Source organism: Pantoea sp. JK (assembly GCF_026130245.1).
GTDB lineage: Bacteria > Pseudomonadota > Gammaproteobacteria > Enterobacterales > Enterobacteriaceae > Pantoea > Pantoea trifolii.
This window is the reverse complement of sequence record NZ_JAINFN010000003.1, coordinates 574,845-622,482: the sequence shown is the minus strand read 5'-3', so window position 1 is coordinate 622,482 and position 47,638 is coordinate 574,845. Positions and strand designations below refer to the sequence as shown.

Below are 47,638 nucleotides of genomic sequence, written 5' to 3'. Positions count from 1 at the left end.
AAACGTCATAATGAATTTCATTATGTGTTCACTCGTGAGGCTTTGATATTTTGTTGCGTCCTAAGACGCTGATATCAATCCTGCGAGTGCCCACACAGATTGTCTGATAAATTGTTAAAGAGCGTTGCGAGCAGCGGCTGAACCGTCTGTCGCGAGGTGGCGTATACTACGCTACTCTCCTTCGGAGTCAAACACTTTTTTCAGCGCTTTCATCCGGCGGGATGAATTTCTTCACTCCCTGCTGAGCCGTCTGCGTTGCCGCTTTGCCGTCTCAGTGGTGGCGCATTATAGGGGGTTATTCGGAGCTGACAAGAGCTAATTTGAAGTTTTCGCGCAACCGCTCACTTTCCAGGCTATGCGTTGCAAAAAGCAGCTAATTCTTGTGATAAGGCAAAAAAAACGGGCCCGCAGGCCCGTTTTAATCGAACGTGATTACTGGTGAGCAACAATCACATCGTCTTTTACATCCATTTTGATGGTTTTTCCCGGAACCAGGGCACCAGAAAGAATCTGCTGCGCCAGCGGATTTTCAATCTGCTGCTGGATAGCACGTTTTAATGGACGCGCACCATAAACCGGGTCATAGCCATTCTCGCCAAGCAGTTTGAGCGCCTCATCGGAGATATGCAGCTGATAACCGCGCTCCTCAAGACGTTTATACAAACGTTGCAGCTGAATCTGCGCAATGGAAGCAATGTGTTTTTCGCCCAACGGATGGAATACCACCATGTCATCGATACGGTTGATAAACTCTGGGCGGAAATGCTGACCCACAACCGCCATCACCACCTCTTTCATCTCTGCATAATCCAGAGAACCGAAACGTTCCTGAATAAGATCGGAACCAAGGTTCGAGGTCATGATCACCACGGTATTGCGGAAATCGACTGTACGCCCCTGTCCATCGGTTAAGCGACCATCATCCAGCACCTGCAACAGGATATTGAAGACATCAGGATGCGCCTTCTCCACCTCATCCAGCAAAATTACCGAATAAGGACGACGACGCACCGCTTCAGTCAGATAACCGCCCTCTTCATAGCCGACATATCCCGGAGGCGCACCCACCAGCCGCGATACCGAGTGTTTTTCCATAAACTCGGACATATCAATACGCACCATCGCGTCATCGCTGTCGAACAGGAAGTTAGCCAGTGCTTTACACAATTCGGTTTTACCGACTCCCGTTGGTCCAAGGAACAGGAAGGAACCAATTGGACGATTCGGATCCGACAAGCCGGCGCGGCTACGACGAATCGCATTCGAAACCGCTTCTACCGCTTCGTTCTGACCGATAACCCGTGAGTGCAGCTCTTGCTCCATACGCAGCAACTTATCGCGCTCCCCTTCCATCATGCGTGCGACAGGTATTCCGGTCCAACGCGCCAGTACATCGGCAATCTCCACATCCGTTACGCGATTGCGTAACAGCTTCATGGTTTTGCCTTCAGACTGCGTAGCGATGGCTAACTGTTTCTCCAGCTCCGGTATTTTACCGTACTGCAGTTCAGACATCTGACCAAGGTCACCCACGCGACGCGCTTGCTCCATCGTCAAGCGCGCTTGCTCCAGCTCGGCTTTAATGTTCTGCGTGCCAGTTAAAGAGGCTTTTTCCGCTTTCCATTCCTCTTCCAGTTCAGCGTATTCACGCTCTTTCTGGTTAAGTTCGCTTTCCAGCATTTCCAGACGCTTCACGCTGGCATCATCAGACTCTTTCTTCAGCGCCTGCTGCTCCAGTTTTAACTGGATGATGCGGCGCTCAAGGCGATCGAGTGATTCTGGTTTCGAATCCATCTGTAAACGAATACTTGAAGCCGCTTCGTCAATCAGATCGATGGCCTTATCCGGCAGCTGGCGATCAGAGATATAACGGTGCGACAGCGTCGCCGCGGCCACTATCGCCGGATCGGTGATCTGCACATGGTGGTGCAGCTCATAGCGTTCTTTCAGTCCACGCAGAATCGCAATGGTATCTTCCACACTCGGCTCAGCGACAAAGACTTTCTGGAAACGACGTTCCAGCGCCGCATCTTTCTCGATGAACTGGCGATACTCATTCAGCGTGGTTGCGCCGACACAGTGCAACTCACCGCGAGCCAATGCGGGTTTCAGCATGTTGCCCGCATCCATTGCGCCATCGGCTTTACCGGCGCCAACCATGGTATGCAGTTCGTCGATAAACAGAATGACGTTACCTTCCTGCTTCGCCAGGTCGCTAAGCACACCTTTGAGGCGCTCTTCAAATTCACCACGATATTTGGCGCCCGCCACCAGCGAACCCATATCCAGAGCCAGCACGCGACGACCTTTCAGCCCTTCCGGCACTTCGCCATTGATGATGCGCTGCGCTAAACCTTCGGCGATAGCCGTTTTACCGACGCCGGGTTCACCAATAAGTACCGGGTTATTTTTGGTGCGACGCTGCAACACTTGAATGGTGCGGCGGATCTCTTCATCACGACCAATTACCGGATCCAGCTTGCCGAGTTCGGCACGCTCTGTAAGGTCGATGGTGTATTTTTTTAATGCCTGACGCTGATCTTCAGCCCCTTGATCGTTCACGCTGTCTCCACCCCGTAATTGCTCGATGGCCTTAGAGAGTTTTTCCGACGTCGCGCCAGCTGATTTTAATAGGTCAGCCAGCGAGCCACGTGAATCGAGGGCCGCCAATACAAATAATTCAGATGATATAAAGTTGTCGCCGCGCTTTTGCGCCAGCTTGTCGCACAGGTTAAGTACCCGAATCAAATCGGCAGATGGCTGTACATCGCCGTCGGTCCCTTCAACCTGCGGTAGTCGATTAATTGCTTGTTCAATGCTGGTACGCAGGCCAGCCACGTCGGCACCCGCTGCGCTGAGCAACGGACGCACCGATCCGCCTTCCTGATTGAGCAAAGCGCTCATCAAATGAAGGGGTTCAATGAATTGATTGTCATGTCCCAGAGCAAGGGACTGTGCATCGGCAAGTGCCAGTTGAAATTTATTAGTAAGACGATCCAGACGCATAATTCCTCCCATTACAGGTCAAAATGCTACTGGAGATTAAATGAGGTCATCCCTCAAATTTTTCAAGGTTAATGACCTGTGTTGTGAGCAAAAAATACGCTAACTGGACCGTCTTGTGGCGTAAGGTTATCTCAGCCAAATCAAAGTTGCCATACGCCCGGTGATTCCGTCGCGTCGGTAGGAGAAAAAATCATCGCGCTCATGGAAGGTACAACGCGTTGAACCACTGATGGAATGTACGCCGGCAGCTTGTAACCGCTGACGAGCCAGCAGCCAAATATCGGCGAAGTATTTGTCACCAGCCGGGCGGAAAGCTTCTTCCGCTTTTGAATCATGCGCCATAAATGCCGTTCTGACTTCCGGACCAACTTCAAATGCCTGCGGCCCAATTGCCGGACCAAGCCATGCATGAATGTCATTTGGCGCGGAGTTGAACTGTGACAATGTCTGTTCCAGCACGCCATTACAGAGACCACGCCAACCCGCATGCGCTGCTGCGACTTCACTGCCATCCTTACTACAAAGCAACACCGGCAAACAATCCGCCGTCATCACTGCGCAAACAACCCCACTTTCACGGGTGATGGCGGCATCAGCGCGCGGTAGCGGATCGCTGGCGGGTAAACGCGCAACCACTTGACCATGGATCTGATCAAGCCATTGTGGCATCGCTGGTAGCGTCAGTTGTTCAACCAAGCGTTGACGATTCTGAGCAACATGCGCCTCAGCGTCGCCAACGTGCCCACCAAGATTCAACGAATCCCAGGGGGCAGCGCTGACGCCGCCGTATCGCGTGGTGGAACATGCCCGAACATGCTGCGGCGCAGGCCAATCCGGGATGATCCATTCACTCATAGCCAATCCATCTGATCGCGGAATTCAAGGGTATCGGCTTTCAGCGCATCAATTAAATCGACCATATCCTGCGGCAACGGTGCGTGCCATTCCATCTCAATACCGGTAATGGGGTGATAGAGACGTAACATCGTGGCATGCAGCGCCTGGCGATCAAAACCACGTAGCGTAGTGATGAAAGCTTCAGATGCACCTTTTGGCGGACGCGGACGACCACCGTACAGCGGATCGCCCACCAGCGGATGGTTGATATGCGCCATATGCACACGAATCTGATGCGTACGACCGGTTTCAAGGCGTAAACGCAAACGCGTATGGGCACGGAAGTGCTCCATGATGCGATAGTGCGTGGTAGCCGGTTTACCCATCGGATGCACCGCCATGTGTGTGCGTTTGGTAGAGTGGCGCGCCATGGGTTGATCCACAGTACCGCCTGCGGTCATGGTGCCGATCGCTACCGCTTCATATTCACGCGTGATTTCGCGCAGCTGCAGCGTTTCAACCAGGTGAGTTTGCGCAGGAACGGTTTTCGCTACCACCATCAAACCGGTGGTATCTTTATCCAGACGATGAACAATCCCTGCGCGAGGCACATCAGCGATAGGTGGATAGTGATAAAGCAGTGCGTTAAGCACCGTGCCATCAGGATTACCGGCGCCGGGATGTACCACCAAACCGCGAGGTTTGTTGATGACCAGAATGTCGTCATCTTCATAGACGATGTTCAGTGGGATGTTTTGCGCTTCCCAGCGTTGTGCTTCTTCGATCTCAGCATCAATCGAGACATGCTCACCGCCAAAAACTTTTTCTTTTGGTTTATCGATGATAGTGCCGTTGACGCTGACTCGGCGCTCAAGAATCCATTCTTTTATGCGAGAACGTGAATAATCAGGGAACAATTCTGCCAAAGTCTGATCTAAGCGTTGTCCAAGTTGTGCTTCGGACACCGTTGCGGTGAGTTGAACTTGTTGTGCCATATACAGCTTCTTCGTTAACGTTGGGTTTTCACGGCGATGCCGTTTAATATAATGTGCTATCGTACCTGGTCATAACTGGGAGCTATACGGACAGCTTCTGCTACAACACTTTGAGGATAATCATTTCGTCATGACGCGTATGAAACATCTGGTGGCTGCTGCCACACTGAGCCTGAGCCTGGCGCTTGTGGGTTGTTCTGGCTCATCAGATCCAGTCCCGGACAGCCCGCCGTCTGAAATTTATGCCACGGCCCAGCAAAAGCTGCAGGACGGTAACTTTAAAGCGGCGATTAAGCAACTGGAAGCACTGGATAACCGCTATCCATTTGGTCCTTACTCGCAGCAAGTACAACTGGATTTGATCTACGCGTATTACAAAAATGCCGATCTGCCACTGGCGCAAGCCGCTATATCTCGCTTTATGCGTCTCAATCCAACCCATCCGAATATCGACTATGTCATCTATATGAAAGGTCTGACGGATATGGCACTGGATGATTCTGCACTGCAGGGCTTCTTCGGTATCGATCGTTCCGATCGTGATCCGACGCACGCTCGTGATGCTTTCCGTGACTTCTCGCAATTACTGCGCGGTTATCCAAACAGCCAATATGCTGCGGATGCGCAGAAACGTTTGGCATTCCTGAAAGAGCGCCTGGCGAAGTATGAACTCTCGGTGGCGCAATTCTATACCAAGCGCGGTGCCTATGTCGCTGTTGTTAACCGCGTGGAAACCATGATGAAGGATTATCCGGATACTGAGGCGACGCATGAAGCGCTGCCGTTGATGGAAAATGCTTACCGTCAGCTGCAGTTGACGGCTGAAGCCGACAAAGTAGCAAAAATCATTGCGGCAAATAATCAGTCTTGATTATGACACCCACAAAAAAGCAGCCCATGAGGCTGCTTTTTTTATGTCATTTTGTGGACAACTCAACAATTTTAGAGATTTATCGCTGCAGTTATCCAGTCAATCATGCGCCCTTCCGCAGTCGTCTTCAAGCATTTCCGGCTACTTTCCCGGCCTTTCTCACAATTAAGCGGCATTGACAAAAAGTGACATTTCAATGTGATCTTGATCACACATTTTCTTGATATCCGCGGTATGCTGGTCCTACCCAGACGGAAATGACAGAGAGGTTTAACTATGATTCTGAACATTACCAGCAAACAAATGGAAATCACCGAGGCCATCCGTAACCACGTTGAAGAGCGTCTCGCCAAGCTGGAAAAATGGCAAACACATCTGATAAACCCTCACATTGTTTTATCGAAAGAGCCGAAGGAGTTTGTGGCTGATGCCACCATTAATACCCCTAACGGAACGCTGGTTGCCAGTGCGAAACATGATGATATGTACACGGCCATCAATGACTTGATTGCCAAGCTGGAGCGACAACTTAATAAAGCGCAACACAAACCCGAAGCACGTCGCGCCAACAGCAGTGTGAAAGATTTTCTTCCGACAGAATAAACAAACATCTCTAGTAACGCGCCTCCGGGCGCGTTTTTTATTGACAGCTTTAAATCACTGCGGTTACTCTCAAGCCACTTCATTTATGGAAACAACCATGAAACATCTGCCGTTCTTCTTCGCATTCTTTTTTACCTTCCCCTGATTGGGAGGCGATTCGTCATGTGAAAATGAATGCGAAGACGAACAGCAAAGCCTCCCAAATGGGGGGCTTTTTTATTGGACATTTTACAGGTGAGCCCTATGAATCCCGAAAATCCGCTGCTGGCATTACGCGATAAAATCAGCGCCGTTGATGAAAAACTCTTAGCGCTTTTGTCGGAGCGTCGCACACTGGCTGTTGAAGTTGCCCAAGCTAAGCTGGCAACGCATCGCCCTATCCGCGACGTAGAACGTGAACGCGCACTGCTGGAAAACCTGATTTCTCTGGGTAAAAAGCATCAGCTTGATGCGCATTACATTACCCGCCTGTTCCAACTGGTTATTGAAGATTCTGTTCTTACCCAGCAAGCGTTGCTGCAAAAGAATCTTAACCATCCACACGCTCACGCGCCGCGCATTGCATTCCTCGGGCCGAAAGGTTCTTACTCACATCTTGCCGCGCGTAAATATGCCACCCGACATTTCGATTCAATGGTGGAGATTGGCTGCCTGAAATTCCATGACATTATTCATCAGGTCGAGAGTGGTCAGGCGGATTACGCGGTAATGCCGATTGAAAATACCAGCTCTGGCTCGATTAACGACGTTTACGACCTGCTTCAGCAAACTACGCTATCGATTGTGGGTGAACTGACCATTCCAATTGAGCACTGTGTGCTGGTCAACGCCAGCACCGATCTACAGCAGATCGAAACGGTGTACAGCCATCCACAGCCATTCCAGCAGTGCAGCCAATTCATCAATCGCTTCCCGCAATGGAAAATCGAATACACCGAAAGCACCGCTGCAGCGATGGAGAAAGTGGCCGCGATGAATTCCCCGAAGGTTGCCGCATTGGGTAGTGAAGCGGGCGGTGAGCTGTATGGATTGCAGGTACTGGAGCGTAATCTGGCCAATCAGCAGCAGAACCATACGCGCTTCATCGTGCTGGCACGTAAAGCAATTGAGGTTTCCGGTCAGGTTCCGGCAAAAACTACGTTGATCATGGCGACTGGCCAACAAGCGGGCGCATTGGTTGAAGCGCTGATGGTATTGCGTAACCACGGCCTGATCATGAGCAAACTGGAAAACCGTCCAATCAACGGCAATCCATGGGAAGAGATGTTTTATATTGATGTGCAAGGCAATCTGCAATCAGAGAATATGCAGTTGGCGTTAACGGAGTTAAGCGGCTTAACTCGTTCATTAAAAGTTCTCGGCTGCTATCCAGGTGAGAATGTGGTGCCGGTTGAACCGCGCCTCTAAGCAAAAAGGCATCCTCGCGGATGCCTTTTGTTTTTACTGCCGGCTGTCGTTCGCCGATCGCAGCATGCTTCTGCTTTCGACAAGGAAGCGTTTCGCGTAATCACCAAACCAGTGTTCAACCCGCTCGAAGCTATCGATGAAGGCTTGCTTATCGCCCTGCTCGAGCAGTTTGATCGCATCGCCAAATCGTTGGTAATAACGTTTGATCAGCGCCAGATTACTCTCCGAGGACATAATGATGTCCGCGTAAAGCTGTGGATCCTGCGCAAACAGACGTCCAACCATCGCTAGTTCAAGGCGGTAGATCGGCGAAGATAACGCTAACAGCTGATCCAGATTAACGTTCTCTTCCGCCAGATGCAGACCATAAGCGAAAGTCGCAAAGTGACGCAGTGCCTGAATAAACGCCATATTCTGATCGTGCTCAACGGCACTGATACGATGCAGGCGCGCGCCCCAAACCTGAATCTGCTCAAGGAACCACTGATAAGCTTCCGGCTGACGGCCATCGCACCACACCACAACCTGCTTCGCCAGGCTGCCGCTGTCCGGGCCAAACATCGGATGCAAGCCCAGAACCGGTCCGGTGTGCGCGGCTAGCATCGCTTGCAGCGGGCGATTCTTCACCGAGGCCAGATCGACAAGAATGCAGTCTTCTGGCAATTTCGGCAGCTCACCGATAATTTGCTCTGTCAGATGGATTGGCACACTGATGATCACCATGCCCGCATCTTTCAGCAGCTCGTCCGAACGATCCCAATCGCCTTTATCCAGAATGCGGACCTGATAGCCAGAAAGTGTCAGCATCTTTTCAAACAGACGCCCCATCTGGCCGCGGCCACCTACAATCACCACCGGACGCAGCGTCGGACACAGTGTTTTGAAGCCTTTGTCATTTTCATGCGCATAAGATTCACGCATCAAGCGACGCAATACATCTTCAATCAAATCCGGCGAGACACCGAGCGCTTCAGCTTCCTGGCGGCGTGAAGCCAACATGCTGGCTTCACGCTCAGGAACATAGATCGGCAAACCGTAGCGGCTTTTAACTTCCCCTACTTCGGCTACCAGCTCCAGTCGTTTTGCCAGTAACCCAAGCAGTGCTTTATCTACTTCATCGATTTGATCGCGTAGCGCGGTCAGTTCAGCCACCATGACTCATTACACCTCGTGTGACAGACGCGCCGACAGCACTCCCTGCAGATCCTGATGGATTTCACGCAGCAACGTTTCAGTGGTTTCCCAGTCGATGCAAGCATCAGTGACGGATACACCGTATTTCATTTCGCTACGTGGCTGTTCAGAAGACTGATTGCCTTCATGAATGTTGCTTTCCAACATCAGGCCAATGATGGAACGGTTTCCATCTTTAATCTGCGCGATAGCCGATTCGGCTACGCCAGGCTGGCGGCGATAGTCTTTGTTAGAATTACCATGGCTGCAATCTATCATTAAGGCCGGACGCAGTCCCGCTTTCAGCATCTCTTTTTCACACTGAGCGACATCTTCTGGGCCGTAGTTTGGTGCTTTGCCGCCGCGCAGAATCACATGTCCATCAGGGTTGCCCTGGGTTTGCAGCAAGCAAACCTGACCAGCCTGATTGATACCAACAAAACGGTGCGGCATCGCAGCCGCGCGCATGGCGTTAATCGCGGTACCAAGGCTGCCATCCGTACCATTTTTAAAACCAACCGGCATGGAGAGACCTGAAGCCATTTCACGGTGGGTTTGTGATTCGGTGGTACGCGCACCGATCGCTGACCAGCTAAACAGATCGCCAAGGTATTGTGGGCTGTTGGGATCCAGCGCTTCGGTCGCCAGCGGTAATCCCATCTCGACGAGATTAACCAGCAGCTGACGTGCGATATGCAGGCCGGCTTCCATATCAAACGAGTTGTTCATGTAAGGATCATTGATCAACCCTTTCCAGCCGACGGTGGTTCGAGGTTTTTCAAAATAAACGCGCATAACGATGTACAGCTGATCCTTCAACTGTGCAGAGAGAGATTGCAACTGACGGGCATAGGCAAGTGCGGCTTCGGTATCGTGAATTGAACAAGGACCACAAACCACCAACAGGCGCGGATCGCGGCCCGCAATAATGTCGGCAATGGTCTGGCGAGAAGACGCAATTTGCGCTTCCTGCGCCGCAGTGAGCGGGAATTTGGCTTTCAGCTCTTGCGGGGTAATCAAAATTTGTTCGTCGGCGATATGCACATTGTTCAGCGCGTCTTTTTGCATGATTGCGATCCTTTTTACTCGTTTATGCGGTTTGGGATCCTCACTGAGGATGGCGCTTACTTTATCACATCATGTACATCATGCAATCCACACATGTACACTTTTATTACCATCAAAATAAAAAACCACTTAAAAACACATAAAAACCTTAAATTACAATAATTTAATTTAGCGCACCAAAACACCAGCCTGTAAACATATAATTACATCATAATGAGTCCCGTTAGTGAATTTTGCCATCAGCCAAGCTAACATTCTGTTATTCATTATTTTTCAGGGATCGTGCGATGTCCATTTCGCTTATCACACTGCGTCCTTTCACGTTGCAGGATATCAATGCTTTTACTCAGGCCGTCAACGAATCGCTGAGTACGTTAAAACCCTGGATGGCCTGGGCCCACGACGATTATCATCCTGATGAAGCGGCAAGCTGGATCGATTTCACGCGCATTCAACGCAGTAAAGGCGAAGCGGAAGAGTTCGCGATTGTGGATGGCAACGATCGGTTGCTGGGAAGCGCCGGTATTCGTTTCGCAAAGAATCCGGACGAAAGGAGTGCATTAGGATATTGGGTGCGCAGTGATGCTCAGCGGCAAGGCGTTGCGACGCGTGCGGTGGCGCAGTTGGTCGAATTTGGCTTCCAGCATCCACATATCAATCAGCTAGAGATTCTTGCAGCAGAAGAGAATCACGCCAGTCGCGCGGTTGCCTTACGCTGCGGCTTCACTTTAGTTGATTATTGCTTTGGGCTAATCATTCTGGAGAGCGGAGCGGTGAACGCCGCGATTTATCATTTACAGCGCCCATAAAAAAAGGGGCCAGCCAAATGGCCAACCCCTTGTTTGCTATTAACTTTGAGAAGTCGCTTACGCGCCAAGACGCTCTTTGATACGAGCTGACTTACCGGTACGCTCACGCAGGTAATACAGTTTGGCTTTACGCACAGCACCACGACGTTTAACAGCAATGCTGTCAATTACTGGAGAGTGAGTCTGGAAGACACGCTCAACACCTTCGCCGTTAGAAATCTTACGAACAGTGAATGCAGAATGCAGACCGCGGTTACGAATAGCGATAACCACGCCCTCGAATGCCTGCAGACGCTTCTTAGAACCTTCTACGACCCATACTTTCACTTCCACGGAATCACCCGGACGGAATGAAGGTACGTCCTGCTTCATCTGCTCTTGTTCAAGTTGCTTGATAATGTTGCTCATAATTAAATCTCTTATCCTGGGTAAACTGATAGTGAGGGAAGATTACTCTCCCGCCTCATCGTTTTGTTGCTGCTGATGTTCACGCTGGAACTCATTTAGCAACCGTGCTTGCTCTTCAGTCAGAGCCAGGTTTTCCAGAAGTTCAGGTCTTCTTAGCCAGGTACGGCCTAACGACTGTTTCAGGCGCCAGCGGCGAATATCGGCATGGTTGCCCGACAGTAAAACTGGCGGAACTTCCATCCCTTCTAACACTTCAGGTCGGGTGTAGTGCGGGCAATCCAGCAAACCATCCGAGAACGAATCCTCATCGGCTGACGCCTGTTTCCCCAGTACGCCGGGAATAAACCGGGCGACCGAGTCAATTAACGTCATGGCTGGTAGCTCACCGCCACTGAGAACGTAATCACCGATTGACCATTCTTCATCAATCTCTGTGTGAATCACGCGCTCATCTATCCCTTCGTAGCGACCACATACCAGAATCAACTTCTGATTGGTCGCCAGTTCGCAAACGCCCTGTTGGTCCAGTTTGCGTCCCTGAGGTGAAAGATAAATCACCTTAGCGCCTTCTCCCGCCGCCGCTTTCGCTGCGGAGATGGCGTCCCGTAAGGGTTGCACCATCATCAACATTCCCGGTCCGCCGCCGTAAGGACGATCGTCCACGGTACGGTGCCGGTCATGCGTGAAGTCACGAGGACTCCAGCTTTGAATGTCGAGCAGGCCATTTTTTACTGCCCGGCCAGTTACCCCGTACTCGGTAATAGCGCGAAACATCTCTGGAAACAGGCTAATAACACCAATCCACATCGCGTTCGCCGTTACGTTACCGGATTGTCCGGAGATCAAAAACCAGGATCCCAATCTACTTCAATAAGGCCAGTAGAGAGATCGACTTTCTTGATAACCTGTTCATCAAGAAACGGAATTAACCGCTCTTGCGCACCGAATGCATCCTTCAGGTTTGCCTTAACGACGAGAACGTCGTTCGATCCGGTTTCCATCAAATCAATGACTTTGCCCATCTCGTAGCCTTCGAGGTTCACTACTTTCATACCCATAAGGTCTTTCCAGTAGTAATCACCTGCTTCCAGCGCTGGCAGCTGCGTGGAGTCAACCGTAATTTCGCAATTGGTCAACTGTGCTGCAGCGTCCCGATCGTCAATGCCTTTGACTTTGATGATCAGGTCCTGATTGTGGTGCTTCCAGCCCTCGAGTTCGACCTGCTGCCATTTACCGGCGCGCTGGATGAACCAAGGTTGGTAGTCGAAGATGCTTTCAGCGTCTTCAGTGGAGGAAAACACTTTGAGCCAACCCCGAATTCCGTAAGCCGCGCCCATTTTTCCCAATACAATCGGGTTAACGGGAGGCTGCCCGGCAGGTTTAATGCTCATGCTCACCACCGTGACAGATTAAGCTGCTTTCTTTGCTTCTTTGATCAGCGCGTTAACGCGATCAGAAAGCGTTGCGCCCTGGCCAACCCAGTGCTCAATACGGTCCAGATCCAGACGCAGACCTTCAGCCTGACCAGAAGCGATCGGGTTGAAGAAACCTACGCGCTCGATGAAACGACCGTTACGAGCATTGCGGCTGTCAGTGACGACGACCTGATAGAACGGACGCTTTTTAGCGCCGTGACGTGCCAAACGAATTGTTACCATAACATCCTCATTAGTTAATAAAGCGCTCGGGCCCCATCGAGGAACGGGGCCCGAGCGCGATATAAAAAGCCCGAAGATTTTACTCATTTTGGCGCAAAAAGCAACCTGAGTGTGTCAAATAACCGGCTTTCTATGCGGCCGCCTTAGCGACCAGGGAATCCAGGCGGCATCATACCTTTCATGCCACGCATCATTTTGGCCATGCCGCCTTTCTTCATTTTCTTCATCATGCGCTGCATATCATCGAACTGTTTCAGCAGTCGGTTGACGTCCTGCACCTGCATGCCTGAGCCCAGCGCAATACGACGTTTGCGCGAACCCTTAATAATTTCTGGCTTCTCACGCTCTTTACGCGTCATCGAATTGATGATGGCTTCCATGCGAACCAGCACTTTGTCATCCATCTGCGATTTCACGTTGTCAGGCAGTTGTCCCATGCCCGGCAGTTTGCCCATCAGGCTCGCCATGCCGCCCATGTTGCGCATCTGCTTCAACTGCTCAAGGAAGTCGTTGAGATCAAAACCGTCGCCGGTTTTCAGTTTCTTCGCCAGTTTCTCCGCCTGATCGCGGTCAACTTTGCTCTCGATATCTTCGATCAGCGACAGAACATCGCCCATGCCGAGAATGCGCGACGCGATACGCTCTGGATAGAAAGCTTCCAGCGCTTCGGTCTTCTCGCCCATCCCCATAAATTTGATTGGCTTGCCGGTGATGTGACGAATCGACAGCGCCGCACCACCGCGCGCATCACCATCGACTTTCGTCAGGATCACACCGGTCAACGGCAGCGCTTCGTTGAAAGCTTTGGCGGTGTTGGCGGCATCCTGACCGGTCATGGCATCGACCACAAACAGCGTTTCCACCGGATTGATCGCGGCGTGTACCTGTTTGATTTCGTCCATCATCGCTTCGTCGACGTGTAAACGACCGGCGGTATCCACCAGCAGCACATCGTAGAATTGCACTTTGGCTTGTTTCAGCGCGTTCTGAACAATGTCGACCGGCTTTTGGCTCAGATCGGACGGACAGAAATCAACGCCGACCTGCTCAGCCAGGGTTTCCAACTGTTTGATCGCCGCAGGGCGATAAACGTCAGCAGAAACCACCAACACTTTCTTCTTGTGCTTCTCGCGCAAGAATTTACCCAGTTTTGCCACGCTGGTAGTTTTACCGGCACCTTGCAAACCGGCCATCAGCACCACGGCTGGCGGCTGAGCATTCAGATTGAGCGCATTATTTTCAGCGCCCATCGCCGCAACCAATTCGTTGCGCACGATTTTGATGAACTCCTGGCCTGGCGTCAGGCTTTTGTTCACATCGTGGCCAACGGCGGCCTCTTTCACGCGATTAATAAATTCACGCACCACCGGCAGCGCAACGTCAGCTTCCAGCAGCGCCATGCGAACTTCACGCAGCGTGTCTTTGATGTTGTCTTCGGTCAGCCTTCCGCGGCCGCTGATATTGCGCAGGGTTTGCGACAAACGATCGGTTAAATTATCAAACATGCTCTCTCACTTAGAACCGTAGCGAGGCCGCCATAGGCGACACAATGCGCCGGATTATAACACGAAGACGAAGCGATCTCTGCAATTGACCGTCAGATCGTTTGGAGCCTGCTGCTGCTGGCGCTATACTGCTTTTTTCCTTATCTGACCGATACCTGAAAGGATCTATGTTCGTTTTCGCGATCGTGGCGCTGTTCGCCTACTCCCTCAGTCTTGCATTGATCATTCCCAGCCTGCTTAAACGCAACGGTGGCTGGCGTCGTTTTGCTGTGCTTTCCGCCTGCGTGGCGCTGATTGCGCACGCCGTTGCCCTGCAGCAGCGCATTTTTGCTGTTGATAACGGGCAAAACCTCAGCCTGCTTAATATCGGCTCGCTGGTTAGCCTGCTGATCTGCGCCATCATGACAATTGTCGCCTCGCGCAATCGTGGCTGGCTGCTGCTACCGATTGTTTACAGCTTTGCATTGATTAATCTGGCCTTTGCCACCTTTGTGCCCAATGCCTTTATTACGCATCTGGAAACCACGCCGGGCATGATGGTTCACATCGGTCTGTCGTTGTTTGCCTATGCCACGCTGATCATCGCGGCACTGTATGCGCTGCAGCTGGCGTGGATCGATTACCAGTTAAAAAATAAGAAACTGGCTTTCACTCAGGATATGCCGCCGCTGCTCAGCATTGAGCGCAAAATGTTCCACATCACGCAGATTGGTGTCGTGCTGTTGACGCTGGTGCTCTGCACCGGTTTGCTCTTCATGCATAACCTGTTTAGCGCGGAGAATGTGGATAAAGCGGTTCTCTCCATCATTGCCTGGTTTGTCTACATCGTTCTGCTTTGGGGACACTATCGTGAAGGCTGGCGCGGACGCCGCGTCGTGTGGTTTAACTGTGGCGGCGCATTGCTGCTAACCATGGCCTACTTCGGCAGTCGCGTGCTTCAGCACCTGCTCACTTCTCACTAAGGATTTTGTGTTGGAACACGTTTCAACCACCACGCTGATCATTACGCTGGTCATCATGGTGCTGGTCTCTGCGTATTTCTCCGGTTCAGAGACCGGCATGATGACGCTCAATCGTTACAAACTGCGCCATAAAGCCAAAAGCGGTAATCGCGGCGCGCGTCGGGTGGAAAAACTTCTGCGTCGTCCCGATCGCCTGATCAGCCTGGTTTTAATCGGCAACAACCTCGTTAATATCCTCGCCTCCGCTCTTGGCACCATTGTTGGTATGCGCCTGTATGGCGATGCCGGCGTGGCGATTGCTACCGGTATTCTGACTTTTGTGGTGCTGGTATTTGCTGAAGTGCTGCCGAAAACGGTCGCGGCGCTCTATCCAGAAAAAGTCGCCTATCCCAGCAGCGTGTTACTGGCTCCGCTGCAGTACGTGATGTTGCCGCTGGTGTGGCTGCTGAATACCATCACCCGCATTTTGATGCGCATGGTGGGCATTAAAACCGACGGTTCAATCAACTCGGCGTTGAGCAAAGAAGAGTTGCGCACCATCGTGCATGAGTCACGTTCGCTGATGTCGCGCCGTAATCAGGACATGCTGCTGTCAGTACTCGATCTGGAGAAAGTCAGCGTGGATGACATCATGGTGCCGCGCAATGAGATCGTCGGCATCAACGTCAATGATGACTGGAAATCCATTGAGCGCCAGCTGAGTCATTCGCCGCATGGACGCATCGTCCTGTTCCGCGATTCGCTGGACGATTGCGTTGGTATGCTGCGCGTGCGTGAAGCCTGGCGCATGATGACCGAGAAGAAAGAGTTCAACAAAGATCGCCTGCTGCGTGCTGCTGATGAAATTTACTATGTGCCGGAAGGCACGCCGCTTAACGTGCAGCTGGTTAAATTTCAGCGTAATAAAAAGAAAGTCGGCATGGTGGTTGATGAATATGGTGATGTTAAAGGCTTAGTGACAATCGAAGATATTCTGGAAGAGATCGTTGGCGATTTCACCACCTCAATGTCGCCATCGCTGGCCGAAGAAGTGATGCCGCAAAACGATGGTTCGGTATTGATTGAAGGCAGCGCCAATGTGCGTGAAATCAACAAAGCCTTCAACTGGACGCTGCCGGAAGAGGATGCGCGCACCATTAACGGCATGCTGCTGGAAGCACTGGAAGAAATTCCGCTGGTTGATACCCGCGTTACCCTTGGAGCCTACGATATCGATATCCTCGATGTGCAGGACAACATGGTGAAACAGGTGCGCATCACGCCGCACCACGCACTGAAATCCTCCATCGGCTCCTGAAGCCTGCAAACAAAAACGCCGCGATAATCGCGGCGTTTTTCATTGTGTCTCAACTAGATGTGCAGCTCTTTCAGCTTTTCAGCTGGCAGCTTCAAATCTTCGTTGCGGTTCACGCCGATGTCGTGAGCCAGCACATTGCGCGCGATCTGCTGCGCTTCATCCAGTGAGTGCAGTTTGTAGCTGCCGCACTGATATTCGTTCAGCTCTGGAATCTGGCCCTGCTCTTTGACTTTCAGAACATCTTCCATCGCGCCTTTCCAGGCTTTCGCTACACGCTGCTCGTCAGGCGTACCAATCAAACTCATGTAGAAGCCAGTACGGCAACCCATTGGAGAGATGTCGACGATTTCAACGCCATCACCATTCAGGTGATTACGCATGAAGCCAGCAAACAGGTGCTCCAGCGTATGAATGCCACGCTCAGTCAGAATTTCAATATTCGGACGGCAAAAACGCAGGTCGAAAACGGTGATGGTATCGCCATGCGGAGTTTTCATGGTTTTTGCTACGCGTACTGCAGGTGCGCCCATGATGGTGTGATCAACAGTAAAACTATCCAGTAGTGGCATACGTCACCTCCTGTTTTGAGATTTTTTTTAAAACGATGAAACTTTTCTGTTCGTCCAGCGTCTGAATATATGAAAGACGCGCATTTGTTATCATCATCCCTGACAACAGAGATGTTTATTTTGGCCACATTGATGTGGCCATTTTCTTTTCTAGCCTTCGCGGCCCGCAAGGTAACTTTCGAAATCCAGCGTATCGCTCTGTTCCAGCTTCTCTTGTGCCTGCATCGACTCCAACGCCTGACGACTAAAGTCCTCTTCAGTCAGAATCTCTAACGACTCTTCACACAGCAGATGACGGTATTGCTCCGCCAAGGCCACGCCAGCGCCGGTCAAACCGTTTTCTTTGATCGCATGCAGAATACGCGCGGAATAGGTTAGCTCAGGATCGTCGAAAGATGCCACCAGTTGATCGCAAACCTGTTGATATTGCGTGTTGCCGTGATTGCTGTCGAGCACTTCCGCCACGCGACGCAGATCGGCAAACAGCGCTTTGCCCACTTCAACCAGCGTATGTTCAGTTTCGCTACAACCCACAGCAATGACCTGGCCGGGTTTGCGCCCTTCCATCACCACGCGGTTCCAGTTTTTACGCGTACACAGCAACTCATCCGCGCTCATTTCCGGCGCATCAGCCAGCGTACACCAAATCAGGAACAGATCGAGGAAGCGCGCCTGATCGGCATCTACACCAATCGCGGAGAATGGGTTGATGTCCAGCGAACGCACTTCAATGTATTCAATCCCGCCGCGCAGCAGCGCATCAGATGGCGCTTCACCTGAACGCGTAACGCGTTTTGGACGAATCGGTGCATACAGCTCGTTTTCAATCTGCAGCACGTTGGTGTTCAGCTGCAGCCAGTTGCCATCGGCATCTTTTGTGCCCATGGCGGCATACTCTTCCGACGGCGTTTTGATCGCCGCTTTCAGTGCCGCAACATAACCTTCCAGCGAGTTAAAGGTGATGCCCAATCCGCTCTGAGATTTATTGGTGTAACCGAGATCGCTCAGGCGCAGCGAGGTGGCATGAGGTAGCCACAACGTGCCTTTGCCATCAGTTTCAAACGGCAGATTGCTCTCACGCCCTTGCAGGAATGAGGAGCAGATCGCTGGCGATGCACCGAACAGATACGGAATGACCCAGCCAAAACGATAGTAGTTGCGAATCAAACGCAGATAGCCGGCAGAGATGGTCTCTTTGCCGCTTTCGGCATCTTTCACATCCGCCCACTCCTGCCAAAACGACAGCGGCAGCGAGAAGTTGTAGTGCACGCCAGAAATAATCTGCATCAACGCGCTATAGCGGTTCTTCAGGCCCTGACGATACAGCGTTTTCATTTTGCCGATATTCGAGCTGCCATATTGCGCCAGCTCGATGCTATTAACATCATCAATGAAGCCAGGCATGCTGAAAGGCCACAAACGCTCATCGCCCAACTCACGCGCCACATGGCGGTGAATATCGCGCAGGAATGCCAGTGAACGATCGATGCTCTGATCAACCGGCGTGATGAACTCCATCAGCGTCTCAGCAAAATCGGTGGTGATCCAGTCGTGCTTAAGCGCTGAACCGAGTGACTCAGGATGTCCTGTGGTTGCCAGGTGACCATCGGGTTTTACGCGTAACGACTCGCGCTCAATACCACGGCCGATACCCTTTAACGCGTCAGGATGCGCTTCCAGCCAGGAAAGTGCCTTAGATACGTCCGGGATCACATTAACCTCCCGCTGTGTGAATAATTTATTTTTGTTCAGCATAATGTTAACCGTAGCCTCGAATCTGTGCGAATCAATGCCACCATTGCATTGTTTGTAATGTGGCGGTCGCGATAACGATATAACGCAGCGTTTTACCGATGGCGAGGAACAGTACCGAAGGCAGCCAGGCAAAGCGCAACCAGCCTGCGAGCACGCAGAGTAAGTCGCCCACTACCGGCAGCCAGCTGAAAATCAGTGCTGCAGGTCCCAATCGGTGTAACCACGTCATTGCTGTGTCGTGCCATCGCCCTTGCCCTTTTGGCGGCATCAGGCGACCAAGAAGAATGTTGGTCAGGCCGCCCAGTGTGTTTCCCACTGATGCAGCCAATAACAATCCATAAACCGAACCTTTTTGGGCGATCAGCAGTGCAACCAGCACCGCTTCCGAGCTCCCCGGTAACAGAGTCGCACTCAGGAAGCTGCTGCCGAATAACGATCCATAGGTCAGAAATTCATTCACAGTAAACGGACATCAACCACGTCCATGCCTGCTGCTTTGGCGGCTTGTACACCGAAGTCAGCATCCTCAAACACCACACAGCGCTCGGGCGCGATGCCCATTAATTCAGCGCAGCGTAAAAAGGTATCCGGCTGCGGTTTATGACGCTGTACGTCATCCGCTCCGACAACCGCATCAAACAGGTGGTAAACGCCTAGCTCTTCGAGCAGGGCTTTTGCCAGGCTGTGTTCACTGCCGGTGCCCACCGCCATCGGGCGGCGACCATGATAGGCTTTGACCACGTCCATCAACGGCAGCGGACGCACGTCATCTAGCAACATCGCTTTCAGTGCAGCGGTTTTTTCCGCCGCCAGCAGATGCGGATCGTGCGTTGCATTGTTCTGCTCAAGAATGAACTGCGCCAGTTGCCAGGTTGGAGCGCCATTAAAACTCACCATTTTTTCTTCATCCATGGTGAAACCATAGCGGCCAAGCACCTGTTGCCAGGCTTTTCGATGTGTCGGCTCAGTATCCAGAATTGTGCCGTCCATATCGAAAATCAGGGCATCATATTGGTCGTACATTGTCACTCCATCGAGCACCACAAAATGAGCCATTACTTTAGCGTAATGCGCTCAGGTTGTCGCCAGGCGCGCTTAACCGCAAATGCTTTGAAAGCATTAGTTTTTTTCGTTTTCGGAAAAAGGTCAGAGTGCAATGCCGGGCATAAACGCCGGTTAATTCAGTAATTTTTTTACCAGTGGATTTGATTGGCGCAGGATTCAGAAACTGAGAGTCGAAACAGAAAGGTAATGAAGAAGAGATGGTGCATCCAGGAGGATTCGAACCTCCGACCGCTCGGTTCGTAGCCGAGTACTCTATCCAGCTGAGCTATGGATGCATCGAGTTACTGCTGAAGTCAATGTTGAGAAGTGTGAAGAGGAATGGTGCATCCAGGAGGATTCGAACCTCCGACCGCTCGGTTCGTAGCCGAGTACTCTATCCAGCTGAGCTATGGATGCATTGAGGTTTTCTTACGATGGACTAACTGAAACAACCTGAGGATGATACGAAGAATGGTGCATCCAGGAGGATTCGAACCTCCGACCGCTCGGTTCGTAGCCGAGTACTCTATCCAGCTGAGCTATGGATGCATCGAGTTAATTCTTGTACAACGCAGGGTGCTAACAACTCACCATGAAAGGAACTGCTCGTTCACTCTTACTTCACCATTCCGAATGGTGCATCCAGGAGGATTCGAACCTCCGACCGCTCGGTTCGTAGCCGAGTACTCTATCCAGCTGAGCTATGGATGCATCGGAAATGGCGGTGAGGCGGGGATTCGAACCCCGGATGCAGCTTTTGACCGCATACTCCCTTAGCAGGGGAGCGCCTTCAGCCTCTCGGCCACCTCACCTTACGCGTTCTTCCGAACCGTGCTTCTGAACTTGTTTCTGCTCATCGGCACTGCGTGGCGCACATATTACTTTCCCGGACTTATAAGTCAAACATTTATTTCCAGCCTTTTGTTTGATTGCACAAATGACGCTCAATTCGCATGCTTTAACGACAAAAAGAGTGATTTATCAACAAAGAATGGCTGCTGGAGAACACAAATGAGGATTAAAAGACTGGGTGAATTGAGAAAGAAAAACGGGAGATGTGCGGGACTTGAGGGGAAAAACCGGTAGCGCCTCGCTCAGGAGCGAGGCGCTGAATCCGTTAGTAACTCGAGGCTTGAGTTTTTTCGGCTTGAATACGCTGATAGATCTCTTCGCGATGAACCGAAACTTCTTTAGGCGCGTTAACACCAATGCGGACCTGGTTACCTTTTACACCCAGCACCGTTACAGTCACCTCATCGCCAATCATGAGGGTTTCACCAACTCGACGAGTTAGAATAAGCATTCTTTGCTCCTTGAAAGATTAAAAGAGTCGGGCTTGTTCGGTCTCCCGGCCGTATCCATCATATAACGCTGAACAATGCCTATGACAAATACACCATTGTGCTTCGCCATGCCAATACATTCTGCTGATAGTTAGTTTAGCCGAAATACACTACATCAACCGGACTTTGTCATTACCTGGTGTGCACCGCGTTAAAAAAGCGCCAGAAAACGGGCTTCTGGCGCTTATCACAATGCGAAGTTTTATACGTTACAGTCGGTTACTGACCCATTCCTGCACGCCAGCTAGCGCGCCAGACAGCGCCTGCGGATTTGTACCGCCGGCCTGAGCCATATCTGGGCGACCACCGCCTTTACCGCCAACCTGAGAGGCTAGTTCGCCAATCAGCTCGCCAGCTTTTACGCGGTCAGTGAGATCTTTGGTCACACCAGCAATCAGTGAAACTTTTCCATCATCAACCGTTGCCAGCACGATGATGGCAGACGTTAACTGGTTTTTCAGGTCGTCGACCATGGTACGCAACATTTTCGGCTCAACGTTGCTCAGTTCACTGACCAGCAACTTCGTGCCTTTAACGTCAACAGCCTTACTGCTCAGTGAAGCGCTTTCCTGCGCAGCTTGCTGATCGCGCAGTTGTTGCAACTCTTTTTCCAGCGCACGGACGTGATCAACCAGGCCGCGCACCTTCTCATTCAGATTACTGCTATTGGCTTTCACCAATTGCGCCACATCCAGCAGCTGTTGGCTCTGCGCATTCACTTGTGCCAACGCACCTTCGCCGGTTACGGCTTCAATACGGCGTACACCTGCAGCAGTACCCGATTCAGACTGAATGCGGAACAGGCCAATATCCCCGGTACGCAGTGCGTGGATACCACCACAGAGTTCGGTAGAGAAATCGCCCATGGTCAGCACACGTACGCGCTGATCGTACTTCTCACCAAACAGCGCCATTGCGCCCTTCTGTTTTGCGTCATCGAGATCCATGATTTCGGTCTCAACGGCAAGGTTGCGGCGAATTTGTGCGTTAACAATATCCTCAACCTGACGGATTTCCTGCGGCTTCATGGCTTCAAAATGAGAGAAGTCGAAACGCAGATACTTATCGTTAACCAGCGAGCCTTTCTGTCCTACGTGATCACCTAATACCTGACGCAGTGCGGCATGCAGCAAGTGCGTGGCGGAGTGATTCAGACGGATGCGCGCGCGGCGGGTTTCATCAACCTGGGCATGCAAACGGTCACCAACGCGTAACTGACCGCTGCTCAGCTTACCGATATGACCAATCGCTTTACCATACTTCTGCGTGTCCTGAACGCTAAATTCAGCATTCTGCCCAGCCAACACGCCGGTATCGCCAACCTGTCCACCTGACTCGCCATAGAATGGCGTTTCGTCAAGCACGACCACCGCGTCCTGACCTGCGCTGATCTGCTCGACTTGCTGACCGTCGACGAACAGCGCTTCGACTGTCGCGTTCAGTTCCAGATGATCATAGCCTTTGAAGTCGGTTGCGGCATCGATGCGAATGACATTGTTGTAGTCGGCACCAAAACCACTGGCTTCACGCGCACGCTGACGTTGCTGCTCCATCGCGGTTTCAAAACCAGCCTCATCAATCTTCAGATTGCGCTCACGGCACACGTCAGCGGTCAAATCCGCCGGGAAACCAAAGGTATCGTATAGACGGAACACCGTTTCGCCATCAAGGGTATCGCCCTGCAGCTTCGCCAGCTCTTCATCCAGCAGCGCAAGTCCACGCTCCAGCGTTTTAGCAAACTGCTCTTCTTCGTTCTTCAGCGCGTTTTCAACATGCTTCTGCTGACGCTTCAGATCTTCACCTGCGGCACCCATCACCTCGATCAGTGGCGCAACCAGCTTGTAGAAGAAGGCTTCTTTCGCACCCAGCATATTACCGTGACGCACTGCGCGACGAATGATACGACGCAATACATAGCCGCGGTTTTCGTTCGATGGGATTACGCCATCGGCGATCAGGAAGGCACAAGAGCGGATATGGTCCGCGATTACGCGCAACGACTTGTTATCCAGATCGGTTGCGCCAGTTACCTGTGCAACAGACTTGATCAATTTGGCGAACAGATCGATTTCATAGTTGGAGTTAACGTGCTGCAGCACGGCAGCAATACGCTCCAGACCCATGCCGGTATCCACTGACGGTTTCGGCAGCGGCTCCATGGTGCCGTTGGCCTGACGGTTGAACTGCATGAAGACGATGTTCCAAATCTCGATGTAACGATCGCCATCTTCTTCCGGGCTGCCCGGCGGGCCACCCCAGATATGATCGCCGTGATCGAAGAAAATTTCGGTGCATGGACCGCAAGGACCGGTGTCGCCCATCTGCCAGAAGTTATCTGATGCGTAAGCGCTGCCTTTGTTGTCACCAATACGGATAATGCGCTCGCGCGGCACACCAATATCGTTAGCCCAGATTTCGAAGGCTTCATCGTCTGTTTCATAGACGGTCACCCACAGGCGCTCTTTAGGCAGCTTAAACCACTGCTCACCCGTCAGCAGTTCCCATGCATAAGCGATCGCTTCTTTCTTGAAGTAATCACCAAAGCTGAAGTTGCCCAACATTTCAAAGAAGGTGTGATGACGTGCCGTGTAGCCCACGTTTTCGAGGTCGTTATGCTTGCCCCCTGCACGCACACAACGTTGAGACGTCGTTGCGCGCGCATAGTCGCGCTTATCCTGACCGAGGAAAACATCTTTAAACTGGACCATCCCGGCATTGGTAAACAGCAAAGTCGGGTCGTTGTTCGGTACGAGGGAGCTGCTGGCTACAACCTGATGTCCCTTGCTATGAAAAAAGTCGAGAAACGCTTGACGGATCTCAGCAGTGCTCTTGCTCATAAAATTCCTGGAATCACGCTAACGAACGTTCCCTTTCGCTGGCAAACCTTATCCATCCGGCCTGCCGCTGACTGAGGAACAAAAAGTGGGAATAAGATAAATTTTCTTCAGTGGGAAGTAAAATCACATCGCCTTTCAGTCGTCACTATTTCTGAAAACAGCCTGAATATCTTCCATCATAAAGCCTTTCGACATCAAAAAACGCTGAACCTTGCTTTTCTCGGTCCAGGTTTGCGGTAAGGGTTCGCCAAATTTGCGTTTGGCAAGGTCGGCTGCGCACTGGCTCCAGTCCACCTCGGTATCGAACAGCGCCTGATTGATCTCATCGCGGCCAATGCCCTTTTGCTGCAACTCCATACGCACACGCTGTGGACCATATCCCTTACGTGCACGGCTTTGAATAAAGCGTTCGGCAAAGCGCTCATCGTTGAGCCAACCGCTCTCCTGACACCAGTCGAGCACTTTTTCCAGTAACTCATCGGGAATCGGCGTGTTTTCCTGCTGCTGCAGATAGGCCGCACGTTGGGAAGAGAGTTGCAACTTACGCTTCAGCTCTTCGCGACTGTGATCGCGCTGCGAGAGGATACGCATAGCACGGTCCAGCAAACGGGAATATGTTGGCACAGGTGCCGCAGATGGTGACGATGACATAGGATCAACCTTGTTCTAACAGTCGTGCAGGGACGCAGGGTAAAGCAAGAAGGCAGAGAGGAAAAGCACTGGCGGGGAAAAGCAAAACGGGAGCATCTCTGCTCCCGTTAATATTTTAGAAATCTTCGTTAGTTTCGCTGGCTTCTTCGCGATCATCAGCGGAGATTTTCGCGGTGTCTGCGGCGGCGACCTCACCACTTAGCAGCAAGTCACGCAGCTTCTTGTCGATCTCATTCGCAATCGCTGGGTTCTCTTTAAGGAAGTTGGTGGAGTTAGCTTTACCCTGACCAATCTTCTCACCGTTGTAGCTGTACCACGCACCGGCTTTCTCAACCAGCTTGTGCTTCACGCCAAGATCCACCAGCTCGCCGAAGGTGTTGATACCTTCGCCGTACATGATTTGGAATTCAGCTTGCTTAAACGGTGCCGCAATTTTGTTCTTCACGACTTTCACGCGGGTTTCGCTACCGACAACTTCGTCGCCCTCTTTAATCGCACCGATACGGCGGATATCCAGACGAACAGAAGCGTAGAATTTCAGCGCGTTACCGCCGGTTGTGGTTTCCGGGTTACCGAACATCACACCAATCTTCATACGAATCTGGTTGATGAAGATCAGCAGCGTGTTGGACTGCTTCAGGTTACCCGCCAGCTTACGCATTGCCTGGCTCATCATACGGGCGGCCAGACCCATGTGTGAATCGCCGATCTCGCCTTCGATTTCAGCTTTCGGCGTCAGCGCCGCCACGGAGTCGACGATGATGACGTCAACTGCGCCTGAACGCGCCAGCGCATCACAAATCTCCAGCGCTTGCTCACCGGTATCCGGCTGTGAACACAGCAAGTTATCGATATCCACGCCCAGTTTTTTTGCGTATACCGGATCCAGTGCGTGCTCGGCATCGATAAAGGCACAGGTTTTGCCTTTGCGCTGTGCAGAAGCAATAACCTGCAGCGTTAGCGTGGTTTTACCCGAAGACTCCGGTCCGTAAATCTCAACGATACGTCCCATCGGCAAGCCACCCGCGCCCAGCGCGATATCCAGTGACAGTGAGCCGGTAGAGATGGTTTCGACATCCATTGAGCGGTCTTCACCCAAGCGCATGATGGAGCCTTTACCAAATTGCTTCTCAATCTGGCCCAGTGCGGCAGCTAAAGCCTTCTGTTTGTTCTCGTCGATCGCCATTTCCACTCCTAATCATGCTGGGTGAGTCGACATCAAGTATGTCGCTCGTTCTGTTGCCACTAATTATACTGTATGGTCATACAGTATCAAGTTTAATTTATCATAAATTCATCAAGCAGCGTTTGCAGCGCCCAGACCACTGATTGACGGCGCACCGCATCACGGTCGCCAGCAAAGATCTGGCGCTGCGCTAATACGCGCCCCTCTGGTCCCACAATCGCAAACCACACGGTGCCCACCGGTTTATCGGGCGTGCCACCATCTGGACCGGCAATACCGCTTACCGCGATGGCGTATTCCGCCGCCGCTGCTTTTGCCGCACCGGTCGCCATCTCACGCACCGTCTGTTCACTTACGGCGCCATGCTGCTGCAGTGTTGTGTCCTGTACGCCCACCATCTGCTGCTTAGCTTCATTGCTGTAAGTGACGAAACCGCGCTCAAACCAGGCGGAGCTGCCGCTGATATCGGTAAAGACTTTCGCAATCCAGCCACCGGTGCAGGATTCCGCTGCGGTCACCGTTGCCTGACGTTTCTTCAGCTGCTCGCCAATGCGGCGACTTAGCTGCTGTAACTGTTCATCGTTCATCGCCTTCTCCCGTTGTGGCGCTTCACGTTAGCAGTAAATGGTGCGCTGAAAAGCCCTTTTCAACCTTCAGCCATCATTTCTGCGTACTGGCTTCCAGATACCTCAGCCTGTTTTCACTGCAACCATAAACAGGCGCGGGAAGGCTAACAAAACCTGGCCGTTACTGCGTGCGGGGTAAGCCGGAATAAGTGCCTGATGATAGTCATGGAGAAATGCTGCCTGCTGGGTTTCATCAAGCCCAGCAAGGAAAGGACGCAGCCCGGTGGCACGCAACCAGGTAATGATGCCCTGCGCATCTGCCATCGGGTGATAATAAGTGGTGCGCCAGATATCAACCTTGCAACCCGCATCGGTCAACAAGTCGTAATAATGATCGGTAGTCAGCAGACGTTTGCGATCCGCCGCCTGAGGTGAAATCAACGCCTGCCACTTTTCATTCGCCGCCACTTCACGCATCAAGCGGTGCGACGGTTCTTCAAGGTTATCGGGCATTTGAATCGCTAACGCGCCATCGATGGCCAATTGATCAACCAGATGTGGCAGCAAGGTGTGATGCTCGGTCAACCACTGCAGCGAGGCATTGGCATAGATGACCTGCTGCGGCTGTTCGGCCTGCCAGCGACGAATATCGGCCTGCTGAAAGTGGCAGGCGGGAAGACGTTCACGCGCCTGTTCTAACATTGCGGCAGAGCTATCAATGCCGGTTATCTGCGCCTCTGGCCAGGCTCGTGCCAGTAGCTCGGTGCTGTTGCCGGGTCCGCAACCAAGATCAGTGGCAAAGCGCACATCACTGAGCGGAATGCGCTCCAATAGCTCACGCGCCGGGCGGGTTCGCTCTGATTCGAATTGGCGATACAGCTGTGGATTCCAGTCTTGCATGGCAATGCTCCTGTCTTGGCTGAGGGGCTAAACACTACCTGTTTTTCTCGCTTTAATAGAAAGAGAAAAGTGCGATATCTCACCTTTTTATCCTCGCCAACTGGTTAGCCTGCGCAGATAGCATTAAGTTAAAACGATGTTTCATTTTTTAACCAAGGAGCTTGTTATGTCTGCACAACCCGCATTGCCCGGCGTATGGTGTCCGTCAGTAACGCCCTTCGACAGTAACAATAATCTGGATATTGATGCGCTTAGCCGCCATTTTTCGCGCCTGAATCAATCAGGCATTGATACCTTGCTGTTGATGGGCAGCATTGGCGAGTTTGCCTCGCTCTCTCAACAGGAGCGCCTGTTGCTGATCCGCGAGGCGCGCCAACTCTCGCCACTGAGCATGGTGGCAAACGTCTCCAGCACCTGTATTGCGGATATGCTGCAACTGGCGGATGCGGCCTGGCAGAACGGATTTAATGCTGTGATGGTGCTGCCTCCTTACTATTACGGGCAGACACACAAACAGCTGCTGAGCTATTTCAAGGCGCTGGACACACAGCTGGGCGGCAAATGGTTCGCCTACAATTTCCCCGCGCGCACCGGCTGCGATTTAACGCCTGCGCTGGTCGCAGAACTGGCGTCGGAGTTACCCAACTTTATTGGCATCAAAGACACCATGGATTGTTTGTCGCACAACCGCGCAATGATTGAAGAAACGAAGAAAGTGCGTAGCGATTTCACCGTACTTTCCGGCTATGACGAATATCTGCTACCCAATCTGCTGGCTGGCGGTTCAGGTGTGATTTCCGGCTTGAACAATATTGTACCGGAGCTGTTTGCCCGTGCGATGCAGGCCTGGCGGGCGGGCGATTTAGCGCAGCTCAGTGAGATTCAGCAACGCATTGGTAAACTGATGGCGATTTACACCATTGGCGATGATTTTGTTACCACCATAAAAACGGCCGTTGCACGCCGATTTGATTCAATGCGCAGCTACTCGCGCAATTATGGTGGCGAGCTAACAGCGGAACAGTGCGAGGAGGTGGATCGGTTGCTGAATTGAAACAAGCAGGACGGCGCCGAGCCGTCCTGTGATTAGTTCTTTTTGACGAACTCAGATTTGAGTTTCATCTGACCAAAGCCATCAATCTTGCAATCAATGTTGTGATCGCCTTCCACCAGGCGAATGCTTTTGACTTTGGTACCAATTTTCAGCGTAGAAGAGCTGCCTTTAACCTTGAGATCTTTAACGACAGTTACGCTGTCGCCATCCGCTAGCAGGTTGCCGTTGGAATCGCGCACCACCAAGCCGTCAACTGCATCATCGGCGTTTGCCGTCCAGATGTGGCCGCAAGATGGGCAATTCAGGTTCTCGCCATCTTGCCAGGTGTAATCGGCCTGGCATACAGGACAGGCAGGTAAGGTACTCATAAGCGCTCCTCAGAAGTCGGATGCGGTGAAGATGGCACCGCAAAAGGGGCGCCATCTTATACCCTCACACTTTATATGGACAGCATTAAAACATGCCGCCCTGACGTGCTTTAGCCACGGCTTCACCCAACTGCCACACCGCCATTGCATAGTGGGTGCTGTGGTTGTAGCGCGTAATGGCGTAGAAGTTGGGCAGGCCGTACCAATATTGATAACTGGTGCCGAGATCCAAACGCAGCAAGCTTACCTGAGAGTTACCATCCAGCGATCCCTGTGGCGTTAAACCACTCGCGGCTAAGGTGCTTACCGGGTACTTGGTTTTAAAGCCATTCTCCAACGCTGGAGCCTGACCGCTGGCTGGCACCGCAACGTTTTCACCCGCACGCCAGCCGTGTTCTTTAAAGTAGTTGGCTACGCTGCCAATCGCATCAACCGGATCCCAAAGGTTGATATGACCATCGCCATTAAAATCGACCGCATATTGCTTATATGAGGATGGCATGAACTGTCCATACCCCATCGCACCGGCAAAGGAGCCGCGCAGATCCAGCGGATCGTCTTGCTCTGTGCGCGCCATCAGCAGGAAGGTCTCCAGCTCACCACTGAAGTAAGCTGCACGACGCGGGTAGCTAAATGACAAGGTTGCCAGTGCATCCAGCAAGCGCGTTTTGCCCATTACCCTGCCCCAGCGCGTTTCAACGCCGATAATGCCAACAATGATTTCCGGCGGCACACCGTAAACCTGCTGCGCACGCTGTAGCGCATCCTGATACTGATTCCAGAATGCCACGCCATTCTGCAAGTTATCCGGCGTAATAAACTTATTGCGATAGCGAATCCATGCACCGTTTGGTCCGGTTGGCGGCGTGTAGCTCGGCGCTTGCTGGTCCATCAGGCGCAGTACGTAATCCAGACGCTTCGCCTGGCCAATCACCGCGTGCAGCTGCTCACGGTTAAAACCGTGTTTTGCCACCATTTGATCAATAAATTGTTCAGCGGCAGGGTTACCCGCAAAATCGCCAAACATCGGTTGAACCGCGTGCGAAGGTTCCAGCAAAAAACCGCCTTTAGGTGCAGGCACAACGGCGGGCTGCTGATGGGATGCAGGCTTACTGCTGCAGGCAGCAAGCAAAGTAATAAGCGGAAGAAGAGCAACCTTAAAACGCATTGGATATCCATAAGCCAGGTGAAACCGTAAGCACTCATGGTAATCGTTCATTGGAGTGACATACAGAGCAATATCTTAAAATTTAACCGTTTCCCGCCTGTTTCAGCCGGTTACAACGTGAATTTGCGAAACGGCTCCACACTTTACCTTTTTCATTAAATTTTGCTTTTTACCGTTTGCAGCAATTTGTTATGGTCGGCAGCCATAAAGCCCTGCTGGCGGATGAAGGTCCGGTGGCAAAAATGGTAATATCCCGCTTTCGTTATCCGTCCACACGATAACGACACTTCCGGGCTGCATTGACCCAGCCTCAGGTAATTAAAAGAATGAACGTTGAGTGAGAATGAGATGAAAGGAGCAGAGCAAATGGACTTTAGTGGCCATACGCCGATGATGCAGCAATACCTGCGCCTGAAGGCCGATCATCCTGACATCCTGCTGTTTTACCGCATGGGCGATTTCTACGAGCTGTTTTACGATGATGCGAAACGCGCTTCACAGCTATTAGAGATCTCCCTGACCAAACGCGGCGCTTCTGCCGGTGAACCGATCCCGATGGCGGGCGTGCCTTACCATGCGGTTGAAGGCTATCTGGCGAAACTGGTCCAGCTCGGCGAATCGGTGGCGATCTGTGAACAGATTGGCGATCCGGCCTTGAGCAAAGGCCCGGTTGAGCGAAAAGTGGTGCGTATCGTTACACCCGGCACCATCAGCGATGAAGCCCTGCTGCAAGAGCGCCAGGATAACTTGCTCGCCGCTATCTTCCAGAGCCAACGTGGTTTTGGTTATGCAACGCTGGACATCAGTTCTGGCCGCTTCCGCCTGAGTGAACCCGGCGATGTGGAGACGATGGCAGCAGAACTGCAGCGCACCAATCCGGCTGAACTACTCTATCCCGAAGATTTCCAGGCCATGACATTGATCGATCAACGCCGTGGCCTGCGTCGCCGTCCGCTGTGGGAATATGAAATCGATACGGCGCGCCAGCAGCTGAACCTGCAATTTGGCACCCGCGACTTAAGTGGTTTTGGCGTTGAGCAGGCGCATCTGGCGCTACGCGCTGCAGGATGCCTGCTGCAATATGTCAAAGACACGCAACGTACTTCGCTGCCGCATATTCGCTCGCTGAGCATGGAGCGCCAGCAGGATAGCGTGATCATGGATGCTGCTACGCGCCGCAACCTGGAAATTACGCAAAATCTGGCTGGCGGCATTGAAAACACACTGGCGGCGATACTGGATAAAACCGTTACGCCAATGGGCAGCCGTATGCTGAAACGCTGGCTGCATATGCCGCTGCGTGATGTCACGACCATTGCTCGGCGTCAGGAGTCTATCGCAGAACTGCAATCGCTTAGTCAAGAGCTGCAGCCGGTGCTGCGCCAGGTGGGCGATCTGGAGCGTATTCTGGCGCGACTGGCACTGCGCACCGCGCGCCCACGCGATTTGGCACGTATGCGCCATGCCTTCCAGCAGTTGCCAGCGTTAAATCAACAACTTGAAGGCGTTGAGGCCACGCAGTTAATTAATCTACGCTCTCAGATGGGCGAATTTACCGAACTGCGTGAGTTGCTGGAACAGGCGATCATTGAATCGCCGCCAGTGCTGGTGCGCGACGGTGGCGTGATCGCTCCGGGATACAACGCTGAACTCGACGAGTGGCGTGCGCTAGCCGATGGTGCCACCGATTATCTTGATCGTCTGGAAATCCGAGAGCGCGAGAAACTCGGGCTGGATACGCTGAAAGTCGGCTTTAACGCGATTCACGGCTACTACATTCAGGTCAGCCGTGGTCAAAGCCATCTGGTGCCGATTCATTACGTTCGCCGCCAGACGCTGAAGAATGCTGAACGCTATATCATTCCTGAACTAAAAGAGTATGAAGATAAGGTCCTGACGTCGAAGGGCAAAGCGCTGGCGCTGGAGAAAGGTCTCTACGATGAGCTGTTTGACCGCTTGCTACCGCATCTTGAAGCCCTGCAAATCAGTGCGGCTGCACTCTCTGAGCTGGACGTGCTAGCAAACCTGGCCGAACGTGCATGGACGCTGAATTATTGCCGCCCGGTGCTGCAAGAAAAAGCCGGCATCCGTATTACTGCAGGCCGCCATCCGGTGGTCGAGCAGGTATTGAAAGAGCCGTTTATCGCGAATCCGCTGTCACTCTCACCGCAGCGTCGCATGCTGATCATTACCGGCCCCAATATGGGCGGTAAAAGTACCTACATGCGCCAGACAGCGTTGATCGCGCTGATGGCGTGGATAGGCAGCTATGTGCCAGCAGAAGAGACCGTCATCGGCCCTATCGATCGCATCTTCACGCGCGTCGGGGCTGCTGATGATCTGGCTTCCGGACGCTCAACCTTTATGGTGGAGATGACGGAAACCGCCAACATTCTGCATAACGCTACCGAAAACAGTCTGGTACTGATGGATGAAATCGGGCGTGGCACCTCAACTTATGATGGTTTGTCGCTGGCATGGGCCTGCGCTGAAAGTCTGGCGAACCGCATTAAAGCCATGACGCTGTTCGCCACCCACTATTTCGAACTGACCACGCTGCCAGAAAAAATGGAAGGCGTCGTGAATGTGCATTTGGATGCGGTCGAACACGGCGACACCATCGCCTTTATGCACAGCGTACAGGATGGCGCTGCGAGCAAAAGTTATGGTCTCGCGGTGGCGGCGCTGGCGGGCGTGCCGAAGGAAGTGATTAAGCGCGCACGTAACAAACTGAAGGAGCTGGAAGCGTTATCTGGCAGCTCTGCCGCATCCACGGTGGAAGGTTCGCAAATGCAGTTGCTGGTGGCGGAAACCTCATTGGCGGTTGATGCTCTTGAGGCGCTGGACCCAGACAGCTTAACGCCGAAGCAAGCGCTGGAATGGATCTATCGCTTGAAAACGCTGGTGTAGTTATTCGCCCGCCCAGAAGCAACGTTCTGTGCGGGCTATTTTTTCTGTCTGACAATTCCCTGGTGTTAAGCAATATCAGCAGGCTCATCCCAATCAACTCGCCCCGCTTTAAATCACGCTATATCCCCCATCAATCACTAAATTCTCACCATTGACCATGGCCGCTTCATTGCTGCTGAGATACAGCACTGTGCTCGCGACTTCGTCTGGCGTGGCAAAACGTCGCGAAGGAATTTTTGATTTCATCTGCTCGGCTCGCTTCCCATGCCAGTAACGCTTACCTAATTCCGTCTCAACTACCGTAGGTGAAATGGCATTGGCGGTAATGCCAAACGGCCCCAACTCTGCTGCCAACACGCGCGTAAAAGAAACCATGCCTGATTTGCTGGTGCAGTATGCCGCGTGCTCATTGAGCGCAATGACGCTGGCCTGTGAGGCGATATTAATCAAGCGGCCAAAACTTTGTGCCTTCATATAGCGGGTACAATGCTGAGCGAGGAAGAATGGCGCGGTCATGTTAATCAACATCGTGGTATTCCAGCTGGCGAGTTGCACTTCGCCGACGCCTTCCAGCATGCCAATACCGGCGTTATTGACCAGAATATCGATACGGCCAAAATCCTGATGGATTTGCTCTACCAGCTCGCCAAGCGCCTCGACGTTAGCCAGATCGAAAACGTAACCTCGCGCAGGATTGTCCATCTCGTTGGCAACCGATTTGACCTCTTCTGCGCGATCAACCATCGCGACTTGCGCGCCCGCAGAACTTAAACAGCGAGCAATAGCGTAGCCAATTCCCGATGCGGCGCCGGTGACAATGGCGACTTTATTTTGCAGTGAAAATAGTGTTGTCATGTTGCTATCCTTTTCATTGAGGGTATTTATTCGGATTCGGTAGCTGTTGTCTTCAACGGTACGTTACGCTCTAACTTTGGTTGGGGATTACGAATAAAGAATGTCATCACGCCGCCGGCAAAATAGAGCAGAGAGAAAGTAATAATCACGTGCTTGATTTCAAATGACAGACCGAACATCAGTGCAGCAACCGCCGGGCCAATCAGATTGCCGAAACCACCGCCCAGATTTTGTACCGAGACAGCCGCGCCTTTATGTTGCGGCGCCAGCATCGGGAATATCGCTCCCATCGGCACAAAGGAAGTGAGTGTTAAAGCTAATAACAGCGCGCAGACGATGGCCAACGCCAGATTGCCAGGGAAAAGCGAGGGTAAATAATAGAAAGCGGCAGTGGTAATCGTGCATCCGAAGAAGCCAAACCAGCGCATTTGAAAAATCCAGCCAATGCGATCGCCAATAATGCCCCAAAGTACATTGGTTAAAGGTTGCACGAGGAAAAACACGCCCCAGATAGTCGCCCACTCTTTAGTAGAAAAACCTAATTCACGGGTAAAATAAATCGGCATAAACACCGGCAAACCAAATAATGCCACATTACATAAGATGCGCGTTATCAGTGCAAAGAACATACTGCGATCTTCAAAGATTAAGGTTATTCCACGTGATATTTCACGTAATTTTTCTTTGCGGCTAACGCCTTCACTATTTAGATTTTCTTCACTCTGATTTTTAACCGTAAGGAATATAATCATGCCACCCACCGCAGCAAACAGCAGTGAAAGCCAAAGCGTATTAATGAAGCCAATTTCAGGTACCAGAAGGCCAGAAAGGAAGGAAGCCGTGATGCCATAACCAATGGTAAACATCGACCATATCCAGCCGGTAGCAGAGGCAAGGCGATGCTCAGGCGTACGCTGCACCACTAATACGTAGAAGCCATAAAAGAACAACGGATAAGCGAAGCCACGCAACGTGTAACTGACCAGCATCCAGATAAAGTTATTTTCACTCACGCCAAAGTAAACAAATACGGCATGTAGCACCATCCACCAAATAGCGCCGGTGAGCATGATTTTCTTAGGACCATAAATTTCACTGACCGCGCCAGAAAGCCAACTTGAGACCGCAGCAGTTAATGCATAAACGGTGAAAACTAATGAAACTTGTTTTTCTCCATAGCCGAGATCGTAGAGATATCGTGAAAGATGAGCCAACTCAATGCCATCACCGGTCATGAAGATGGCCATCGCAATATATCCCCAAAGTAGAGATATTGGCATTCCGAAAACCACTCTGGAGTAGGGTGACTTTGTACTGCTGCTTTGCACACTCATTGTTCTTCTCACTCCCTTTTAACTATTCATTACCTGAATATCCTGGTGATACAGCGAGCAAGAAAATGGCATAGCATCGAGCTAAAAACTTTTATGGGAGTGACACAAATAAAGAAATAATGGCAATATCGCAAAGAAAGTCGTGCGCAGCATTACAATTTATTAAATGAGAGCAAGATAAAAAACGCATTTATTAGATGTATAATTAACAACTACTGGTTTTAATTTACGCTTATTTAGGTGAGGATTTAAGTGATAACGTTACAAGCTTTTATTTCGATGAAGTAAAGAAGCCCTGTTTTTATATTTTATACCAATAAAAAAAGCGGTGGTTTTCACCACCGCTTCTTGTGTTACCCACGTATTCTGTTATTCACGAAACAGTGCTTCGATGTTCAAACCTTGTGTCTGCAGAATCTCACGCAGACGACGCAATCCTTCCACCTGAATCTGACGTACGCGTTCACGGGTCAACCCGATTTCACGACCTACATCTTCCAGCGTTGCCGCTTCATAGCCTAACAGGCCGAAACGACGTGCCAGCACTTCACGCTGCTTGGCATTCAGTTCAAACAACCACTTGACGATGCTCTGTTTCATATCATCGTCTTGCGTGGTGTCTTCCGGACCGTTGTCTTTCTCATCGGCCAGGATATCCAGCAGCGCTTTTTCGGAATCGCCACCCAAAGGTGTGTCGACCGAGGTAATGCGCTCATTGAGACGCAGCATACGGCTCACGTCATCAACAGGCTTGTCTAGCTGTTCGGCAATCTCTTCAGCACTTGGCTCATGATCAAGCTTGTGCGAAAGTTCACGCGCGGTACGCAGGTAAACATTCAACTCTTTAACGATGTGGATGGGCAGACGGATGGTACGGGTTTGATTCATGATCGCCCGTTCAATTGTCTGACGAATCCACCACGTGGCGTAAGTTGAGAAACGGAACCCACGTTCTGGGTCAAACTTCTCTACGGCGCGAATCAAGCCGAGATTACCCTCTTCAATCAGATCCAGCAGCGCCAGACCACGATTGCTGTAACGACGGGCAATCTTTACTACCAAGCGTAAGTTACTTTCAATCATGCGGCGACGAGAAGGAATGTCACCCCGCAGTGCACGGCGCGCAAAGAAGACTTCTTCTTCTGCCGTCAGCAGCGGTGAATAACCAATCTCGCCGAGGTAAAGCTGCGTCGCATCCAAAACGCGTTGCGTAGCACCCTGTGACAACAGCTCTTCTTCCGCTACGTCGTTGTTATCACCAGGTTCGTTCTCAACGAGAGCCTTCTCATCAAAAACCTCAGCTCCGTTGTTTTCCTCGAATTCCGCATCTTCATGTAAATCGTTAACTTTCAGCGTATTCTGGTTCATTAGCGGCTCCTACCCGTGATCCAAGGGCAGAACCAAGGTTCTGCCGGATTATCGCTGCGGTAAATAACGCAACGGGTTTACGGATTTCCCCTTGTAACGAATTTCAAAGTGCAATCGTACTGAACTGGTACCGGTGCTACCCATGGTAGCGATTTTTTGCCCCGCCTTAACTTCCTGTTGTTCCCGGACCAGCATAGAGTCGTTGTGGGCGTAGGCGCTCAGGTAGTCATCATTGTGTTTGATGATGATTAAATTACCGTACCCACGGAGCGCGTTGCCTGCGTACACCACTCTTCCCGAAGCTGTGGCGACAACAGGTTGTCCACGCGAACCGGCGATATCGATACCTTTATTTCCGCCTTCCGCAGCGGAGAAGTTATCGATGATCTTCCCATCAGTCGGCCAACGCCAGCTTCCCACTGGAGTTGTGCTATTAGTCGTGCTGCTGACTGTAGGTGGTGCGACAACCGGAGCTGTGGTCGTTGCCACATTATTTGCTCCTTTCGACGGCAGCAATTTGCTACCCGACGAATTACCCGAATCATCAGAATACGTAATAACAGGTTGCTGTGCAACAGGGGTGGATTTAATTTGCGTCTGGCTCGGGGTAACTGGCACGCCGCCCTGAGTTGCATCAGCTACGGTGATAGCGTTTCCACCGGTGATGGTTTGTCCGTTGCCGTTGCCCACCTGCAGCGTTTGCCCGGCATTCAAGCCATACGGGGCTGCGATGTTGTTACGCTGTGCCAAATCGCGGAAATCGTTGCCGGTAATCCAGGCAATATAGAACAAGGTATCGCCACGCTTTACGGTATAGGTTTCACCGCCGTAACTACCTTTAGGAATATTCCCATAATTACGATTGTACACAATGCGACCATTTTCTGTGGCCACATTGTTATTGTCACTTACCATTCCACCTGACGGTTGCGCTGATGGTGTGCCGCCACTTAACATTCCGCCACGCGGCATCGCAGGCACAGCGCTGTTTTGCGAAGAGATCATGCCGCCACTTGGGGCTGAAGCTATACCGCTATCGCCGCTGTTACCACCAATCTGGCTAATGGGTGCCTGTGTATTATCGCCAGAACTACAGCCCGCCAGCCAAAAACCTACCAAAGAAAGTGCCGCCAAACGGCGTAATTGAAATGCTGTGCTTCCCATGCTCACTGATCCCCCGTGATGGCAACCCTGAATATAAATGTGTAACGGCGTTAACCGCATTATCCACTGCGCGTAACGTTAAAAACGGTTTTTAGCATTGATAAACAAGGATAGTAACAATATCAACTGTGCCGTGCCATGTAACAGTTGTGAAGAATTGCGTAAGGATGGCTCAGGCCAGATCGCCCTGAACCAACGGCACAAAGCGTACGGGCTCGATGATTTCTTCAATTAATTCATCGCCCTGGCGACGCAAACGCTTCAACACCTGCTGATCCTCGCCAACCGGCAGCACCATTTTGCCGCCATCACCTAATTGCGCTATCAGCAAAGTCGGAATTTCAGGCGGCGCGGCGGTCACGATAATGGCATCAAACGGGCCACGCGTCGCCCAGCCCTGCCAGCCATCACCATGTCGGGTAGAGATATTGTGCAGATCGAGTTGCTTGAGGCGGCGCTTAGCCTGCCACTGCAAGCCCTTGATGCGTTCGACGGAATAAACATGATTAACCAGATGCGCCAGAATAGCGGTCTGATAGCCAGAACCGGTGCCGATTTCCAGCACGCGCGATTCCGGCGTGAGCTCTAACAAGGCGGTCATGCGCGCCACCATGTAAGGCTGTGAAATGGTCTGGCCGTTGCCAATGGGCAGCGCGACGTTTTCCCAGGCTTTATGTTCAAACGCCTCATCGATAAAACGCTCACGCGGCACATCGGCAATGGCTTTCAGCAGGTGTTCATCATGAATGCCCTGCGCGCGCAGTTGCTCCAAAAGCGTTTCGATGCGGCGATTCACCATGCGAGTTTTACCTCTGCCTGGATCAGCCAGTCACTTAAAACCTCTTGTGCTGCATGCGCGGTCAAATCCACATGCAACGCGGTCAGCGAAACATAGCCCGCATCCACCGCAGCGAAATCGGTATCCGGACCAGCATCCAGTTTTTGCCCCGGCGGGCCAATCCAGTAAAGCGGTTGGCCGCGCGGATCTTCGGTGCAGATAACCTGATCGGCGGGATGACGACTGCCGCAGCGGGTAACGCGGAAACCTTTGATCTCCGCTAACGGCAAATCCGGCACGTTGATATTAAGAATGCGGCCAGTACGCAGCGGAGCCCGCGATAGCGCGCGTAACAGCGTACAGGTGATGGATGCGGCGGTGTCGTAATGCTGATGTCCGTTGAGCGAGACGGCGAGTGCAGGCAAGCCCAGATGGCGCCCTTCCATCGCCGCAGCGACGGTACCGGAGTAAATCACATCGTCGCCAAGATTCGGACCGGCATTGATGCCGGACACCACGATGTCGGGACGCGGCTTCATCAGCTTGTTGACGCCGAGGAACACGCAGTCAGTTGGCGTGCCCATCTGCACCGCGATATCACCATTTTCGTGCGTAAAAGTACGCAGCGGCGTTTCCAGCGTTAACGAATTTGATGCGCCGCTACGATTGCGATCGGGCGCGACAACCTGCACCTCGGCAAACTCACGTAAAGCACGCGCCAGCGTCTGAATACCCGGCGCATGAATTCCATCATCGTTACTCAGCAATATCCGCATCGTTACCTTCTTGTTGGAGAAGCTCACGCACCACGCTGGTGGCAAAACTGCCGGCGGGCAGCCAGAATTGCATCTCCAGCGTCATATCGTCCCACCATTCCCAGCGCAGATCCTTTGGCACCACCAGCATTGCACGACGCGCGGCATCAACGCGCTCGCGCTCAAGCAGTGTAATCAATTCTTCTGCGCCTGCCAGGCTCTGTTGCTCAAAAAGCAGCGCGTCACCTTGTGGACCCGGATCGCCACGACCCGGCAGCGGCGCAGTAATGCGCAGTTGGTGATTATCAACGCGCTGCTGTACGTCAGGCAACTCTTCCGCCTGCGCCACAAACCAGCTGCCGCGTCCGGCCAGCTGCACCGCATCGCCTACCTGCACCCCGTCCAGAGCGCCATCACGCTGCAAACGCGCGCTGGTCACCTGATTAAACAGATGGCTGCGGGTCGCTGACAACAGCAAACCTTTCATATTGCGATCGCGCGGACGGAATGTCTCCTTCGCCCACTGTTTCGCCTGCGTCAGGTTATTGCCGCCGCGACCAAAGCGCTGCTCACCAAAGTAGTTCGGCACCCCGCGCTGTTGAATCTGCTGCAAACGTGCGTCGACTTCACGGCGATCGGAAATCTGACGCACCACTAAGCGGAACGCATTGCCCGCCAGCGCGCCGGTACGCAGTTTACGCTTGTGGCGAATCACCTGCAGGATTTCAACGCCTTCCAGCTGGAATCCCGCCAGATTCGGCATGCCATTGCCGGGCACACGAAAACAGAGCGTTTGCTCGGTGACCGCATGACGATCTTTCATGCCGGCATAGCTGAGATCGCGCACCGGTACGCCAAGAAATTTGGCAATGGCCTCGGCGACAAAGCGCGTATTGCAGCCAATTTTACGGATGCGCACCAGCAGCTGCTCGCCTTCGCCATCGTAGGGATAGCCGAGATCTTCAATCACCACAAAATCTTCGGGATTGGCTTTGATAACGCCGGTGGCTGCGGGCACGCCGTGCAGGTAATGCAGCTCACTCATGCCTGATCGGCCTTTATCAGTAGCGCCACCGCTTCACAGGCAATGCCTTCGCCACGACCGGTAAAGCCGAGCTTTTCGGTGGTGGTGGCTTTAACGTTGACGTCGTCCATATGGCAACCGAGATCTTCGGCGATATTGACGCGCATCTGCGGCACATGCGGCAACATTTTCGGTGCCTGCGCAATGATGGTCACATCGACGTTACCGATGCGATAGCCTTTCAGCTGAATACGACGCCAGGCTTCACGCAGTAAACCGCGGCTGTCAGCGCCTTTAAACGCCGGATCGGTATCCGGGAATAATTTGCCGATATCGCCCATCGCCACCGCGCCGAGTAAAGCATCCGTCAACGCATGCAGCGCCACGTCACCATCAGAATGGGCAATAAAACCGTGTTCGAAGGGAATACGCACCCCGCCAATCACTAACGGACCTTCGCCGCCAAAAGCGTGAACGTCAAAACCGTGACCGATACGCATCATGCGCTCTCCTGTAACTGAATCTGGGTAAGGTAGAAGGCCGCCAGCGCCAGATCTTCTGGCCGCGTCACCTTAATATTGTCGCTACGTCCGCTCACCAACGCCGGGTGATAACCGCAATACTCCAGCGCCGACGCTTCATCGGTAATGGTAGCGCCTTCATGGAGTGCGCGCGTCAGGCAAGCGGTGAGCAGCTGATGCGGGAAAAATTGCGGCGTTAACGCGTGCCATAAATCCTCGCGTTCAACGGTGTGGGCAATGGCGGTTTTGCCGGGTTCGGCGCGCTTCATGGTGTCGCGCACCGGCGCGGCCAGAATCCCGCCAACCTTGCTGTATTCACGTACCGCTAACAGGCGCGCTAAATCGTCCGGATGCAGGCAAGGACGCGCGGCGTCGTGCACCAGCACCCATTCGCTGTGTTGAATGGCGTTTAAACCCGCCAGCACTGATTCGGCGCGCGTGTCGCCACCGGTCACTCTGAGAATGCGGGAATCCTGCGCCAGCGGCAGTGAATCGAACCAGCCATCATCATTACTGACCGGCACAATTACCTGTTTTACCGCAGGATGTGCCAGCAGACGTGCGACGCTGTGTTCAAGAAGGGTGAATTGACCAATGGTCAGATACTGTTTTGGGCAGGCAGCCTGCATACGGCTGCCCACACCTGCGGCGGGCACCACGGCAATCACATCCGCAAGGATCGGGCGCTTGTTCATGGCTTATCGTTGTTGATTTTGCGCAGCTTGTTGCGCGTTACGTTTGTTCTGGTCTGGCACCAGACGATAGAAAGTCTCACCGGGCTTAATCATGCCCAGTTCATTACGTGCGCGTTCTTCGATCGCTTCAGAGCCGCCATTGAGATCGTCAATTTCGGCGAATAGCTGATCGTTACGCGCTTTAAGCTTGGCGTTATTCGCCTGTTGTGACGCGACGTCTTCGTTGACGCGCGTATAGTCATGAATACCGTTCTTACCCAGCCACAGGGAATATTGAAGCCATCCCAGCAGCACGAGTAGCAGTAACGTCAGTTTTCCCATCCCCGCCCCCTGAAAAACGGCCCAATCATCCCATAACTTGACGCTGGACTCCACTGCGGCGGCGAAAATGCCGCGCACGGGCGTTTAGCCGTGCAAATAATGCCAGAGTGGGAGGCGAGACGGCAGGTAAAGTTTTGTAACCTGCCGATGCGTTTGCACATCAGCTGGGCGTTACCAACCGGAGAGAAATGAGAACAGCAGCCAGAACAAGCACACCACCACAATCGCCGTGGCGATCCCGCTCCAGAATAAGTGAGTGCGGATCATCAGGCTGAGCACGATACCAATCAGTACCGAAACCGGCAGCAGCGCGAGGAAGAATGGCCAGGTGTAGAGGAAGAAGAACAGCGTGTTGGAGCCGTAGAGCATGAACGGAATCGCCAGTGCGCACCAGTACGAGAGAAAGCCAAACACGCCGCCCGGCAGTGATGAGCGAGACTCATCCGGGGTGCGTTCATCTTTACGGGCTAGCATGGGCGTTACGTTCTGCATAGAGATCCTGTTGACGCTAAGCGCGGCAAACCCAAAGGGATTTGCCGCTGTCGGTTCAGGATCTGATGATATCGCGGTGACGCAGCAGGTCTAACAATTGGCCGGCGAGTTTTGTAACCAATTGTTCGCCATCAAGGTGGATTTCCGGGGCGTCTGGCGCCTCGTAAACGCTGTCGATGCCGGTGAAATTTCGCAGCTCACCGGCACGGGCTTTTTTGTACAAACCTTTGGGATCGCGCGCTTCGCACACCGCCAACGGCGTATCGACAAACACTTCGATAAACTGCCCTTCCGCGAGCAGATCCCGCACCATGTTGCGTTCCGCACGATGCGGCGAGATAAAGGCGGTCAACACCACTAAACCGGCATCGACCATCAGCTTCGCCACTTCGCCGACGCGGCGAATGTTCTCTTTACGATCGTCATCGCTGAAGCCGAGGTCGCGGCACAGGCCGTGACGCACGTTGTCGCCATCCAGCAGATAAGTATTCACCCCCGCCCGATGCAGCACCTGCTCCAGCGCGCCGGCCACGGTAGATTTCCCCGAGCCGGACAGCCCGGTGAACCACAGCACCACGCCTTGATGGCCGTGCTGCTGTTCGCGCTCCTCACGCGTTACCGGATGATCGTGCCACACCACGTTTTCATCGTGCTGCGCCATTACTTGCCACCCAGCAGATCGCGCGCATTCCAGTGTGGGAAGTGACGACGCACCAGCGCGTTCAGTTCCAGCTCGAAATCGCTGAACTGGCCCGCTTGCGCACGCACATCGGTCAGCGGCTGATTAATCATGCCCGCGCCAACCGTCACGTTGCTCAGGCGATCGATAAAGATCATGCCGCCGGTTACCGGATTCTGTCGATAAGCATCCAGCACCATCGGTTCGTCAAAGGTCAGTTCCACCAGACCAATGCCGTTAAGCGGCAGGCTTTCCACCGTGCGCTTCTCCAGCGAGTTGATCTCCACTTGATGGATCACTTTCTCCACGCGCGCGCGGGTTTTCTTACCGGCGATCTTCACTTCGTAACTTTGGCCCGGCTGCAGTGGCTGTTCCGCCATCCACACCACGTCGACGTTGGCAGATTGCACCGCCTGCAGTTCAGCTTCCGCATCCACCAGCAGATCGCCACGGCTGATGTCGATCTCATCTTTCAGCACCAGCGTAATTGCTTCACCGGCACCCGCTTCAGGCAGGTCGCCATCAAAGGTGACGATGCGCGAAACGGTGGACTCCACGCCTGAAGGCAGCACTTTCACGCGTTGACCGACTTTCACCACGCCCGAAGCCAGCGTACCGGCATAACCACGGAAATCGAGATTCGGACGGTTGACATACTGCACCGGGAAACGCATCGGCTGATGATCCACCACGCGGTTCAGTTCAACGGTTTCTAATACGTCGAGCAGCGTTGGGCCGCTGTACCACGGCATGGTGACACTTGGCGTTGCCACGTTATCGCCTTCCAGCGCCGACATCGGCACAAAGCGAATATCGAGATCTTCCGGCAGCTGCGCGGCAAAATCGAGGTAATCCTGTTTGATCTGCTCGAAGGTCTCTTGCTTGTACTCGACCAGATCCATCTTGTTGATGGCGACCACCAGATGCTTGATGCCTAACAGCGTGGAGATAAAGCTGTGACGACGCGTCTGATCCAGCACGCCTTTACGCGCATCGATCAGCAGGATCGCCAAATCGCAGGTCGATGCACCGGTCGCCATGTTGCGGGTGTACTGCTCGTGTCCCGGTGTGTCGGCAATAATGAATTTGCGCTTTTCGGTCGAGAAGTAGCGATACGCCACATCGATAGTGATGCCCTGCTCACGTTCGGCCTGCAAGCCATCAACCAGCAACGCCAGATCCAGCTTCTCGCCCTGGGTGCCGTGGCGTTTGCTGTCGTTGTGCAGCGAGGAGAGCTGATCTTCATAAATTTGACGCGTGTCGTGCAGCAGGCGACCAATCAAGGTACTTTTGCCGTCGTCGACGCTACCGCAAGTCAGGAAACGCAGCAGGCTTTTGTGTTGTTGCGCGGTCAGCCAGGCTTCTACGCCGCCCTGATCGGCAATCTGTTGTGCAATAACGGTATTCATCTGCGTCTCCTTAGAAATAACCCTGACGTTTCTTCATTTCCATCGAACCAGCCTGGTCGCGGTCAATCACGCGGCCCTGGCGTTCACTGGTGGTGGAGACCAGCATCTCTTCAATAATTTCCGGCAGCGTCTGCGCCTCTGATTCCACCGCGCCGGTCAGCGGCCAGCAGCCAAGGGTACGGAAACGCACCATGCGCTGCTTGATCACTTCGCCTGGCTGCAGATCGATACGGTCATCATCGATCATCATCAGCATGCCATCACGCTCCAGCACCGGACGCGGCGCGGCGAGATACAGCGGCACGATCTCGATATTCTCGAGGAAGATGTACTGCCAGATATCCAGCTCGGTCCAGTTGGAGAGCGGGAACACGCGGATGCTTTCGCCTTTGTTAATCTGGCCGTTGTAATTGTGCCACAGCTCAGGACGCTGATTCTTCGGGTCCCAGCGGTGGAAGCGATCGCGGAAGGAGTAGATACGCTCTTTCGCGCGCGACTTTTCTTCATCACGACGTGCGCCGCCAAATGCCGCATCAAAACCGTATTTGTTCAGCGCCTGCTTCAGGCCTTCGGTTTTCATGATGTCGGTGTGTTTGGCGCTGCCGTGGACGAACGGGTTGATGCCCATCGCCACGCCTTCCGGGTTGCGATGCACCAGCAGCTCCGCGCCCATCGCTTTCACGGTGCGATCGCGGAACTCGTACATTTCACGGAATTTCCAGCCGGTATCAACATGCAGCAGCGGAAACGGCAGCGTGCCCGGATAGAAGGCTTTGCGCGCCAGATGTAGCATGACCGATGAGTCTTTACCGATGGAGTACATCATCACCGGATTGCCGAACTCGGCCGCCACCTCGCGGATGATATGGATACTCTCTGCCTCCAGCTGGCGCAGATGAGTAAGTCGATTTTGGTCCATAATTTTTCCTCAAGCCAAATTGACAACGGCGGACTCGCGAGCCCCCTGCTGTGCCGAATGTTGGAACCAGGCCAATTGCCCGTGCAAATTTACGACTTCGCCAATCACTAACAGTGCTGGCGTGGGCGCGGCGGCTGCCAGCGCTTCCAGTTGTTCTAAGGTTCCGGTCAGCACCTGCTGATCCTGACGCGTACCGCGCCCAATCACCGCCACCGGTGTGGAGGCCGCGCGGCCATGTTCGATAAGCCCGGCAGCGATTTCCGCCGCTTTCACCGTGCCCATGTAAATCGCTAAGGTTTGACGTGCGCGCGCCAGCGACGGCCAATCAATGCCGTCACCATCAGCGCGGCAGTGACCGGTAATAAACAGCACGCTCTGCGCGTGGTCGCGATGGGTCAGCGGAATACCGGCATAGGCGGTTGCGCCTGCCGCTGCGGTGATGCCCGGCACCACCTGGAACGGAATGCCCGCGGCCTGCGCCGCCTGCAACTCTTCGCCACCGCGGCCAAAGATAAACGGATCGCCGCCTTTTAGCCGCACCACGCGTTTGCCCTGTTTAGCCAGCGTCACCAGCATCTGATTGGTCTCTTCCTGCGGCACCGAATGCGCACCGGCGCGTTTACCGACGCAGATGCGGTCGGCATCACGGCGCACCAGCTCAAGCACTTCGTCGCTGACCAGATGGTCATACAACACCACATCGGCCAGCTGCATCACCTGCAAGCCACGCAGCGTCAGCAAACCGCTGTCGCCCGGACCGGCGCCTACCAGCGTGATTTCACCCTGATTGTCGTTATCGTTTTCCAGCTCGTGATCCAGCGTACGGCGCGCTTCATTGACGTTGCCCGCCGCCATTTGGCTGGCGAACCGACCATTAAAAGCGCGTTCCCAGAAACGACGCCGTTCAGACATGCGGTGATAGCGCTGTTTAACCTTGTCGCGCCACTGCCCGGCCACTTCCGCCATCTGTCCGAGATTGGCCGGCAGTAAAGCTTCAATTTTTTCACGCAGCAAGCGCGCTAACACCGGCGCGGTACCGCTGGAGGAGATCGCCACCACCAACGGTGAACGATCAACAATCGACGGGAAGATAAAGCTGCATTTCGGCTGATCGTCCACCACGTTCACCAACTTGTGGCGCGCGTTGGCGGCATCAAACACCTGCGCGTTGAGCGCGTTGTCATCGGTAGCGGCAATCACAAGGAACACGCCATCCAGCTGAGCCGGATCGAAGCTGTGGGCGATCCATTCAATCGCCTCAATTTCCAGCAGCGCCTGCAGCTCATGACCGAGTTCGCGCGCGGCGACCAGCACGCGCGCGCCGGCACGCCGCAGCAGTTCTATTTTGCGCGCAGCGATTTCGCCACCGCCGACAACCAGCACCGGACGGCTTTTGAGATCGGCAAAGAGAGGCAGATAATCCACGTTAACCTTGCTAGTTTTACAATAAGTTAACGCGACTATACGTCCCGCCCTTTGGACAGATGAAATTACGAATTGGAATGAGTAGTTACCGAATGGAATAACGACCCAGGATTGCTGATAACATTTTGTGCTTAACAAATGATATTGCTGGTGTTTCGGAGCAAATCAAATTGTGCAAGCGTCGTCACAGTTTCATACTATCCCGGAATTTTTTTAGCATCACTGGATGTCAGAAAAGGACTATCACTATGTTTGCCACTCTCCGCCGCTGCGTGCTGGCAGCACTGCTTGCGGGCGGTTTGCCTTTCTTGGCTCAGGCTGCGAGCACTTCCACCGCGCCGGGGCATTTTGCCGAACAGCAGTTACGCCATATCGCCACCTATTTCCCCGGCCGCATGAGCGGCAGTCCAGCCGAGTTGCTGACTGCCGATTATCTGCAGCAGCAGTTCAGCCAGCTGGGATATCAGAGTAATACCCGCCAGTTCAAAACCAGCTATAACTGGCTGGAGAAAAAGGGCGAGAGCCGCACGCACAAAGTCACGGCCACCTCGGTGATTGCCGCGCGTGCCGGTGAAGTGCCGCAGGAGATTCTGATCGTTACGCATCTGGATACCTGGACACCGCTCAGCCGCCATGAAGCGGATAACAATCTCGGCGGCCTGCGTTTGCAGGGCGTGGACGACAATGCCTCCGGGCTGGGCGTGATGCTGGAGTTGGCACAGGCGCTCAGCAAGACGCCGCTGCACTACGGCGTGCGCTTCGTGGCGCTGAGCGCCGGTGAAGCCGGTTTGCACGGCATGGATGATTATCTGGCGCGCATGAGCGTGCAGGAAAAGAAGAACACGCTGTTGGTGATCGATCTGAATAGCCTGATCGTTGGCGATCATCTCTATTTTAATAGCGGTATCAATACGCCATCGGCGGTACGCAAGCAGACCAGCGTGCGCGC

47 protein-coding genes, 5 tRNA genes and 1 other annotated feature (1 of these 53 running past the window's edge) are annotated in these 47,638 nt (G+C 52.9%); of the genes, 10 read left to right on the top strand and 42 right to left on the bottom strand.

The window, feature by feature from the left end:
* Positions 1-432: 432 nt before the first annotated feature.
* From clpB to rluD, 3 genes are all read right to left on the bottom strand, one after another.
* Positions 433-3,006 carry an ATP-dependent chaperone ClpB gene (gene clpB / locus PanJK_RS10355; protein ID WP_265299459.1) on the bottom strand — a complete coding sequence of 858 codons (2,574 nt, stop codon included), beginning with the start codon at positions 3,004-3,006 and terminating at the stop codon, positions 433-435.
* A gap of 126 nt (positions 3,007-3,132) precedes the next feature.
* Positions 3,133-3,861 carry a purine nucleoside phosphorylase YfiH gene (gene yfiH / locus PanJK_RS10350; RefSeq protein ID WP_265299457.1) on the bottom strand — a complete coding sequence of 243 codons (729 nt, stop codon included), beginning with the start codon at positions 3,859-3,861 and terminating at the stop codon, positions 3,133-3,135.
* Positions 3,858-4,838, bottom strand: a complete 981-nt coding sequence (gene rluD, locus PanJK_RS10345) for a 23S rRNA pseudouridine(1911/1915/1917) synthase RluD (protein ID WP_256697198.1) — start codon at positions 4,836-4,838, stop codon at positions 3,858-3,860. The genes yfiH and rluD overlap by 4 nt, the downstream gene beginning before the upstream one ends.
* A gap of 130 nt (positions 4,839-4,968) precedes the next feature.
* Here rluD and bamD point away from each other — a divergent pair, with 130 nt between their 5' ends.
* From bamD to pheA, 4 genes are all read left to right on the top strand, one after another.
* Positions 4,969-5,709: an outer membrane protein assembly factor BamD gene (bamD, locus tag PanJK_RS10340; RefSeq protein WP_008109011.1), complete on the top strand. Its 741-nt coding sequence runs from the start codon at positions 4,969-4,971 to the stop codon at positions 5,707-5,709.
* 276 nt (positions 5,710-5,985) lie between these two features.
* Positions 5,986-6,312 carry a ribosome-associated translation inhibitor RaiA gene (raiA, locus tag PanJK_RS10335; RefSeq protein WP_008109009.1) on the top strand — a complete coding sequence of 109 codons (327 nt, stop codon included), beginning with the start codon at positions 5,986-5,988 and terminating at the stop codon, positions 6,310-6,312.
* A 96-nt stretch (positions 6,313-6,408) separates the two neighbouring features.
* Positions 6,409-6,533, top strand: a sequence feature (Phe leader region).
* A complete protein-coding gene (gene pheL, locus PanJK_RS10330) occupies positions 6,410-6,457 on the top strand; it encodes a pheA operon leader peptide PheL (RefSeq protein WP_100703679.1) in 48 nt (15 codons plus the stop codon). Its footprint overlaps the feature before it by 48 nt.
* A 22-nt stretch (positions 6,534-6,555) precedes the next feature.
* The gene (gene pheA, locus PanJK_RS10325; protein ID WP_265299453.1) at positions 6,556-7,719 is read left to right on the top strand and encodes a bifunctional chorismate mutase/prephenate dehydratase; all 1,164 of its coding nucleotides are present in this window, start codon (positions 6,556-6,558) and stop codon (positions 7,717-7,719) included.
* Positions 7,720-7,752: 33 nt separating this feature from the next.
* Here the strand turns inward: pheA and tyrA are convergent, their stop codons facing one another.
* On the bottom strand, positions 7,753-8,874 hold the full coding sequence (gene tyrA / locus PanJK_RS10320) for a bifunctional chorismate mutase/prephenate dehydrogenase (protein WP_008109005.1): 1,122 nt from the start codon (positions 8,872-8,874) through the stop codon (positions 7,753-7,755).
* Between the two features lie 6 nt (positions 8,875-8,880).
* Entirely contained in the window at positions 8,881-9,960 is a 1,080-nt protein-coding gene (locus tag PanJK_RS10315) for a 3-deoxy-7-phosphoheptulonate synthase (RefSeq protein ID WP_061719955.1), read from the bottom strand.
* Positions 9,961-10,247: 287 nt separating this feature from the next.
* On the opposite strand from PanJK_RS10315, the gene PanJK_RS10310 reads away from it, so the two are divergent.
* Positions 10,248-10,769, top strand: coding sequence for a GNAT family N-acetyltransferase (locus PanJK_RS10310; protein WP_265299448.1), 522 nt, complete (start codon positions 10,248-10,250; stop codon positions 10,767-10,769).
* A 57-nt stretch (positions 10,770-10,826) separates the two neighbouring features.
* Here PanJK_RS10310 and rplS read toward each other — a convergent pair whose 3' ends face one another.
* From rplS to ffh, 5 genes are all read right to left on the bottom strand, one after another.
* Positions 10,827-11,177: a 50S ribosomal protein L19 gene (rplS, locus tag PanJK_RS10305; protein WP_007893316.1), complete on the bottom strand. Its 351-nt coding sequence runs from the start codon at positions 11,175-11,177 to the stop codon at positions 10,827-10,829.
* 42 nt (positions 11,178-11,219) lie between these two features.
* Positions 11,220-11,984: a tRNA (guanosine(37)-N1)-methyltransferase TrmD gene (gene trmD, locus PanJK_RS10300; RefSeq protein ID WP_036649673.1), complete on the bottom strand. Its 765-nt coding sequence runs from the start codon at positions 11,982-11,984 to the stop codon at positions 11,220-11,222.
* 35 nt (positions 11,985-12,019) lie between these two features.
* Entirely contained in the window at positions 12,020-12,568 is a 549-nt protein-coding gene (gene rimM / locus PanJK_RS10295) for a ribosome maturation factor RimM (protein WP_008108998.1), read from the bottom strand.
* A gap of 18 nt (positions 12,569-12,586) precedes the next feature.
* On the bottom strand, positions 12,587-12,835 hold the full coding sequence (gene rpsP / locus PanJK_RS10290; protein ID WP_007893313.1) for a 30S ribosomal protein S16: 249 nt from the start codon (positions 12,833-12,835) through the stop codon (positions 12,587-12,589).
* A gap of 143 nt (positions 12,836-12,978) precedes the next feature.
* Entirely contained in the window at positions 12,979-14,340 is a 1,362-nt protein-coding gene (ffh, locus tag PanJK_RS10285; protein ID WP_008108995.1) for a signal recognition particle protein, read from the bottom strand.
* 167 nt (positions 14,341-14,507) lie between these two features.
* On the opposite strand from ffh, the gene PanJK_RS10280 reads away from it, so the two are divergent.
* A complete protein-coding gene (locus PanJK_RS10280; RefSeq protein WP_008108993.1) occupies positions 14,508-15,302 on the top strand; it encodes an inner membrane protein YpjD in 795 nt (264 codons plus the stop codon).
* A gap of 10 nt (positions 15,303-15,312) precedes the next feature.
* On the top strand, positions 15,313-16,599 hold the full coding sequence (locus PanJK_RS10275; RefSeq protein ID WP_008108991.1) for an HlyC/CorC family transporter: 1,287 nt from the start codon (positions 15,313-15,315) through the stop codon (positions 16,597-16,599).
* A 53-nt stretch (positions 16,600-16,652) separates the two neighbouring features.
* Here the strand turns inward: PanJK_RS10275 and luxS are convergent, their stop codons facing one another.
* From luxS to tam, 15 genes are all read right to left on the bottom strand, one after another.
* Positions 16,653-17,168, bottom strand: a complete 516-nt coding sequence (luxS, locus tag PanJK_RS10270) for an S-ribosylhomocysteine lyase (protein ID WP_007893307.1) — start codon at positions 17,166-17,168, stop codon at positions 16,653-16,655.
* A gap of 150 nt (positions 17,169-17,318) precedes the next feature.
* Positions 17,319-18,923, bottom strand: coding sequence for a glutamate--cysteine ligase (gshA, locus tag PanJK_RS10265; protein WP_265299441.1), 1,605 nt, complete (start codon positions 18,921-18,923; stop codon positions 17,319-17,321).
* Between the two features lie 31 nt (positions 18,924-18,954).
* A complete protein-coding gene (locus PanJK_RS10260; protein WP_061719953.1) occupies positions 18,955-19,383 on the bottom strand; it encodes a YqaA family protein in 429 nt (142 codons plus the stop codon).
* The gene (gene yqaB / locus PanJK_RS10255; protein WP_256697202.1) at positions 19,380-19,946 is read right to left on the bottom strand and encodes a fructose-1-phosphate/6-phosphogluconate phosphatase; all 567 of its coding nucleotides are present in this window, start codon (positions 19,944-19,946) and stop codon (positions 19,380-19,382) included. The genes PanJK_RS10260 and yqaB overlap by 4 nt, the downstream gene beginning before the upstream one ends.
* 240 nt (positions 19,947-20,186) lie before the next feature.
* Positions 20,187-20,263: transfer RNA gene (locus tag PanJK_RS10250), tRNA-Arg, on the bottom strand.
* A 44-nt stretch (positions 20,264-20,307) separates the two neighbouring features.
* A tRNA-Arg gene (locus tag PanJK_RS10245) sits at positions 20,308-20,384 on the bottom strand.
* Between the two features lie 55 nt (positions 20,385-20,439).
* Positions 20,440-20,516 (bottom strand) — tRNA-Arg (locus PanJK_RS10240).
* Positions 20,517-20,601: 85 nt separating this feature from the next.
* Positions 20,602-20,678: transfer RNA gene (locus PanJK_RS10235), tRNA-Arg, on the bottom strand.
* Between the two features lie 8 nt (positions 20,679-20,686).
* A tRNA-Ser gene (locus tag PanJK_RS10230) sits at positions 20,687-20,779 on the bottom strand.
* Between the two features lie 305 nt (positions 20,780-21,084).
* Positions 21,085-21,270, bottom strand: a complete 186-nt coding sequence (csrA, locus tag PanJK_RS10225; RefSeq protein WP_008104508.1) for a carbon storage regulator CsrA — start codon at positions 21,268-21,270, stop codon at positions 21,085-21,087.
* A 249-nt stretch (positions 21,271-21,519) separates the two neighbouring features.
* A complete protein-coding gene (alaS, locus tag PanJK_RS10220; RefSeq protein ID WP_265299437.1) occupies positions 21,520-24,147 on the bottom strand; it encodes an alanine--tRNA ligase in 2,628 nt (875 codons plus the stop codon).
* Between the two features lie 135 nt (positions 24,148-24,282).
* Positions 24,283-24,738: a regulatory protein RecX gene (locus PanJK_RS10215; protein WP_265299435.1), complete on the bottom strand. Its 456-nt coding sequence runs from the start codon at positions 24,736-24,738 to the stop codon at positions 24,283-24,285.
* A gap of 175 nt (positions 24,739-24,913) precedes the next feature.
* Positions 24,914-25,984, bottom strand: coding sequence for a recombinase RecA (gene recA, locus PanJK_RS10210; RefSeq protein WP_008104515.1), 1,071 nt, complete (start codon positions 25,982-25,984; stop codon positions 24,914-24,916).
* A 92-nt stretch (positions 25,985-26,076) separates the two neighbouring features.
* Complete coding sequence (gene pncC, locus PanJK_RS10205) at positions 26,077-26,571, bottom strand: nicotinamide-nucleotide amidase (RefSeq protein ID WP_265299432.1); 495 nt, start codon at positions 26,569-26,571, stop codon at positions 26,077-26,079.
* A gap of 102 nt (positions 26,572-26,673) precedes the next feature.
* Positions 26,674-27,450: a trans-aconitate 2-methyltransferase gene (tam, locus tag PanJK_RS10200; RefSeq protein WP_265299429.1), complete on the bottom strand. Its 777-nt coding sequence runs from the start codon at positions 27,448-27,450 to the stop codon at positions 26,674-26,676.
* A 166-nt stretch (positions 27,451-27,616) separates the two neighbouring features.
* Between tam and PanJK_RS10195 the strand changes: the two genes are divergently transcribed.
* Entirely contained in the window at positions 27,617-28,504 is an 888-nt protein-coding gene (locus tag PanJK_RS10195; RefSeq protein WP_265299426.1) for a dihydrodipicolinate synthase family protein, read from the top strand.
* A gap of 32 nt (positions 28,505-28,536) precedes the next feature.
* Here PanJK_RS10195 and PanJK_RS10190 read toward each other — a convergent pair whose 3' ends face one another.
* Together PanJK_RS10190 and mltB are read right to left on the bottom strand one after the other, a co-directional pair.
* Complete coding sequence (locus PanJK_RS10190) at positions 28,537-28,872, bottom strand: zinc ribbon domain-containing protein YjdM (protein ID WP_265299424.1); 336 nt, start codon at positions 28,870-28,872, stop codon at positions 28,537-28,539.
* 85 nt (positions 28,873-28,957) lie between these two features.
* Positions 28,958-30,040, bottom strand: coding sequence for a lytic murein transglycosylase B (mltB, locus tag PanJK_RS10185; protein WP_265299422.1), 1,083 nt, complete (start codon positions 30,038-30,040; stop codon positions 28,958-28,960).
* A 366-nt stretch (positions 30,041-30,406) separates the two neighbouring features.
* Here mltB and mutS point away from each other — a divergent pair, with 366 nt between their 5' ends.
* Positions 30,407-32,950, top strand: coding sequence for a DNA mismatch repair protein MutS (gene mutS, locus PanJK_RS10180; protein WP_265299420.1), 2,544 nt, complete (start codon positions 30,407-30,409; stop codon positions 32,948-32,950).
* Between the two features lie 108 nt (positions 32,951-33,058).
* Here the strand turns inward: mutS and PanJK_RS10175 are convergent, their stop codons facing one another.
* The 15 genes from PanJK_RS10175 to cysG all read right to left on the bottom strand — a co-directional run bounded on the left by PanJK_RS10175 (position 33,059) and on the right by cysG (position 46,689).
* A complete protein-coding gene (locus tag PanJK_RS10175; RefSeq protein ID WP_265299419.1) occupies positions 33,059-33,805 on the bottom strand; it encodes a GolD/DthD family dehydrogenase in 747 nt (248 codons plus the stop codon).
* Positions 33,806-33,831: 26 nt separating this feature from the next.
* Positions 33,832-35,085, bottom strand: a complete 1,254-nt coding sequence (locus PanJK_RS10170; protein WP_265299486.1) for an MFS transporter — start codon at positions 35,083-35,085, stop codon at positions 33,832-33,834.
* Between the two features lie 423 nt (positions 35,086-35,508).
* Entirely contained in the window at positions 35,509-36,507 is a 999-nt protein-coding gene (gene rpoS / locus PanJK_RS10165; RefSeq protein ID WP_007893257.1) for an RNA polymerase sigma factor RpoS, read from the bottom strand.
* 48 nt (positions 36,508-36,555) lie between these two features.
* Entirely contained in the window at positions 36,556-37,671 is a 1,116-nt protein-coding gene (gene nlpD / locus PanJK_RS10160; RefSeq protein ID WP_256697212.1) for a murein hydrolase activator NlpD, read from the bottom strand.
* A 172-nt stretch (positions 37,672-37,843) separates the two neighbouring features.
* A complete protein-coding gene (locus PanJK_RS10155) occupies positions 37,844-38,470 on the bottom strand; it encodes a protein-L-isoaspartate(D-aspartate) O-methyltransferase (protein ID WP_008104533.1) in 627 nt (208 codons plus the stop codon).
* Positions 38,464-39,225 (bottom strand): 5'/3'-nucleotidase SurE, encoded by a 762-nt coding sequence (gene surE / locus PanJK_RS10150; protein WP_265299414.1) that lies wholly within the window; start codon positions 39,223-39,225, stop codon positions 38,464-38,466. Before surE ends, PanJK_RS10155 begins: the two co-directional genes overlap by 7 nt.
* Entirely contained in the window at positions 39,206-40,249 is a 1,044-nt protein-coding gene (gene truD / locus PanJK_RS10145; protein ID WP_265299412.1) for a tRNA pseudouridine(13) synthase TruD, read from the bottom strand. The genes surE and truD overlap by 20 nt, the downstream gene beginning before the upstream one ends.
* Positions 40,246-40,728, bottom strand: coding sequence for a 2-C-methyl-D-erythritol 2,4-cyclodiphosphate synthase (ispF, locus tag PanJK_RS10140; protein ID WP_061719965.1), 483 nt, complete (start codon positions 40,726-40,728; stop codon positions 40,246-40,248). Before ispF ends, truD begins: the two co-directional genes overlap by 4 nt.
* Positions 40,728-41,444, bottom strand: a complete 717-nt coding sequence (gene ispD, locus PanJK_RS10135; RefSeq protein ID WP_061719932.1) for a 2-C-methyl-D-erythritol 4-phosphate cytidylyltransferase — start codon at positions 41,442-41,444, stop codon at positions 40,728-40,730. Before ispD ends, ispF begins: the two co-directional genes overlap by 1 nt.
* Before the next feature lie 3 nt (positions 41,445-41,447).
* Complete coding sequence (gene ftsB, locus PanJK_RS10130; protein WP_007893240.1) at positions 41,448-41,765, bottom strand: cell division protein FtsB; 318 nt, start codon at positions 41,763-41,765, stop codon at positions 41,448-41,450.
* 171 nt (positions 41,766-41,936) lie between these two features.
* Positions 41,937-42,257: a DUF3561 family protein gene (locus PanJK_RS10125; protein ID WP_101762603.1), complete on the bottom strand. Its 321-nt coding sequence runs from the start codon at positions 42,255-42,257 to the stop codon at positions 41,937-41,939.
* 55 nt (positions 42,258-42,312) lie between these two features.
* Entirely contained in the window at positions 42,313-42,918 is a 606-nt protein-coding gene (gene cysC / locus PanJK_RS10120; RefSeq protein WP_154192311.1) for an adenylyl-sulfate kinase, read from the bottom strand.
* Positions 42,918-44,345: a sulfate adenylyltransferase subunit CysN gene (gene cysN, locus PanJK_RS10115; protein ID WP_265299400.1), complete on the bottom strand. Its 1,428-nt coding sequence runs from the start codon at positions 44,343-44,345 to the stop codon at positions 42,918-42,920. The genes cysC and cysN overlap by 1 nt, the downstream gene beginning before the upstream one ends.
* Positions 44,346-44,355: 10 nt before the next feature.
* Positions 44,356-45,264: a sulfate adenylyltransferase subunit CysD gene (cysD, locus tag PanJK_RS10110; protein ID WP_265299398.1), complete on the bottom strand. Its 909-nt coding sequence runs from the start codon at positions 45,262-45,264 to the stop codon at positions 44,356-44,358.
* 9 nt (positions 45,265-45,273) lie between these two features.
* A complete protein-coding gene (gene cysG / locus PanJK_RS10105) occupies positions 45,274-46,689 on the bottom strand; it encodes a siroheme synthase CysG (RefSeq protein WP_256697218.1) in 1,416 nt (471 codons plus the stop codon).
* Positions 46,690-46,937: 248 nt separating this feature from the next.
* Here cysG and PanJK_RS10100 point away from each other — a divergent pair, with 248 nt between their 5' ends.
* Positions 46,938-47,638, top strand: the 5' portion of a protein-coding gene (locus PanJK_RS10100; RefSeq protein WP_265299395.1) for an aminopeptidase. It continues 325 nt past the right edge of the window; only the first 701 of its 1,026 coding nucleotides appear in the window; the start codon lies at positions 46,938-46,940; the stop codon falls past the right edge of the window.

Coding starts and splice junctions, on each gene's coding strand:
- nlpD (WP_256697212.1), bottom strand. CDS start 37,671: ATGGGAAGCACAGCATTTCAATTACGCCGTTTGGCGGCACTTTCTTTG.
- rplS (WP_007893316.1), bottom strand. CDS start 11,177: ATGAGCAACATTATCAAGCAACTTGAACAAGAGCAGATGAAGCAGGAC.
- mutS (WP_265299420.1), top strand. CDS start 30,407: ATGGACTTTAGTGGCCATACGCCGATGATGCAGCAATACCTGCGCCTG.
- ispD (WP_061719932.1), bottom strand. CDS start 41,444: ATGAACAAGCGCCCGATCCTTGCGGATGTGATTGCCGTGGTGCCCGCC.
- yfiH (WP_265299457.1), bottom strand. CDS start 3,861: ATGAGTGAATGGATCATCCCGGATTGGCCTGCGCCGCAGCATGTTCGG.
- PanJK_RS10190 (WP_265299424.1), bottom strand. CDS start 28,872: ATGAGTACCTTACCTGCCTGTCCTGTATGCCAGGCCGATTACACCTGG.
- PanJK_RS10155 (WP_008104533.1), bottom strand. CDS start 38,470: ATGGTGAATCGCCGCATCGAAACGCTTTTGGAGCAACTGCGCGCGCAG.
- recA (WP_008104515.1), bottom strand. CDS start 25,984: ATGGCGATCGACGAGAACAAACAGAAGGCTTTAGCTGCCGCACTGGGC.
- tyrA (WP_008109005.1), bottom strand. CDS start 8,874: ATGGTGGCTGAACTGACCGCGCTACGCGATCAAATCGATGAAGTAGAT.
- trmD (WP_036649673.1), bottom strand. CDS start 11,984: ATGTGGATTGGTGTTATTAGCCTGTTTCCAGAGATGTTTCGCGCTATT.
- rpoS (WP_007893257.1), bottom strand. CDS start 36,507: ATGAACCAGAATACGCTGAAAGTTAACGATTTACATGAAGATGCGGAA.
- PanJK_RS10195 (WP_265299426.1), top strand. CDS start 27,617: ATGTCTGCACAACCCGCATTGCCCGGCGTATGGTGTCCGTCAGTAACG.
- bamD (WP_008109011.1), top strand. CDS start 4,969: ATGACGCGTATGAAACATCTGGTGGCTGCTGCCACACTGAGCCTGAGC.
- PanJK_RS10310 (WP_265299448.1), top strand. CDS start 10,248: ATGTCCATTTCGCTTATCACACTGCGTCCTTTCACGTTGCAGGATATC.
- pncC (WP_265299432.1), bottom strand. CDS start 26,571: ATGAACGATGAACAGTTACAGCAGCTAAGTCGCCGCATTGGCGAGCAG.
- PanJK_RS10125 (WP_101762603.1), bottom strand. CDS start 42,257: ATGCAGAACGTAACGCCCATGCTAGCCCGTAAAGATGAACGCACCCCG.
- ispF (WP_061719965.1), bottom strand. CDS start 40,728: ATGCGTATCGGTCACGGTTTTGACGTTCACGCTTTTGGCGGCGAAGGT.
- PanJK_RS10175 (WP_265299419.1), bottom strand. CDS start 33,805: ATGACAACACTATTTTCACTGCAAAATAAAGTCGCCATTGTCACCGGC.
- mltB (WP_265299422.1), bottom strand. CDS start 30,040: ATGCGTTTTAAGGTTGCTCTTCTTCCGCTTATTACTTTGCTTGCTGCC.
- rimM (WP_008108998.1), bottom strand. CDS start 12,568: ATGAGCATTAAACCTGCCGGGCAGCCTCCCGTTAACCCGATTGTATTG.
- cysC (WP_154192311.1), bottom strand. CDS start 42,918: ATGGCGCAGCACGATGAAAACGTGGTGTGGCACGATCATCCGGTAACG.
- gshA (WP_265299441.1), bottom strand. CDS start 18,923: ATGCTGAACAAAAATAAATTATTCACACAGCGGGAGGTTAATGTGATC.
- alaS (WP_265299437.1), bottom strand. CDS start 24,147: ATGAGCAAGAGCACTGCTGAGATCCGTCAAGCGTTTCTCGACTTTTTT.
- ffh (WP_008108995.1), bottom strand. CDS start 14,340: ATGTTTGATAATTTAACCGATCGTTTGTCGCAAACCCTGCGCAATATC.
- cysD (WP_265299398.1), bottom strand. CDS start 45,264: ATGGACCAAAATCGACTTACTCATCTGCGCCAGCTGGAGGCAGAGAGT.
- rluD (WP_256697198.1), bottom strand. CDS start 4,838: ATGGCACAACAAGTTCAACTCACCGCAACGGTGTCCGAAGCACAACTT.
- tam (WP_265299429.1), bottom strand. CDS start 27,450: ATGCAAGACTGGAATCCACAGCTGTATCGCCAATTCGAATCAGAGCGA.
- pheA (WP_265299453.1), top strand. CDS start 6,556: ATGAATCCCGAAAATCCGCTGCTGGCATTACGCGATAAAATCAGCGCC.
- cysN (WP_265299400.1), bottom strand. CDS start 44,345: ATGAATACCGTTATTGCACAACAGATTGCCGATCAGGGCGGCGTAGAA.
- raiA (WP_008109009.1), top strand. CDS start 5,986: ATGATTCTGAACATTACCAGCAAACAAATGGAAATCACCGAGGCCATC.
- csrA (WP_008104508.1), bottom strand. CDS start 21,270: ATGCTTATTCTAACTCGTCGAGTTGGTGAAACCCTCATGATTGGCGAT.
- PanJK_RS10280 (WP_008108993.1), top strand. CDS start 14,508: ATGTTCGTTTTCGCGATCGTGGCGCTGTTCGCCTACTCCCTCAGTCTT.
- PanJK_RS10215 (WP_265299435.1), bottom strand. CDS start 24,738: ATGCGTATCCTCTCGCAGCGCGATCACAGTCGCGAAGAGCTGAAGCGT.
- surE (WP_265299414.1), bottom strand. CDS start 39,225: ATGCGGATATTGCTGAGTAACGATGATGGAATTCATGCGCCGGGTATT.
- clpB (WP_265299459.1), bottom strand. CDS start 3,006: ATGCGTCTGGATCGTCTTACTAATAAATTTCAACTGGCACTTGCCGAT.
- rpsP (WP_007893313.1), bottom strand. CDS start 12,835: ATGGTAACAATTCGTTTGGCACGTCACGGCGCTAAAAAGCGTCCGTTC.
- luxS (WP_007893307.1), bottom strand. CDS start 17,168: ATGCCACTACTGGATAGTTTTACTGTTGATCACACCATCATGGGCGCA.
- truD (WP_265299412.1), bottom strand. CDS start 40,249: ATGAGTGAGCTGCATTACCTGCACGGCGTGCCCGCAGCCACCGGCGTT.
- yqaB (WP_256697202.1), bottom strand. CDS start 19,946: ATGTACGACCAATATGATGCCCTGATTTTCGATATGGACGGCACAATT.
- PanJK_RS10315 (WP_061719955.1), bottom strand. CDS start 9,960: ATGCAAAAAGACGCGCTGAACAATGTGCATATCGCCGACGAACAAATT.
- ftsB (WP_007893240.1), bottom strand. CDS start 41,765: ATGGGAAAACTGACGTTACTGCTACTCGTGCTGCTGGGATGGCTTCAA.
- PanJK_RS10170 (WP_265299486.1), bottom strand. CDS start 35,085: ATGCCAATATCTCTACTTTGGGGATATATTGCGATGGCCATCTTCATG.